Genomic DNA, 41,155 nt, shown 5'->3' with positions numbered 1-41,155 from the left:
CTTTTAGACGCCGATCACCCCGCTAACGGGGTCCCTTTTGCACGCCGGTCCACAGTCAAGAGCCGCCGTTTGTGTCGATCCAAGGCTGAGAGGCGGCAATGCGCCCTCATCTCGGTCATTGCGGCTCGCCCGCTCACTGCCTGGAAGCGGATATAATTGCCTTTCACCAAGGGGACGGGGTTTGGGACATTCTGGCCGTCCAATAGCAACTTCGACGACGGCGGGTTGTGCCGAGAGCCGACAATTCTTGATTATCGAGAGGGATCGCCAGAAAGCTTCGGATGATTTTTCGATGACTCCAGGGTCGTGAAAAGCTGTCTGCGTACGGCGGGCATCCTTGTTTTTGAAGCGCGCCGCTCTTGAACTGGCGTGCTGTTGAGCCTCCTAGGCAATGCGATTGTCTCGACCGTCTAGACGCATTCAGCTCTCGTAGGTCGCGCCGCACGAGCAGCTTGAGGCCGATCTGCCCGAGCGCCAGGCCTTGATTCTTGATCGAAACATAAACATAGTCTTTAGATGGCAAGAACCCGCGAATTTGATCTCACCGCTGCGCTCGATCAGGCGATGCGCGTTTTCTGGCGCAAGGGATATGCGGCAACCTCGATGTCCGACATCTACGCCGCCACGGGCCTCAAGCCGGGCAGCATTTACGCCGCGTTTCGTGACAAGGAAGGCCTGTTCCAGCAGGTGTTCGAACATTACGCGAGCTTCTTCCGGACCACCCTTCCGACGGACACCGAGGGTCTGGCGGCGATTCGCGCCTGGATCACGCTCCAAGCCAAGCTCGCCTCGGACGATTCCGACCGCGCGGGCTGCCTGATCATCAACACCGTGGCCGAACGCGAGGTCCATTCCGCAGCCACACAGGCGCTAGCTCAAGGGCGGATGCGCGAGATCCGCGACTTTTTCGTCCGTAATCTGATGATCGCCGCGACGGCGGATGATCTGCCGCCGGAAACCGACCTCGATCTGCGCGCTGATGCTCTGGTCGGCGCGGTCGTGAGCATCATGACCCTGGGGCGCGCCGGGGCGGATGCGTCCACCATCAAGCATGTTGCAAAGGCAGCGCTGGAGCCCTTCGCATTCGAAAAATGATCGATCGTTCATTTTATATATTGATCGATCGATCCTGAATATCTAGATGGGCGAGGCGGCGATGGGCCGCCTCGCTTGCGAAGGAAATCATCATGCACGGACAGAACGTCGTCGTGATCGGCGGCAGCAAGGGCATCGGGCTGGAAGTCGCCCGTCAGGCACTGGCGCGCGGTGCGCGCGTCACCATTGCGGCCCGCGGGGAAGCGGCGCTTGCGGCCGCCGCCGCAGCCATACCCGGACTCGAAACCGCCGTTGTCGACGCCGCGGACGCCGCCTCGGTCCGCGCCCTGTTCGCGCGCTTCGACACGGTCGATCACGTCTATCATTCGGCCGGCACCTTTGTCGGCGGCCCTGCAAGCGGTGACGTCGCCGCCTATCGAGCCGCGATCGAGCCGCGCATCTTTGGCATCGCGCATCTCGTCGCGGCGACCGAGGGCAAGATTCCGGCTGGTGGCTCGATCACCCTGACGGGCGGCGTGTCTACCGACCGTCCGGCCAAGGGCGCGTGGATCACCAATGTCGGCACAGCCGCTGCCGAGCAGAGCGCCCGCGCATTGGCCCTTGATCTAGCCCCTGTGCGGGTAAATGCGGTCGCCCCCGGCTGGACCGACACGCCGATGTGGGAAGGCCTGTTGGGCGAGGATCGCCACGCCGCCTTTGCCGATGTCGCCGCCAGGCTGCCGGTGGGCCATATCGCCGCTGCGGCCGACGTCGCCGATGCGGTGCTGTTCCTGATGAACAACCGCTCGGTCACCGGCGAGATCGTCCATGTCGATGGCGGCCACCGGCTGATCTGATGCTGAACCGCATCAACGCTGAGGATGACGAACATGCGTTACCGTTTGCTTGGTCGCACCGGCCTTTATGTCTCCGAGCTTGCGCTTGGGACGATGACCTTCGGTGGCGGGGATTTCTGGCGCTCCATCGGGGAGCTCAATGTCGCGGCCGCCATGCCCATTTTGCGCGATGCGTTCGATGCGGGGATCAATCTGATCGATACCGCCGATGTCTATGCCCATGGCCGCTCGGAGGAAATTCTGGGCCAGGCGATCCGTCAGCTTGGCCTGCCGCGCGACGAGCTGATCCTTGCGACCAAGGCCTATGAGCGTGTCGGCCCCGGCCCCAATGCCGGGGGCTCCACCCGCCGCCACCTGATGTGGAGCGTGGATCAGAGCCTCAGGCGGTTGCAGGTCGATCACATCGATCTGTTCCAGCTGCACGGGGTCGATCCGGTCACCCCGCCCGAGGAAATTGTCGACGGGCTGGCGGCGCTGGTCCGGTCGGGCAAGGTGCGCCATATCGGCCTGTGCAATCATCCCGGCTGGCAGGCCGAGCGCCTGATCGGCATTGCCGCGCGCACCCATGCACCGGCGCTTGCCGCCAATCAGGTCTATTATTCGCTGGCCGGCCGCGATGCCGAGCGCGAGGTGCTGCCACAGGCCGAGGCTGCCGGGCTCGGCATCCTGGTATGGAGTCCGCTCGCGGGCGGGCTGCTGTCGGGCAAGTTCGATCCGCTCGCGCCCGAAACAGGCCCGGCGGATGCGCGGCGCACTGCTTTCGACTTTCCGCCGGTCGATCGCACCCGCGCTGCCGCGGTGATCGCTGCCGCCCGCCCGATCGCGGCGGCGCACGGAGCCAGCATCGCGCAGGCTGCGCTCGCGTGGTTGCTCACGCGCCCTGCCGTCACCAGCGTCATCATCGGTGCCAAGCAGCTCCCACAGCTGGGTGACAATCTGGGCGCGGTCGAACTCGCGCGCGCTTTGACCGCAGAAGATATCGCGGCGCTCGATCAGGCATCGCAGCTGCCGGGCGAATACCCCGGCTGGATGGTCTCCTATCAGGCCGCAGGCCGCGCTCCGGGCGGCAAACGACCGCCAGCCTGAGGTCCGCTCGCCCTTTTTCCATTTCGGTGCGCGTCCGCTCCCGCACGTGCCGACTGTCCCCGAGGGAGCGCCCCCAAGGAGAACCCCCATGAAAGATCTCTACGTCGCCCAAGTCAGCATCACCCACGGCCGCGACGGCACGGCACGCTCCGCCGACGGCAATCTCGACGTCAAGCTGGCGTTCCCCAAGGAACTGGGCGGCAATGGCGCGGGCACCAATCCCGAACAGCTTTTTGCCGCGGGCTTTTCGGCCTGCTTCGCCAGCGCCATCCGCTTCGCCGCCGGGCAGATGAAGCTCGATGCCGGCGAGGTCAGCATCGACACCGCCGTCACGCTGTTCGCGCGCGAGGATGGCCGCTATGGCCTGCGCGCCGACTTTGATGTCAGTGTTCCAGGCCTTTCCGGCACGGATCGCGACGCGGTGATCGCCGAAGCCAAGCGAATCTGCGCTTACACCAACGCCACCTCGGGCAATGTCGAGACGCGCTTCACCATCAAGGATGCGTGACGCGATCCTGTCATTGATCTTCAAATATCGCTAGTTACTGCCAGTCGGCGCGCGCAGGGCGTCCCGCACCGCCGGCTGGCAGCGCCTTACAGACGAGGTTTCCGATGCCAATCACTGCCCCCTTGCGCCGCGCCATGCTGCTTGCAGCGATGCTTCCCTCGCTGGCCATGGCGCAGGAACCCCAGGTTATGCGTCTCGAGGCAACAACCGCCGAGGTCGGTATCGAGATCGACGGCAATCTGCTCGGCAACTGGCAGCTCGATCCGAACAGTTATCCGCGCGATATCGCGCTGCCGGTCGAGAAGGCGGAGCCTTCGACCATTTGTTTCCTCAACGAAACACAGCGCGCCTGTGCCGATTTCATCCCCAACCAGTCCCGACCGCTCGAGATTGCGTTCAAGGGCGCACGGATCGCTACCGTCATCCGCGCTCAGCGCAACACGCCGCCGGCCGTATTCGATGCCGCCTACCAGGCGGCGTATCGCGGAAAGACCGTCGTCGAAGTGCCAGAAGTCTATGAACTGGTGAACATCGCCATCGCAATCTCGCCCTTTGGGCAGGGAGATCGCGACATGGTCTATCACGACAGCCCCTATTACGCGGCGGTCCAGACTCATTTCGCCCCTTTCGTCGATCATCCGCTCATCAAGCGGGTGGACGCCATGCTGCGTCAGGACCGGATGGACTATTTCTCCTTCAAGATGAACGGCTATGCCTTCGTCTTCGACGCCGAGGGGCGCATCGTGCGCAGTCCGGTGTATGACCGCACCGGCTTTGCCGGATCGCTCGACAACGCGGTGCTGCCCTATCTCGAAGACCTTCAGGACTTCGCGAATGTCAGCAGCTTCCGCACCTTCTATCGCGAGCATCAGGATCTCTACAAAAAGCAGATCCGGTTCTTCGATGATGAGGCGCAGGTCGCGCGGATCAGCAGCTGGCTGCGCGAGCGCTTTCCCTCGGTGAAGCCCTATGACGGGGTGAAGATCGTGTTCTCGCCGCTGGTCGCCTATAACCAGTCGCTCACCACGCTGGAGGCGAATGGCTATCGCGAGCTGCAGCCGCATGTGAACTATCCCTACGGTGCCAATCGTGGCCTTACGCCCCAGGGCGCCGCGATCGAGCGTTCGGCGATCCTGTTCACCGAAATGAACCACGGCTTCATCAATCCGGTGGCCGAGAAATATCGGGAGCAGATCGCCAAGGCTCTCACCGATCGGCCCGCCTGGGCTGACGATACCAAGGCTCCGGGCAATTATCCGGGGGCTGAGGCGCTGTTCGATGAATACATGAACTGGGCGCTGGTCAGTCTCTACTACCGCGATCTGATGACAGACCAGGATTTCGCCATCTCGCACGCCGCTGTCGTCGACAACATGCAGAATGGTCGCGGTTTCCTCCGCTTCGCGGCATTCGATGCCGAGCTTCTGCGACTGTACGCGGCGCGCAAGCCCGGCCAGACAATCGAAGACCTCTATCCGGCGATGCTAGATTGGGTTGCCGCACAATAGGCGAAGGTGCTGACAGTCTAATGCGCACTCGTTTCCACCGGAAGGAGCTGTGGCTTTGGGCGCGGCGGCTTAGCTTGCGATGATCTGCCACTCAGCCAGGGCGGCTGAGCGGCGCTCCTCCACGCGATTATTCGCGTGACGGCCAATGTGCTGCTTATCGATTACCGAGCTCGTCCATCGCTGCCCCGTAGGAGCGCAGGCCGTCGGTGGTGATTGCGGGCTAGGCGGCAGGGCTCGAGATTTGCGGCTCATCCTTCCGGGCTATCACCGCGCCCCAGGCCCTGCCTCATTCGTCTGACAGAGCCGCCAGCAGAGTTGCGGTTCTCCGTTGACGATCAAGCCGCAGCGTTGAATGACCTTAAACATGGCTGACCGACAACGAAGGACAACGATCGTCGACGTAGCGCGCGCCGTGGGGGTATCGGCGAAGTCCGTGTCCCGCGTCCTCAATGGCGAACCCAACGTCAGCCCCGACTTGCGCGACCGCGTGCGCGAAGCGGCGCGAAGCCTGAACTACCATCCCAATGCCCTTGCGCAGGCGCTGGTGCGCCGTCGGTCGTATCTGCTCGGCCTGGTCTATGAAAATCCCAGTCCGAGCTATTCGGTCGAGCTTCAACTGGGTGCGCTCGATCGGCTGAAGGATGAGCGGTATCATCTGGTGTCTCTGCCGATTCGGTCGGTGCGCGAGCATGCGGACGAAGTCGTTCCCCTGCTGCGCGCAGCTGCACTCGACGGCGTGATCCTGGCGCCGCCCGCTTCCGACCACCCGACCGTCCTGGACGCGCTGGATGCAGTCCAGCTGCCCTATGCCCGCATCGCGTCCACCACAATGCTGGAGCGGGGGCCGAGCATCGTGCTGGACGATGTCGAGGCGGCGCGGACCATCGCCGAGCATGTGATCGGGCACGGCCATCGGCGGATCGGCATCATCAAGGGCAATCCCGCCCACCCGTCCAGCATGGCACGCACGCTGGGCTATACGCAGGCAATGGCGGGGGCGGGGATCGAGCTTCGGACCGACTGGGTCGAACAGGGCTTCTACACCTTCGAATCCGGATATGAGGCGGCGCAACGCTTGCTCGCCCGCGCCGACCGGCCAACCGCGATCCTGGTGCAGAATGACGAGATGGCAGTCGGCGCGCTGATGGCGGCGCGCGAACTCGGCCTGGCGCTGCCCGAACAGCTGTCCATTGTCGGCTTCGACGATTCGGAGGTATCGCGCGTTGCCTGGCCGCGGCTCACCACGATCCGCCAGCCGGTCTATGACATGGCGGTCAGCGCAGTCGACGTGCTCATCCGGCAGTTGAGCGGTGAACCGTCCCAGACTTTGACCGCGCACCGCTTCGAGCTGCTCGTCCGCGATTCCGTGGGGCCGCCACCGCCAGCGAACGGGCAGGCTTAACGCGCGCCCATTGCCTGGCGCTGGACGAAATTGGGCCGGCGCGTCTCCGCCGGGTTGAGCAGGCGATCGAGCAGCGCGTCATGTGTCGGCGCTGCGTTTGCATAGGTTCGCATCGCCGCGCCGAGCTGGCGCATCAATGCGCGGATCTCGGCGTTGTCGGGGATGTCGACAAAAGGATCGTGCGCGTCCGGCCGCAATCCCATGCCGACCGCGACGAACCACCAGCTGATGTCGGCGAACAGCTCGCGACGACGCGACACGATCCGGCCGCTCGCCGTGAACAGATCGGTTTTTTCGGCAAGGCTGTCCGGCAGGGTCAGCGTGCGCATCCGGTCCCAGAACGGTTCGCCGAACCGCCGATTGAGCACGTAATGCAGCAGCAGAAAGTCGCGGATATGCGCATATTCCACGTCGACCTCACGGTTATAGGCGCGGGCGAGCGGTGGTGCCATCGTCCGGTCGGGCCAGTAATCCAGCAGGCGGTACAGGCCGGTATGGATCAGGTGGATGCTGGTGGACTCGAGCGGCTCAAGAAACCCGGCGGACAGCCCGATGGCAACGCAGTTACCCACCCACGCGCGCCGCCGGTGACCTGCGACGAACCGCAGGAAACGCGGATCAGCCTCGGCCGGTCCCTCGATCCGGGCAAGCAGGGCCGCTGCAGCATCCTCGTCGGACAGGTGCTCGCTTGCATAGACATAGCCGTTGCCGACGCGGTGTTGCAGCGGAATGCGCCACTGCCACCCGGCCGTGCACGCAGTGGCCGTGGTATAAGGCGGGCGCCCGACGCGGTGGCGGCTGGGTGCGGCGACGGCGCGATCGCACGGCAGCCAGTGACGCCAGTCATGATAGCCCGCCGCCAGCGTTTCTTCGATCAACATGCCGCGAAAGCCCGAGCAGTCGATGAAGAGGTCGGCTTCCAGCCGCTCGCCGCCCTCCAGCACTAGCGCCGCGATCCCCTCGCCGCCGTGGCGGGCGCCGTCGCGCTCGCCGCCCATCACGCGCCGGTCAAGCCGCACGACGCCGCCACGCTCCGCCACTTCACGCAGATAGGCCGCCACCAGTCCCGCGTCGAAATGCAGCGCATAGGCGAGCCCGCCGCCCGGGAAAGCGCCATCCGGCGGCGGGAACGCGAACTTGCCCGCTTCCGCCAGTGCGATGGCGGGACAAACATCAGCCAGTTCCTCCGTGCCGCCATCGGCGACGTTGCGCCACCACAAATGGTGGAACGGCCGCTCGTTGACCGTCAGCCCGAAGGTGCCGAACGGATGCCAATAGGCGTGACCCAGCTCAACCCAGTCGCAGAAGCGGATGCCCAGCTTCATCGTCGCGCCGGTGCGGCGGATGAACTCCACCTCGTCGATGCCGCAGAAGCGAAGGAACTCGAAGATCGGCGGGATGGTCGCCTCCCCGACGCCGACCGTCGGGATGCTCGACGATTCGACGAGGGTGATCGTCGTCCCGCTGCCTTCCAGGCGCTTGGCGAGCAATGCGGCGGCGGACCAGCCAGCGGTCCCGCCCCCCAGGATGACGACCGATCGCAGCGCCTGCCCGTCCCTCATGTCCCAGCCCTTCCGCTATCTTCGCCACGCATCGGGCGAGCCGCTGGCGTGCGACTCGCCGTCCGCGCGGACGGTCAGAAGTTGAAGCGTACACCTGCGTAGATGCGCCTGGAGCCGGATTCGAAGCGAAGCGGCAATTCCCGGAACTGGAGAAACGCGGACTGATCAGACTTGGTGAGGTTGATGCCTTCCATGAACACATTGAACATCGGGGTCACCTGATAGCTGATTTGCCCGTCGAGCTGACCGTAAGGGCGCTGATAGATTCCTAGCGTCCGCGTCGTTCCGCCGTCGGAGAAGCCGAAATTGCCCAAATAGGCTTCGGATCGCCAGGAATAGGACGCGCGCGCCGCAAAGCCGTAATTCTCGTAATAAATCTGGCCGTTGGCGGAGTGGCGCGACACGCCAGGCAGGGGCAACCCTTCATCAAAGTCGTTGAACCCGTCGGTCGAGGTGTCTGAGAAGGTGTAGTTGGCGGTGAAGCCGATCCCGAACGGGAAGGCATATTGGGCCGCGACCTCGAACCCGCGCACCTGTCCGCCCGTGCCGTTCACCGGTTGCGCAACCGGGCCCAGTCGGCCGCCAGCCTGATCGCTGACGAATGTGGGGACCGTCTGAGTGACAATGAAGGAATCGACTTCCTTCCAGAACCCGGCAACGGACAACAGGCCCTGGCGGCCGAAATAATACTCATAGGCGGCGTCGAACTGATAGGCCCGATATGGCTCCAGCTCAGGATTGCCGCGGCTGCCGCTGGTGAAGGTGAACAGATTGGTCTGCGGATCGCGCGTGAAGTCGGTCGCGAAGCCGCGGCCAAGGCTGAACAGGTCCTGGCGCGCGACGACCCGGGCCGCCGAGAAGCGCACCTTCTGCCGGTCGTCGATACTCGCCACGACGTTCAGGCTCGGGAGGAAATCGGTGTAGCTGCGGTCGAAGGTGGTTGTCTCGAAATCGCGGACCACGCCGTTCCAGCTATCCGTCCCGAAATAGACCGGGTCGGCGACGCCCTGGTTCTGATCAACCCTGAGCTTGGTGTCGACGATGCGGACGCCGACATTGACATGGTAGGGATCGTCCTCGCTGCCGATATCAGCCATTACATAGCCGGACCGCGTTTCCTCACGCACGAAGAAGCTCTGGATCGGATCCTCAAAGAACGCGAACGGCTTGTCAGGGAAAAGCCCCTGGATCCAGGCGAGCGCGTCCGTCATCTGGGCGCGGTTCTGGACGAGCACCTGATCGCCCTGGACCACGCCGCCGCCGGCGAAATTCTTGATGAGCTCCACCCGGTCGGGTGCGTCGGTGAACGTCTGGAACGGCGTCATGACTGGCGGCGAGTTGCCGAACCGGTTGTCGCACCCGCGCTGCTGCGGGTTCTGCTGCGCAACCGGGATTTCGCAAGCCTTGAAGCCGATCGCACCGTCGAGGAAGTAGGTATAGGGCGTCCAGTTGTACCCGAGCTGCGAACCGTCGGGCTCACCCATGCCGCTGATGTCGGCGAGATAGCGACCCGAGGTGAAATCGATATTGCGCCGCCCATACCGGAAACCGGCGCTGACGGTGATGGCATTGGTGTCGCTGTCATCGATGTCCCAGGCCATGTCGGCACGGAATGACTGCCCGTCGATCTCCGACCGATCGCCAAAGGCCCAGTGCGACTTGAAGTACCCATAGGCGGGGTTGGTGAACAGGTCCTGCGGACTGCCCGGTGCGATCCCGAACGATGGAAACTTCCCATCGCGGTTGTCATAGGTGAAATCGAAGGTGGCGGGCGCTGCGGGGTTTGCGGGCTGGTGTGAAAAGCCGGTCGGGCTGGATGGGTTCGCGGTCGGCACGGCATAGGCGGTGTAGCGCACGTCATTGTTCGCGACGTTGCGTGTCAGGTCACCCTGTGAGTAAGTCGCGGCGACGTTCAGCCGGAAATTGCGCTTGTTGTCGAACTTGACGGTGAACTGTGCATTGTCCGACGTGGTGTTCGAGACATCGACGAACGAGATCGCTTCGGCCGACTGGGCGCGCATCGTGCCCTGTTGGAGGACGCCGTCGTCGTCGATCGAGAACCCGCCCTGGAGGCCGCGCGCCTCGCCCTGCGCGAACGGGAATTTGAGCGACGCTTCTCGCGTGTCGACCTTGTAGTCCGAGTGAAAGAACTGGCCGGCGAGTTCCAGCTCGTCGGTCGGCCGCCAGGTGACGCCCAGCGATCCGCCCCACCGCTCCCGGCGAATGTCGCGGTCGGTGACATAGCGATATTCGGGGGCGTAATAGTTCGGCACGGTGGCCGAATCGACTCGGTTGGCGAACGCCCAGTTGCCGCGATTTTCGCCGCCGAGCACATTATTGTGCTGGTTGACCCGGTCATAGCTCAGCGACGCGATGATGCCGAAACGATCGTCAAAGTTGTAGCCCACCACCAATGCGCCGGTGGGCTTCCAGCCGCTGATCTCGCTGCCCTTGTTGACGCGCGCGTTGCCGCCCAGCGTCAGGCCCGGCTTCAGGTCGAGCGCGCCGCGAGTTTTGAGGTCGATGATGCCGCCGAGGCCGCCCTCAAGCAGCGACGCGTTGGGCGATTTATAGACGTCCACCCCGCCGATCAGCTCGGACGGCACGCCTTCGAGGCTGTCGTTCCGGGTAAAGTTACCCTCGCCGACCTTGAAGGCTTCGAGGCCGGTGACGAACAATTCGCCGTTCAACACGGTGACGTTCTGGTCCAGGCCGCGAATCCGTACCCGGGTGCCCTGTCCGTTTTCCCGGTCGATCTGGATGCCGGGCAGCCGCTGGAGCGACTCGGTAATATTCTGGTCGGGAAACTTGCCGATGTCCTCCGCCGTGACCGATTCGATGATCAGGTTGGAGTTGCGCTTGGCGTTCAGCGCACTTGCAAGCGACTCGCGGAATCCGGTGACGATGATGTCCTGCGTCGCGGCATCGTCCTGCGACGCGGGCTCTTCCTGCGCTGGTGCCGTATCCTGCGGCACCGCCGCATTCGTATCCTGCGCATGTGCGGGCACGCTGCACGCGACCGCGAGGATCCATGTAGCCGATACGATGTTCAGCCGCGCTTTGAATGAAAAGCCCCTCATATATCCTCCTCCCAAGCCAGCCCCGGTCGTGCGCTGCCGGGGTCCACGCCAAATCAACGCGCCTTTTGTCCTACGTTGACATCGCATTGTCAACGCTGTCATTACAGCCCGCAAGCTTAGAGCAGAAAAAGCTGGGAGAATGGAATGCGCCGATCGGCACTGTCATTTTGCGCGATGGGGCTGGCTGTTCTGGCGAGTTTGCCGGCCGTACCGGTCGCCGCGCAGCAGGAGCCAGCCGTGCAGCCCGAAAAATGGCCGGCGCCGACTTGGCCCCGTCCGCGCGACCCTGCCGTGGAGCAACGGATCGCCGACCTGATCGATCGCATGACGCTGGAGGAGAAGGTCGGGCAGGTCATTCAGGCCGACATCGCCAGCGTCACGCCCGAAGAGGTGCGGCGCTATCATCTCGGCTCGATCCTGAACGGGGGCAACAGCGGGCCCGGCGGCGACGATCTGGCACCGCCGGCGAAGTGGCTCGAACTCGCCGACGAGATGTGGACGGCATCGGTCGATCGGACGGGCGGGCGGACGGGCGTTCCCGTGCTGTGGGGTACCGATGCGGTTCACGGACACAGCAACATCGTTGGTGCCACGCTGTTCCCGCACAATATCGGGCTTGGCGCCGCGAATGATCCCGATCTGATCGAGCGGATCGGTCGCGCCACCGCGATCGAGATCCGCACCACCGGACAGGAATGGACCTTCGCACCAACACTGACCGTGCCACAGGATTACCGCTGGGGCCGCGCCTATGAGGGCTATTCGTCCGACCCCGCGCTGGTCAGCCTCTATGCCGACCGGATGGTCCGGGGGCTTCAGGGCGAACCGGGCGACACCCCGCTGCTCGACGGGCCGCACGTCCTGGCCAGCACCAAGCATTTCATCGCCGATGGCGGCACCACCGAGGGCCGCGACCAGGGCGACGCGGCGATTTCCGAAGACGATCTGCGCCGCGTCCACGGTGCGCCGTATCAGCAGGCGATCTCCGCCGGCGTCGGCACGATCATGACGAGCTTCTCCAGCTGGCAGGGTACCAAGATCGCCGGCCACAAGGGGCTTGTGACCGACGTGCTGAAGAAGCGCATGAATTTCGACGGCTTCGTCGTGACCGACTGGAATGCGCACGGTCAGATCGCCGGCTGCACCAATGCAAGCTGCCCACGCGCGATCAACGCCGGGGTCGACATGTACATGGCGCCCGATACCTGGCGCGCGCTGTACGACTCGCTGCTTGCCCAGGCGAAAGACGGCACCGTGCCGATCGCGCAGCTGGACGAAGCGGTGCGCCGCGTCCTGCGGGTCAAGGCCTGGATCGGGCTGCTTGACGCGCCCAAGCCATCCGAACGGGCGTTCTCCGGGCGCTTCGAGCTGCTGGGCGCTCCCGATCACCGCGCCCTGGCGCGCGAGGCCGTCGCCAAATCGCTTGTCCTGCTCAAACGCCGGGACGACGTGCTGCCGCTTCGTCCCGGTGGCCGCATCCTGGTGGTTGGCGAGGCTGCGGACGATATCGCTCGCCAGTCCGGCGGCTGGACGCTGTCGTGGCAGGGCACCGGGCTGACCAACGCCCACTTTCCCGGCGCGACATCGATCTGGTCGGCGATCGCGGATGCCGCCCGGCTGGGTGGCGGCACAGCGACGCTTGCCCCGAATGGCCGCTGGCAGGGCCCCAAGCCCGATGTGGCGGTCGTCGTGTTCGGCGAGACGCCTTATGCCGAGTTCCAGGGCGACCTGAAGGCACTGCAGCTTCGGCCCGAGCTGCGCGGCCATGTCGAGGTGATGCGCCGGCTGAAGTCAGCGGGCGTTCCAATCGTCGCGGTGATGCTCACCGGACGACCGCTGTTCATCAATCCCGAACTCAACCTGGCGGACGCGCTGGTCGTCGCGTGGCTCCCCGGTTCCGAAGGCGCGGGCGTCGCCGATGGCCTGTTCGGGCGCACACCCTTTACCGGTCGGCTTCCGGCGGACTGGCCGCTTACCGCACAGGCCGACGGACCCGTCCTGTTTCGGCGCGGCTTCGGCCCAGCGCCGGCAGCGACGTGGCGGCCGCTGCCCGAGGCCTCCGGCGTGGCCGAGACCGGCGCCGTCGGCGTCTTCTTCGACGCTGGCCGACCGTCGCCGTCCTGGTCGTTCCAGATCAGCGACGCGACGGGCAACAGCACCCGCGTCACCCAGGTGCCGACCGTCGCGCCGGGTAGTCGCGTGCAGGTGACTGCAGTCGATCATCTACGCCAGGAGGATGCCCGTCGCGTCGCGATGGCGGGCGGTGCCGCGCAAATCGTCGAGCTGACCACCCAGATGCCTGTCGATCTGTCGCGTGAAACGAATGGCGACGTGATGCTGGTCCTGACGATTCGCGTTGAGCAGCCGTCCTCAGCACCCGTGCGGGCGCTGGTCGGCTGCGGAACCGGGTGCGGCGCAGCGGTGCCGTTGCCAGAACTGTCGCAGCCCTCGCCCAAGGGCTGGCAGCGGATCGGCATCCCCCTCAAATGCTTCGCCCGGGCCGGCGCGGACATGAGCCGGATCGACGCCCCGTTTCGGATAGCAACCGCTGGCGCGCTGACGTTCAGCCTGTCGCGTGTGGCGCTCGGGACGGATGCGGACGTGATCTCCACATGCGGCGACAGGCCAAAGTAGCTGCATCGAACGAAACCGGTCGACATGCGAACGGCGTCGAAACAATAGGCACCAGTCCAACACGCGCCGTCAGTAATCGGCCGCAAATCTGTCGTCCACGCGCCCCATAGCGATTGTCTGCCTTCCGGGGCTGACTGCCAAAAGCGGTCTATCGGCTGACGGCCCAGTAGCTGCCATCATAGCGTCGGGGCCCCTGAACCGGCCGAAATTGGGCCGGAACCGGACTAGCAGCTTTAGGAGCGGGCAGACCGCATCGACCGACCGCTTCCGACCTCGAAGAGGTCGCCTCGATGAACAGGAAAGTTGCAGCGCCGGGGGTGACATACGTCATGTCGTTGCGCTGACGTCGGGCACTGCTGCGCCATGTGGTGGCGGGCTAGATCGGGCTCCACAGTCAGGAGAACGATCATGCTGCCCAACCCCTCATCGACCATCGCTTCGCTTGAAGCCGCGACCAAGGCATATGGCGCGCACAGGGTGCTTGATGGTTTCGACTTCGCGCTTGAGGCCGGATCGGTCACTGCGCTGCTTGGACCCAATGGTGCGGGCAAATCCACCGTTGCGGGGCTGCTGACCGGTCGCTTGCGAGCCGATGCAGGCACGGTCAACCTCTTCGGCCGCGATCCCTCTGACCCGTTGGCCCGGGCGCGCATTGGGATCATGCTGCAGGCGGGTGGCCTGCCCGACACCCTGACCGTGGCCGAAGCGGTCAATCTGCACGCGGGCTATTTCGCCCGCCGCCTGCCGACCGCCGCGGTGCTCGAACAGGCGGGCCTCACCGCACTGTCGGGCCGCCGCTGCGATCGGCTGTCGGGCGGCGAGGCGCGCAAAGTACAGTTCGCCATGGCGATTGCCGGGTCGCCGGATCTGCTGGTGCTGGACGAACCGACCACCGGCTTCGACCCCGAATCCCGCCGGGCGATGTGGGACGTTGTCCGCGCCAAGGCTGATGTGGGCACCGCCGTCCTGCTCGCCACGCACCATATGGACGAGGCCGACGCGCTCGCTGACCGTATCGTGGTGATCGCCGATGGCCGCATCATCGCCGATGGCGCTCCGGCCGCGATCAAGGCGAGGGTGGCGGCAACCGCGATCCGGCTGCGCACGCGGCTGGCGGCAGACCGCTTCCGCGCGCTGCCCGGAGTGGTCAAAGCCGAGACAGTCGGCGCAGACCTTTCGCTGCTGACCACCGCGCCGCGCCTGACGCTGGAGGCCGCCTTCGCGATCGACCCGGCCCTCGCCCATTTCGAAGTCACCGGGGCAAGCCTTGAAGATGCCCTCGCCAATCTTGTCCAGTCCAACCGCACAACCGCTCTGAAGGAGGCCGCATGATGACCCCCGCGCTGATCGCCCCCGCACCCGCCGTCTATGCCCGCGAAAGTTGGGCCGAGATCGTCAAGTCGGCGCGGATGCCGCAATTCATCATCCCCACCATCGCCCTGCCGCCCGCCTTCTACGCCCTGTTCGCGCTCGCGATGGGGCAGGGCAGCGCGGAAGGCGCGACCCGCGCGCTGGCCACCTTCGGGGTGTTTGCGGTGATGGGCCCGGCGCTGTTCGGCTTCGGTGCGAACATTGCTGCCGAACGGGAAAGCGGGCAGCTTGAGCTGAAGCGCCTCTCGCCCATGCCCGCAGGCGCACAGATCGCCGCCAAGCTGGCTGCGACCGCCGCCTTCAGCTTGGTCGCCTTCGTGCTGCTTTATGGGCTGGGACTGGCGGGGGGCGTTGCCCTTACCGCATCGCAGTGGGCGATGCTCGTTTGCGTCCACACCCTCGCCATCATCCCCTTCGCGCTGATCGGGCTTGGCATCGGCTACCGCCTTGGCCAGAAAGGCGCGATTGCGGTGGCCAATATCGTGTTTCTGGCGCTGGCCGTGCTGGGGGGCCTGTGGATGCCGATTGCCGTGCTGCCCGATGCGATGCAGGCCATCGCCTGGGCCCTGCCGTCCTATCACCTTGGCGAAATGGCGCTGATGGCGGCAGGTCAGCGCGAAGCGTCCAACCTGTGGCTCCACGCCGGCCCGCTGGTGCTGATCACGCTGGCCGCTGCGCTGTTCGCCTGGACGGGCGAGAAGGCGCAGGCGAGGTAAGATGGCCAAGGCCGAGCAAAACGCAAAAGCTGGGGGCCGGGTGCTCAGGTGGGAAGCCATCGACCATCCGGCCATCTGGCTTGCCTACCTGCCGCTGTTCTTCATCCCATGGGCCATCAAGCTGCCGAGCACGGTGCAGATGATCGCAGCCGGGATTGGCTTGGCGATGTTTCTGGGGGTCTATTTCCTGTCGCTGAAGGCGGGGGGCTGGCAGCTGATCGGCTTTGCCTTGGCCGCCTTGCTGCTGTCCTTCGCGCTGGCCTTCACGGGCAGCAACTGGACGGTGATCGCGGTCTATGCGGCTGCGATGATCGCTGAACTGCGCCCGGCCTGGCGGGCGGGCCTCGGGGTTGGCGCCTTTGCGGCGGCCAGCGCGGGGCTGGCGTTGGCGACGGGGCAGCCGGCGTCTTACTGGGTGCTGGGGGTGTTCCTGATGATCATGGTCGGCATCGGCAACATCTCGCGCGGCGCCTTGCAGGACAAGAACCGCGCGCTTGCCGCCGCACAGGGCGAGGTGCGCCAGTTCGCCGCCGCGGCCGAGCGTGAGCGGATCGGGCGCGATCTGCATGATCTGCTGGGCCGCACGCTGACCCTCATTGCGCTCAAGGCCGATCTCGCCGCCCGGCTGGCTGACGGCGCGCCTGACAAGGCGGCTGCCGAAATGCGCGACATCGCCGCCGCCGCGCGCGAGGGGCTGGCCGAAGTGCGCGCTGCTGTCAGCGGGATGACGGGCGCGAGCCTTATGCGTGAGATCGCCGGGTCCAAGGTGGCCCTCGCCGCCGCCGGGATCGCCTGCGAGGTCGAGGGCGAGGCCGAGGCCATCGATCCCGGCACCAGCGCGGTGCTCGCCATGGCGCTCCGCGAGGCGGTGACCAACGTGATCCGCCATTCGGGCGCGCGCACCTGCCGGATCGCGCTGATCCAGCGGGCGGGCGGGCTGGAGCTGAAGGTCAGCGATGATGGCGATGGGCAGGCGGTGCGCCCCGGCGGCGGGCTGGCGGGCCTGACCGCGCGTCTCACCGCAGCAGGCGGCGAACTGGCGGTCGAGGGCGACCCGTGCGGCACCCGCCTCACTGCGCGCCTGCCGCAAGGGGCGCTCGCATGATCCGCCTCGTGATCGCCGAGGATCAGGCGCTGGTGCTGGGCGCGCTGGCGACGCTGCTCTCGCTGGAAGGCGATATCGACATCATCGCCCGCGTCGGCGATGGTGCCGCCGCGCTCGAAGCAGTGCGAGAGCATAAGCCCGATATCCTCCTCTCCGATATCGAGATGCCGCAGATGACCGGCCTCGACGTCGCCGAAGCCATCGCGCGCGAGGGACTGACGTCTCGCGTGCTGATCGTCACCACCTTTGGCCGTGCAGGATATTTGCGGCGCGCGATGGATGCAGGCGTGCGCGGCTATTTGCTCAAGGACACACCCGCCGATGCGCTGGCCGCCGCAATCCGCAAGGTAGCCGCAGGAGGGCGAGCGATCGCGCCGGAACTAGCCGAACTCGCCTGGGATGCGCCCGCCAACCCCCTGACAGACCGCGAGCGCGATGTGCTGCGGTTGGCCGATGAAGGCCACTCGAACAAGGAAATCGCCCGCCAGCTTGATCTGTCCCCCGGCACGGTGCGAAATTATCTATCCGAAGCCTCGGCAAAGCTTTTTGCCGCCAGCCGCATCGAAGCCGGCCGCGTCGCGCGCGAAAAAGGCTGGCTTTGACGCGCGCCATGACGCTTGTCACCTCCGCGCGCTGACACCCCGCACTGCCGCCGCCGCCGCAGATGCGGCACTCCCTCAAGCAATAAGGGAGTTTGCCGATGAGATGGAAGAACGCAGCGATGGTGACGGCGGGGATTACCACCTTGCTGGGCGGGGCGGCGCTGTTCAAGGGGCTGGCGCCGAATCGCTACGGCCTGCCGGAGATCGAGGTGCTTGCCCCCGGCGCGACCGGCAAGCGAGTCGCGCAGGGCGAGCTTTTCGGCAACTACTTTCCCGCGCAGGGCCCGGATGCCGGCCCCGGCCCGCACCCGGCGGTTCTGCTGCTCGGCGGATCGGAAGGGGGTCTGGGCAGCGGTGCGCGCCAGATGGCGCTGGCCCTGCAGCAAGAGGGCTTTGCGGTCTTCCAGATCGCGTACTTCGGCGCGCCGGGCCAGACCGATGCGCTTGAGGGTATCCGGCTCGAATTGTTCGACAAGGGGCTCGATTGGCTCAAGACCCAGCCCGGGGTCGATGCAACGCGGATCGCGGTGATGGGCGCATCCAAAGGAGCGGAGGCCGCGCTCCTGGTCGCCGCGCGCCGCTCCGATGTGGCCGCCGTGGTCGCTGGGATGCCGACCAGCGTGGCTTGGAATGGGATCAACTGGGCCAGCGGCGGGCAGAGCGATCGCTCCTCGTGGACAGCGGGCGGCAAGGAAGTTCCGACCATGCCGTTTGGCGACTGGGATCAGGCCGATGGTATCATCAGCGTCTATCGCACGATCGAGGACCCGGCGCGTCAGACCGAGGCGGACCGCGCCGCGATCCCGATCGAACGGGGCCGGGCCGAAGTGCTGCTGGTGTGCGGCGAGGCGGAAACCATGTGGCCCGCCTGCCCGATGTCGCGGCAGGTCGCCGCGCGCAGCAAGGCCCGCTCCGGTCCGCCTGTCACCGTGCTTTCCTACAAGGATGCCGGCCATTTCGTGTTCGGCCCGCCGATCGCGCGCGATCATCGCTTTTATCCGCGGCTTGGAGAATATGGTGGCAGCGTGGAAGGCAATGCCGCAGCCCGCGCCAATAGCTGGCCGCAAGTCATCGCTTTTCTGAGGCGCGCTATGGTGGATACCTGAACAACTTCGGCAAGGCTGATCCGGCGCTGGTACGTGAAGGCCGACGATCCGTTCGCGGTCGTTCGATCGGCCCACCGCAGCGCGCGCGGTCCGCAGCCAACCCTCGATACGTCACACGGCGCCAACTTGATAACGCGGCTTGCGGACCACGAGATCATCCTTGATCGAACCGCCGACAGCGTCGCCGTCCTCTTGCTGATTATCTCCCCGCCAGCGGAGGTCGTCATCTCGTCGTTCCAGCGCAACGACATCCGCCACAGCCTGATCGGGTGCTGATCGCTGCACTGCGCAAGGCGCATGCCATACTCGGCGCAGAGCGCGGATTGCCGACCCTGGATACCGCACCGACCTCGCCCTACGACCGCAACATCCGGCGGCTCGCATTCCTCGCACCTGACATCCAGCGGGCGATCCTCGATGGACGCCAGCCGCACCATCTCAACCTGAAAGCACTCAAGCATGTCGAGCTGCCGCTAAACTGGTCGCGGCAGCGCGAGATGCTGCGGTTCCGCAAGTAGAACAGCCCCTGTTCCGGCAAGCAAGCGTCCTGACATTGGCGATGCAGGACCCTGTTACGGGGGTATAAATGCCCTGTTCGGGCGATTAACAGGAAAACGTCTTTTCTGCCGCGTAGAATGCTGAAAACGCGGAGTGTTCTCAGGCCACACCGCGAACGGGTCACTTAGAACGGCCTGATCTGGGCCTCAAATTCACTTTTTCCCCTGTTATTTCCTGTTTATCAGGGAAACCGAACCGATGCAGGGGCGGCCAGAGACGGGCCATGCAAATGCCGCTTGATATCGCGGAAGAGACGGCCAGATAGATGCGGCCATTACGGTTTGGCGATCGCAAATCGGCCTGTTCCGCGGCTTTGTAGCATTTCCCTCAAAGCGGAGACGAGTGCTGGGGGTGGGTGGCGGAGCGGGAGGGATTCGAACCCTCGATACGGTTTTGCCGTATACTCACTTTCCAGGCGAGCGCCTTCGACCACTCGGCCACCGCTCCGCATCGAACCTGGTCGGTCGCCGCATGGCGGGTGGAGACCCGGGTTCGCAATCCAATCGCGCTGGAAGCGGCTGCACCTATCGTGCGGGGCGGGCTTTCGCAAGCGATTGCCGCGTGCCATGCTGACGGCCATGTTCACGCTCTCGCTTGCCATGCTGCTCGCCCTGCAGAGCCAGGGCCAAGCCGCCACGCCGCAACCCGCTGCGCTCGCGCCGACCGAAATCGTCGCGGCCGCGCCGGCAGCAGAGTGGCGGGCGATCGCGCCGGATGATCTGCTGGTGATGACGCTCGCGCCCGACCGCAACGGGTCGACCCGTCGTGTCGTCATCCAGCTTATGCCCGCGCCTTTTTCCCAGCCCTGGGTCGCCAACATCCGCACGCTTGCCCGTGCACGCTGGTGGGACGGACTGGCAGTGGTGCGCGTCCAGGACAATTATGTCGCCCAATGGGGCGATCCCGATGGCGAGGACCCCGTCAAGGCCAAGCCGCTGCCGGCGGCGCTGATGAAAGCCACCGAAGCGGAATATTCGGTGCGACGCGCCGCCTTTTTTGCCTGGACGCAACATTTGCGGGAAGCCCGTGCTGAAATGGCGGGGTCCGCAACAGATACCTTGTCCATGGAAGATCGGCTCAAACGCCTAGCCGAGACATCGCGCGGCGATTCGTTCGCCTTTGATGCGGGCTGGCGCGACGGATGGCCTATCGCCGCCGACTTGACCCGGATGTGGCCCGTGCATTGTTACGGAATGGTGGGCGTCGGTCGCAATCTGTCACCCGATACCGGCACGGGGGCGGAACTCTATACGGTCATCGGCCATGCGCCCCGCCACCTCGACCGCAATATCGCGCTGGTCGGCCGCGTGATCGAGGGGATCGAGCATCTGTCCAGCCTGCCGCGCGGCACCGGCTCGCTTGGTTTCTATGAAAAAGCGGAAGAGCGCGTGCCGATCCTGTCCGTCCAGCTGGCAAGCGAGTTGCCGACCGACGCGCAGCCCAAGTTCCAGGTGCTGGACACCGACAGCACAAGCTTTCTTCGCTACGCGGAGGCGCGCGCCAATCGCCGCGATCCGTTTTTCATCCGGCCGGCCGGCGGTGCCGATATCTGCAACATACCGGTGCCGGTGCGCCGGGCGCGCTGACGTCCAGAGACGCAGGCGCACCCGGCAGGGCGATCACGAAGGGCTATTCCGCCGCCACGCCGGCGCGGCTGAACATGTCGCCTTCGCTGCCGGGATCCTCGTTGGCGGCGGGGGCCACCTTGATCTTCTGGCGCTTGTCGAAGCTCGCCCACACCTCGTTCCAGTTGCCGCGCGTCGCCGCCTTCGAATATTCGGTCGCGCGGGTTTCGAAGAAATTGGCGTGCTCGACCCCGTTGAGCAGCGGCGCGAGCCAGGGCAGCGGATGCTCGTCGATCAGATAGATCGGCTTGAGCCCGAGCTGGCCCAGCCGCCAGTCGGCGATGTAGCGGATATACTTCTTGATTTCCTTGGGCGCCATGCCATTGACCGGCCCCATTTCAAAGGCGAGGTCGATGAACGCATCCTCCAGCCGCACCGTCGTCTGGCACATGTCCATGATCTCGTCCTTGACCGACTTGGTCAGGCAGTCGCGTTCCTTGACAAAGGCATGGAACAGCCGGACGATGCCTTCGCAGTGCAGGCTTTCGTCGCGCACCGACCAGCTGACGATCTGGCCCATGCCCTTCATCTTGTTGAAGCGCGGGAAGTTCATCAGCATCGCGAACGACGCGAACAGCTGCAGCCCTTCGGTAAAGCCGCCGAACATCGCCAGCGTCTTGGCAATGTCCTCGTCATTGTCGACGCCGAACTTCTGCAGATAGTCGTGCTTGTCGCGCATTTCCTGATATTCCAGGAACATGCCATACTCGCTCTCGGGCATCCCGATCGTGTCGAGCAGGTGCGAATAGGCGGCGATGTGCACGGTTTCCATGTTGCTGAACGCCGCCAGCATCATCTTGATCTCGGTCGGCTTGAACACCCGGCCATATTTGTCGTGATAGCAGTCCTGCACCTCGACATCGGCCTGGGTGAAGAAGCGGAAAATCTGCGTGAGCAGGTTGCGCTCATGCTCGGTCAGCTTCTGCGCCCAGTCGCGGCAATCCTCGCCCAGCGGCACTTCCTCGGGCATCCAATGAATCTGCTGCTGACGCTTCCAGAACTCGTATGCCCACGGATATTCGAAGGGCTTGTAGGTCTTGCGGGCTTCGAGAAGGGACATGGGATTACTCCGAGATAACTTTGGAAAAGATAATGAAGATCACAAACAGAGTGCCACAGATCGGAGATGTGACCATCAGCGTTCTGCCGCGCGATCGAATAGTCTCAACGCTCAATCTTGCGGGGATCAGCCCCGGCGCGGGCGTGCGGAACATGCCGCCAGCGAAGGAATCCCGCCATGGATTATGATCGAGCCGGCTCCAGCGGTAACCTAGCGTCATATTGGCCACCGCGATCGCTGCGACGAACGCACAAAAAATGATCGCGCTCATGACGCGCTTGCCCATAGGTAAATCAAGCCAAAGCCGCCGAGGAACAGGCCGAGCGCGGTCAGCATCATGCCGGCGATGCGGGCGGCATAGTGTGCCGGTTCGCTGCGAATGCCGAATGCGGCCGGCCGGGCGAGCAGCGCAAGGCCGCTGGTCCCGGCGACGGCGGCGACGCCGAACTGGATGGCGAGCGCGCGGGTCACCGCTCATTCTCGATCACGCGCCCGCGCCGCGCAGGGACGAAGCGGTCGACATAGACGGTGCGCGACTTGCGCGCGCCGACCCCGAACACGACGATGCCCAGGAAATAGCCGAAATCATTCCAGCCGCCATTGTTGCGCACGGCATAGATCGCGACCCTGGGCAGGAACAGCGACGCGACCCAGGCGAGCGGAAAGATGAAGCCGTGCCACAACCCGAGCAGGAACCCCGGCGCATCGGGGACGACCGCGCTCCCCACCTGCCGCGCGCATGCGGCGAGCGGGAGGAGGGGGAGGAGGGCGAGGGTGCGGGTGGGTTGCGCCCACCCCTCACCCTTCCCACCAGGGGAGAGGGAGATTTTAGGCCTAATCCCTCTCCCCTTGTGGGAGAGGGAGGGAGCCGCGAAGCGGCGGAAGGGTGAGGGGTAGGTCACCGGGTTAAACCCCTCGTCTGGCGCTTTGCGCCACCTTCTCCCACAAGGGGAGAAGGGAAGTGCGACGCGATTGTCGCAAGCACACCTTCGGCGTTACCTAGCACATCGTGGTTCCAGAAACGGATCACGCGATAGCCTTCACCTTCGATGAACCTCGTGCGTGCTGCATCATAATCAGCCGCTTCGGCGTGCTGGCCGCCATCAACCTCGATAACGAGGCGAGTTGCGTGCGAGCAGAAGTCCGCGAAATAGGAACCAAGCGGGACCTGGCGACGAAATTTCGCGCCTGGAAACGCTTCACGTAGCGAAACCCACAGCTTGCGCTCGGCATCGGTCGCGTTGCGGCGCAGTTCACGGGCACGATCGACGGGACTGTGCGCGACACCCCTCACCTTCCCACGCAACTGTGTCGCGCGGGCCCCCTCCTCTCCCACAAGGGGAGAGGAGCAGGTATCAAGATACGCCGCCCCCATCACCTCACTGGCACGCCAGGCATTCGTCGTAATCGGTGCTCTCGCCCAGATCGAACTTCGGCTTCTCGATCGTGTTGTCGGCTTCGACGCCGCCGGCGAAGCCTGCGCGCTGGACCGACTTTGAGCGCAGATAATAGAGCGACTTGATGCCCAGTTCCCACGCGCGGAAATGGAGCATCAGCAGATCCCACTTCTCGACATCGGCCGGGATGAACAGATTGAGCGACTGCGCCTGGTCGATATAGGGCGCACGGTCGCCGGCGAGTTCGAGGATCCAGCGCTGGTCGATCTCGAACGACGTCTTGTAGACATCCTTCTCCTCGGTGCTGAGGAAATCGAGATGCTGGACCGACCCGCCCTTTTCCAGGATCGAGTTCCACACCGCATCGGAATTCTTCGACTTCTCGCTGAGAAGCCGCTCGAGATACGGGTTCTTGATCGAAAAGCTCCCCGACAGCGTCTTGTGCGTATAGATATTGGCCGGGATCGGCTCGATGCACGCGCTGGTGCCGCCGCAGATGATGCTGATCGACGCGGTCGGCGCGATCGCCATCTTGCAGCTGAAACGCTCCATCACCCCCATGTCGGCGGCGTCAGGGCACGGCCCGCGCTCGACCGCGAGCTGCATCGACGCCTCGTCGACCTGCGCCTTGATCTGGCGGAAGATCTTGAGGTTCCAGCTCTTCGCCATCGCGCCTTCGAACGGCAGCCCGCGCGCCTGGAGGAAGCTGTGAAAGCCCATGACGCCCAGCCCCACCGAGCGCTCGCGCATCGCCGAATAGCGGGCACGCGCCATTTCCTCGGGCGCACGCTCGATATAGTCGGTGAGCACATTGTCGAGGAAGCGCATCACGTCCTCGACGAACTGCTTGTCGTCCTTCCACTCGTCCCAGGTTTCGAGGTTGAGCGAGGACAGGCAGCACACCGCGGTGCGATCGTTGCCGAGATGGTCACGGCCGGTCGGCAGCGTGATTTCGCTGCACAGGTTGGAGGTCGAGACCTTCAGCCCCTGCTCGCGGTGGTGGCGCGGCATCGCCTTGTTCACATGGTCGCTGAACACGATGTACGGCTCGCCGGTCGCCAGCCGGGTTTCGACCAGCTTCTGGAACAGTGCGCGCGCGTCGACCTTGCCGCGCACCGACCCGTCCTTGGGGCTCTTCAGCTCCCATTCGGCGCCGTCGCGCACCGCTTCCATGAACGCGTCGGGAATGAGGACGCCATGGTGCAGGTTGAGCGCCTTGCGGTTGAAGTCGCCCGAGGGTTTGCGGATTTCCAGGAACTCCTCGATCTCCGGGTGCGAGATGTCGAGATAGCAGGCGGCCGATCCACGGCGCAGGCTGCCCTGGCTGATCGCCAGCGTGAGCGAGTCCATGACGCGGACGAACGGAATGATGCCGCTGGTCTTGCCGTTGAGGCCGACCGGCTCGCCGATACCGCGCACCGCGCCCCAATAGGTGCCGATGCCGCCGCCGCGCGAGGCGAGCCAGACATTCTCGTTCCAGGTCTCGACAATGCCCTCGAGGCTGTCGGGCACCGAATTGAGATAGCAGGAAATCGGCAGCCCCCGCCCGGTACCGCCGTTGGACAGGACCGGCGTCGCCGGCATGAACCACAGCCGGGAGATATAGTCGTACAGCCGCTGGGCGTGCGCGGCATCGTCCGCATAGGCCGACGCGACGCGGACGAACAGGTCCTGGAACGTCTCACCGGGCAGCAGATAGCGGTCCTTCAGCGTTTCCTTGCCGAAATCGGTCAGCAGCGCGTCGCGCGAATGATCGACCTCCACCGGGTACATGCGCGGCGCAATCGATTTTGAATCGGCGACCGGACGCGCCGTGTCGGCAGCAGCGGGCGCATTGGTGGTAATGGTGTCGTTCACGCGCTCGTCCTGCGTTTCCCTGAAATCCATGCCTTCCACCCCGTTCCTTGTCCGTTCGACTCGGGGCCTGTGCCCCATGCTATGCTCTTGGCGGGGGAAGCGCGAGAACAAAAAGTGTCCATCGCCGTGCCGGAGGGCGCGTTCGCCCTTGCCCGCGATATAGGATCGCGGACAAGCGTTTACCAGCAATTGGGTCGTTTCCCCCGTCCCAACCACTATAGATTGTGCCAACACGAATCCGGGCGCAAGACGGTAAATGACAGATCAGGGACTCGGCCATGCTCGGGGCGCATCAGCGCCGACACCCGGATTCCGCGACGCGCGGACTTCTGCGGCTTTCAGATTTTTCAAGAGAACATTGGTCGAACGAAAATAAATCGGCGACGGCGGAACGCGTCGAGTCAAACCGTGCGTCGGGCTGCAGATCAAGCGGTGCGCATCATGGTCGATGCGCCGAGCCGGGCGGCGTTGCGCAATGGCTCGACCGACCGTCGCACCCGCGCCAGGATCAGGCCGCCTTCCAGCGCCGCGATCGCCAGGTCGGCGCGCGCCGCAGCCGCTTCCTCATCATGCCCCGCCGCTTGCAATGCCGGGATCAGCCGCGCCGACCAGTCGGCATAGGCGGCCAGCACCGCTTGATGGATCAGGGCGTCTTCCGGTCCGGTTTCCTGGGCGATCACCGAAATCAGGCAGCCTTCGCGCCAGTCCGACTGGGTCAGCCAGCCCCCCATCGCGTCGGCGATCTGGATCAGGATGTTACCCGGCGCGACGCCGTCCTGCACGCGCCGGTCGATCAGTGCGGCGACCTGTGCGGCAAGGAACGCGACCGCCTCGGCGGCGAGCTGCGGCTTGCCGCCGGGAAAATGGTGATAGAGCGAGCCGCGCGGCGCGCCGGATGCGGCGATGACGTCGTTGATGCCGGTGCCGGCATAGCCACCGCGCTGGAACAGGCGGACCGCCGCGGCCAGGATACGCGCGCGCGTGTCGCGCGGTGGCTTCACGCCCGCAGCGTCGGCTCGCGTGTCACTGCCACGTACAGCGCCGGGTCCGGCCATGCGTCGTCCGCCTCCTCAAAGCGGAAGGTCTTAGGCCCGACACGGGTCGGGTCAAACCCCTTCGCCGCCCAGGCGTGGAGCGCGGGGTCATGGCCGAACCGGCAATCCGGTCGGCCGATGCGATAGGTCAGGCCCTTATAGTACATCGGCAGCAGCGGCAGTTCGGGCGAGACGAAGGGCGGTGCGACGCTGGTCAGCGCGGCGTCCGGGCCGCAGGCGTGGATCGCGGCGAGCAGTTGCGCGCCGTCGCCGGCGGCATCGACGACGATGTCGAAGAGGGCACCGTCCAGTTCGGCGACATCGGCCATCACCTGCGCGCCATAGTCGCGGGCTATTCCCCGGCGCGCCGGGTCGGCGTCGACATAAACGGTGCGTCCGGCCCCGAGCATCACCGCGAGCGCCGCGGCGAAAATGCCGATCACCGGCACCATCCCGCCGATCACCAGCACCGTGCCGCCCGGCCGCCGCGCCAGTTGCGGGCCGACCGCGCGCCAGGCGTCGGTCGCCATGTCCGCCAGGCCGATCAGCGCGGTCAGATCGACGCCGGCGGGCAACGGCACCAGCATCGCGGCCGCGAACGGCACGCGCACCAGATCGGCGACGCCGCCGCCATAGCCGCCGGCGCGGCCCATGCCGTAGCTGGCCCCCAGCGGCACGCGCTCACACCGCCCGGTCGCGCCCGCCTGGCACATCCGGCACTCGCCGCACGAAATCTGTGCGGGCACGATCACCCGCTGGCCGATCGCCAGCCGTTGCGCCGCGCGCGCGCCCAGATCGACGATCTCGCCGATAATCTCGTGGCCGATTGGTTCGCCGACCGCGAGCGGCATCCGTCCGGCGAGATACAGCGTGTCGAGGTCGCAGCGGCCCATGACGAGCGGACGGACGATCGCGGCATCGTCGCTGTCGAGGCGGGGATCCACGGCCTCGCGCCACTCGACCCGTCCGGGCCCCGCAAAGACCAAGTGGCGCATCAGTTCGCCACCGGCGCGACCGAGGCAAGCATGACCGCGACCGGCGCGCCCCAATCGTCGCCGCCGTCGCCGGCATGCACCTTGACTTCGACGCTCACCTGTCGCCGCCCTGCTTTGAGCACGGTGCCGACGGCGCGCAATCGGGTACCGCGCGCGGCCTTGAGGAAGTGGATGGTATAGCTGGCGGTGCGGACATCACCCGCCACCGTCGCCGCGGCCCAGCTCGCCGCCGTGTCGGCCAGCGCGCCGACAATCCCGCCATGCGCTGCGCCGTGATGCTGGCTGAGTTCCTCGCGCAGCTCGATCTCGATGGTCACGCCGCCGGTGTGGAGATCGACGATGCCGACCTTGAGCCAGGCATTGAAGCCCTGGCTGGCGGAAACCTGTTCCAGCGCGGCGCGGACGAGTTGGGGATCGGGTGAGGTATGCACTCCGAATGACTAGACCGACCAGTCTAGAGAGTCGAGTCGGATCAGTAAATTCATGCCGGCGCTTGACTGGTTTGACGTCGAACTATACAGGTTCGACATCGAACTTAATCAGCGAGTCGGGGAGTTGGCCTGTCGACCCGCATGACGTCGGGAGACCGCTTGTGAAAACTGATCCGATGCGCACCGAGCTGCGCGCCTTCCTGACCGGCTTTATCGGCACGTTGCTGCCGCTGGTGCTGGTCATTGCCCCGACGCCTGATCCGCTTGCTGCTGGTGCCGCCCGTGGCGAGGCGGTGGCGCGATGAGCCCGCGGATCCTGTTGCTGGCGACCGCGTTGCTTCCCGGCGCTTGCATGAGCGGCGGAACGGGATCGGGCGCGCTCAGCGGCGGTGGGGGCGGCGTGCGCGGCGAAACCGCGTTCCGCGCGACCGGCCATGCCAGTGTGTTCCAGTCGGCGCACGCCCCCGAAGCCGTTGCGCAATGCTTTCGCGACCACGCGCAACTGCCGCCCCATGCACTGGTCGCCCCCGATCCGATCGACGGCGCGCCGCTCTATCGCCTGCGCTATCAGGATTACTGGTTCGAACAGATCGCCTTTCGTCGCAGCGCAGATGGGGGCACCCGGATCGAAATCCTGTCCTCCGCCGCCTATGACGCTGCGTGGACGGGGCGGTTCGTGCGCGACCGGCTGGAGCCGCTCGGCCGGTGCATGGGCCGCGACACCGATCAGGCCGGCACGCAACTGGCAGTACGGCGATGAGCAGCGTCCGGATGCTGTCGCGCGGGTCGCTGGGCGTGCTGGTCGCGGCGTCGCTGCTGCTGGTCGGGGCGTGCGCCTATCGCCACGAGGGGCTGGATCGCGGCCAGGCTTTTGCCGCTCGCCACTTCACCGACCGGCCGAACGTCGTTCACCCCGCCGACAATCCCCCGACCCCGGCCAAGGTCGCGCTGGGCCGCGACCTGTTCAACGACGCGCGCCTGTCGGCGGACGGCGCGCGGTCCTGCGCCTCGTGCCACCGCGCCGATCGCGGCTTCGGCGACGGCGTCGCGCGCGCGCCGGCGCGCAGTGGCAGGCAACTGCTGCGCCACACGCCCACGATCTGGAACGTCGCCCATGCGCCGTCGCTGTTCTGGGACGGCCGCGCCCCGACGCTGGAGGCCCAGGCGCTGATGCCCGTGATGGCGGGCGAGGAACTGGGACGCCACCCCGCCGCATTGATCGACCCGATCCGCGCGGATGCCGGCTATCGCGCGCGCTTCGCCGCCAGTTTCCCCGAAGAGCCCGAGATCAGCGAAGCGACCGTGTCAAAGGCGATCGCGGCCTATGAACGCACGCTGGTATCGGGCACCGCGCCGTTCGATCGCTGGGCGGCCGGAGATGCAAAGGCGATCAGCCCGGCGGCACAGCGTGGCTTCGCGGTCTTCGCCGGGCCCGGCAATTGCGTCGCCTGCCACCGCGGCGCGATGTTCACCGACGGCCGGTTCAAGGATATCGGGCTGCCCGACACCGATCTCGGCCGGGGCGGCATCACCGGCAACCGGCTTCGCGATCATGCCTTTCGCACGCCGTCGCTGCGCGAGATCGGGCAGACCGCGCCCTATATGCATGACGGCTCGCTGCCGACGCTGGCCGCGGTCGTCGATCATTATTCCGACCGGCTCGTCGAACGCCCGCTGGGCGCGCGCCGGGTGCAGCTGTCCCCCGATCAAAAGCGCGATCTGGTCGCGTTCCTGCACACGCTCGACAGCGATCCGTCGCCGGCGGGCGACGATTAACCGAAAGGAGCCGAACCATGGCACTGCCCCGACGTCAATTCATCCGCCTCGCCGGCGGCGGCATCGTGCTGGCGGCGGGCGGTGCGGCCGCATTCGTCACCACGCGGACGCCCGAACGCGCGCTGGACCCGTGGCGCGTCGCGGCGGCGGATCACGATGCCGACCCGCGCCGGTTCGCGCTGGCCCATGCGATCCTGGCCCCCAACCCGCACAACCGCCAGCCCTGGATCGCGGACATCCGCACGCCCGGCGAAGTCACGTTGCGCGTCGACCGCACACGGCTGCTGCCGCAGACCGATCCGTTCAATCGCCAGATCACGATCGGGCTCGGCTGTTTCCTGGAGCTGATGGTCATTGCCGCCGCCGAGCGTGGCCAGCGCGTCGACCTGACGCTGTTCCCCGACGGCGAGGATGCACGCGGGCTGACCGACGGGCGGGTGGCGATCGCGCGCTTTCGTGCCGACGCCGCGGTCGCCCGCGACCCGCTGTTCGCGCAGATCCTGGCGCGGCGATCGAACAAGGCGCCGTTCGACACCACCCGCCCCCTCGCCCCGGGCATGCTCGCGCCGATCCTGGCAAGCGCCCGCCACGGCCCCGCCGTCGGCGGATCGGTGGACACCCGCTCGATCGCCCGGCTGCGCGAACTGACCGTGCGGGCGCTGCGCATCGAAGTGGCGACGCCGCGAACCTATCGTGAGAGCGTCGACTTGTTCCGCATCGGCCGGGCGGAGATCGAGCGCAATCCTGACGGGATCGACTTTTCCGGGCCGTTGTTTGAAAGCCTTGCCCTCGTCGGGCAGTTCAACCGCAAGACGCTGGCCGACACGTCGTCGTCCGCCTACAGTCAGGGGATGCAGGCCGTGCTCGCCAACCCCGCCACCGCAATGGGCCATGTGTGGATGGTCAGCCGCACCAACACCCGCGTCGACCAGATTGCCGCCGGGCGCGACTGGGTGCGCCTCAACCTGGCGGCGACGCGCGATGGCATCGCCATCCACCCGCTCAGCCAGGCGCTGCAGGAATTTCCCGAGATGGCCGACCCGCATCGCGCGCTTCACGCCCTGCTCGCCCCGGGCGGCGGCACGGTTCAGATGCTGGCACGGATCGGCCACGGTCCGGTCGTGCCGCCCAGCCCGCGCTGGCCGCTCGCCGCCAAACTGGTCCGGGCATGACCGCGCACGGCCACCTGAAGGCGTCGACCGCCAGCGCCGCAGGCGAGCCGGGCGAACTCGGCCTGTTCGCCTTCTTCAACGAAATCGGCATCATCAATCAGCTCGCCTCGGCATTCTTCACCCATCTGCTGCCGGATGGCGTCCATGTCGCGCACTTCGCGATCCTGAACCACATGGCCCGGCTGGGCGACGACCGCACGCCACAGCAGCTCGCATCGGCAATGCAGGTGACCAAGGCGACGATGACCCATTCGCTCCAGGTGCTGACGGCACGCGGCTTCATCACGCTCCATCCCGATCCCGATGACGGCCGGTCCAAGCGCGTCCGCCTGACCGACCGCGGCCGCGCCTTTCGCGACGCGGCGATCGCGGCGGTCGAAACCGGTTTCGCGCCGATCGCGGCGCAGCTGGCGGCCCTGCCGATGGCGGCGGTCACCGAAACCCTGCGCAAGGTCCGCATCGTCCTGGATGAATCGCGTTGACCCGCCCACCGGTGCCGCAGGGCCAGGGCGACATTACGACGAACGCACACCATATGGAAAATGACGGCGGGATCGGAATCGAGTGAGTGACGCAAGGATGACGGCCGTTCCCCATATCAACGCGATCGGCACGGCGGTGCCCGGCCATGACGTGCACGCAAGCTTCATCGCGTGGGCGGAGGCACGGCTGAGCGATCCGCGCCTGCGAGGGATTTTCCGCCGCATGGCCGGACGCTCGGGCATCCGCCATCGCTGGTCAGTGCTGCCATATGCGCCCGGCGGCGGATCGCCCGTCGATCATGGCGGGTTTTACAATGGCGGCGGGGTGCCCGGCACTGCGCGGCGCATGGCCGTCTATGCCGAACAGGCCCCCGCGCTGGCGCGTGCCGCCGTCGATGCGCTGGCCGTGAAACACCCGCCGCACGATATCACCCATCTGGTGGTGGCGAGCTGCACTGGCTTCGTCGCCCCCGGGATCGATCAGCTGCTCGCCGCCGATCTCGGCCTGTCGGACCGCGTCGAACGCGTGCTGGTCGGCTTCATGGGCTGCTACGCCGCGGTCGCCGCGCTACGTACCGCAAGCCATATCGTCCGTTCCGAACCCGGCGCGCGGGTGCTCGTCGTGACGGTCGAGCTTTCGTCGCTGCACCTGCAGTATGACGACCGGATCGAGCCGCTGCTGGCCATGCTTCAGTTCGGCGACGGCGCGGCGGCGGCACTGGTGACGGGCGATGCGGCGGGTTTCGCGATCGACCGTCGCTTTTCGCTGGCGATGCCCGACAGCGGCGACCTCATCACATGGACCGTCGGCGATGCCGGTTTCATCATGGAATTGTCGGGCGAGGTGCCCGGCCGCATCGCCGCCGCGCTGGGCGATGCGCGGGTCCGCGATGCGATCCTGGGCGACCGGCGGGCCGACGCGATCGACGCATGGGCGGTGCACGCCGGCGGGCGATCGATCCTCGACGCGGTCGGGCACGGGCTGGGGCTGGCCGCCGATGGACTCGATCCCTCGCGCCGCGTGCTCGAACGCTTCGGCAACATGTCGTCGTCGACGCTGATGTTCGTCCTCGCCGACATGCTGGACGACCCCGCGAAGCGCTGCGGCATCGGCATGGCGTTCGGCCCCGGCCTCGCGGTCGAGGGCTTCGGCTTCCACCGCGCGCCATGATGTCGCTCGCCACCCGCGCCCGGATTGAGGAACAGATGGACGCGCCCGACATCGCGCCCGCGACCTATGCCGCGGTGCTGCGCGACCTGTCGCGGATCAATTGGTGGACGCGCACCGCCGCGCCGACGCTCGCCTTTCTCGATCGGGTCGCGCGGCCGGGCGAGCGGTTGCGCGTCCTGGACGTCGGATTTGGCGCCGGCGACATGCTGCGCGCGGTCGCCGGCTGGGCCCGGGCGCGCGACATCGCCGTCGACCTGGTCGGCGTCGACCTCAACCCGCTGAGCGCCGATGTCGCGGCGGCGGCAACCCCGGCGAACGTCGCGATCGAATGGCGAACCGGCGACTATGCCGACCAGCCCGGCCCGTGGGACGTCGTGATCAGCAGCCAGGTCGCGCATCACATGACGCCGGCGCAGCTCGACCAGTTCATCGCCTTCATGGAAACGACCGCGCGGCGCGGCTGGATGATCAGCGACCTGCACCGCCACCGCATCGCGCATCTTGGCTATCCGCTGCTCGCCCGCCTGCTCGGCGTCCATCGCATCGTGCGCGAGGACGGCCGGCTGTCGATCGCGCGCAGCTTCCGCGTCGCCGAATGGCGCGAAATCCTGGCGCGCGCGGGTGTCGCGTCCTTCGCGCGCATCTCATGGCACATCCCGTTCCGGCTATGCGTCACCCGCGCGCGCTGATTATCGGCGGTGGGCCCGCCGGGGCGGCGACCGCAATCCGCCTGGCGGGGGCGGGCGTCGAGACGCGGGTGCTCGAACGCAGCACGGGGCCGCACGATACGGTGTGCGGGGGGTTTCTGGGCTGGGACGCGCTAGCGGCACTCGACCGGCTGGGCGTCTCTGCCGCGGGCCTGGGTGCGCACCCGATCCGTCGCCTGCGACTGGCGCATGGCCGTCGCGTGCGCGAGGTCGCCCTGCCCTTTGCCGCCGCGGGCTTGTCACGGCGCGTGCTCGACGAGGCCTTGCTCGCTCGCGCTTCTGCGGCGGGGGCTGGTGTGACGCGCGGCGTCAAGGTCCGATCGGTCGACCCCGATACCCGCAGCGCCGAACTGGCCGACGGCACCCGCATCATCGGCGAGGCGCTGTTCCTCGCCACCGGCAAGCATCCGTTGCGCGGCGCGCCCGCGCGCGGCGAGGCAACGCGCGACGGTGCACTGGGACTGCGCATCGGCTATGTGCCCGATGCCACGACGCGCGCGGCGCTGGACGGCGTCATCGAGCTCTATCCGTTCGACCAGGGCTATGTCGGCCTGCTGCTGACCGAGGACGGCCGGGTCAACCTGTGCCTGTCGAGCGCGCCCGCGCGACTGCGCGCGGCGGGAACCGCGATGGCGCTGATCGGCGAGCTCGGCGGGGAAAGTCCGCTGCTGGGCGAACGCGTCGCCGGCCTCGCGGGTCAATGGTCCACGATCGCGGGCGTCCCCTATGGCTGGCGCGCGGCCGACGGTATCCACGGCGTGTTCCGGCTGGGCGATCAGGCGGCGGTGATCTCGTCGCTTGCCGGCGACGGTGTCGCCATCGCACTGCGGAGCGGCGAGCGCGCCGCCGCCGCGATGATCGCGGGGGGCGCACCGGAATCGGCACGCTATCAGCCGCGCTTTGCCCGTGAAGCAAAACGCCCGATCGCGACGGCGGGGGCACTGCGTTATGCCGCCGAACGCCCGGCGCTGAGGCCGCTGCTTTTCGGCGCGATGGGGCTTGGTCTCGGGCTGGGACCCTGGCTGTCCGCCGCTGCCGCACGGCTGACCCGTATCGGATAGCCGGCGGCACTGGCCGACCCCGACCTTCGCACCCCTTGCCATCGCTGCCGCGCTGCGCCAGCCTTGACGCGACACGAAAATATGGGGGTTTGCGATGCGATCGACTTTGCGGGGCGTGGCCGCCCTTTCCCTGGCTTATGCGCTGCCGGTTCTGCCCGGCCAGGTCCAGGCGCAAACACAGGCGGGCGTCGCGGTCGAGGAACTGTCGATCGAAGACCTCCAGACCCAGATGAAATCGGGCAAGTCGACGAGCGAGGCGATCACCGCCGCCTATCTGGCGCGCATCGCGGCGATGGACCGCGCCGGGCCGACGCTCCGCAGCGTGATCGCGGTCAGCCCCGACGCGCTCGACCAGGCCCGCGCACTCGACGCCGAACGCCGTGCCGGCAAGCTGCGCGGGCCGCTCCATGGCATTCCGGTGCTGATCAAGGACAATATCGAGACGCGCGAGCTGCCGACGACCGCGGGCAGCCTGGCGCTCAAGGACAATATGACGGGTCGCGACGCGCCGCTGGTCGCGCGGCTGCGCGCGGCGGGCGCGGTGATCCTGGGCAAGACCAACCTGTCGGAATGGGCGAACATCCGATCAAGCGACAGCATGAGCGGCTGGAGCGCCGTCGGTGGCCTGGTGCGCAACCCCTATGCGCTCGATCGCAGCGCATGCGGGTCGTCGAGCGGGTCGGGCGCGGCGGCGGCGGCCAGCCTGGCGGCGGCGACGGTCGGCACCGAAACCGACGGGTCGGTTGTCTGCCCCTCGTCGATCAACGGACTGGTCGGGCTGAAGCCGACGGTCGGCATGATCAGCCGCACCCATGTCGTCCCGATCAGCCATACGCAGGATACGCCGGGGCCGATGACGCGCAGCGTGCGCGACGCTGCGATCCTGTTCGCCGCGATGGCGGGCAGCGATCCCACCGATCCCGCCACCGCCGATGCCGACCGGCTGAAGCGCGACTATGCCGCCGGCCTTTCCACCAAGGCGCTGGCCGGCATGCGCGTTGGCGTCGTGCGACCGAACATGCGCAAGGAGCTGGCCGAGCGGTTCGATGCGGCGCTGGCGGTACTGAGGGCGGCGGGGGCGACGCTGGTCGATGTCGAGTCGATTCGCCCCCAGGGGCTGGGCGAGGCCGAGTTCCTGATCCTCCAGACCGAGCTCAAGGCGGATCTCGACGCCTATCTGGCGACGACGCCCGCGACCGTCACCGCCCGCACGCTCGACCAGTTGATCGCGTTCAACACCGCCCATGCCGCGACCGAAATGCCCTATTTCGAACAGGACATTTTTGATGGCGCGGTCAAGATGAAGGGGCTCGACGACCCGGCCTATCGGGAAGCGCTGGCCAAGGCGGCGAAGCTGGCCGGGCCGGAAGGCATCGACGCGATGCTCGCCAAGGCGCGCGTCGCGCTGATCGTCCAGCCGACTACCGGGCCGGCATGGCTGAGCGACCCCGTGCATGGCGATCAATATGCAGGGCCGAGCGCCAGCCAGCTGCCCGCCGTGTCGGGCTATCCGCACCTGACCGTACCGATGGGGCTGGTCAGCGGGTTGCCGGCGGGGCTGTCCTTCATCGGACCCAGGCATTCCGAGCAATTGCTGCTGAACGCCGGCTATGCCTATGAACAGCGCGCAAAGGCGCGGGCGAAGCCCGGCTATGCCGCGACGGTGGCAACGGGCAAGGGGCTGGAGGCCGCGGCGCGGTAAGCGTGACTCAGGACCTCGCCTGTCGGGCGACGCGCGCCTGCCAGAACGTCAGCAGCGGCACGACGCCCAGTTCGATCGCCAGCCCGGCGAGATGCCCGACCGACGGCGCGCCGACGATGACCAACGACGCCAGACGGCCCAGCCCGCCGGCGACGACCAGCGCCGCGAGCAGGCGAAAGCGCGGGCCGCGTCGCTCGATCGCCGGGATGCACGTCGCAAAGCCGATGCCGAGCGCGAGGAAGATGCCCGACAGATAGCGGAAATGACTGTCGAGATCGGTCGATCCCCCGCCACTGCCGAGCCAGTCCGGCCCGCGCCACAGGCTCAAGGTCGCCGCGCTGAGCGGGACGAGACAGGTGAACGCGACCGCAAGCTGGAGCAGCCGGCGTTCGATGTCCGCCCTCACGCGCGGTCGCGTTCGAGCAATTCGGCGCGCACATGGATGGCGCGCAGCGAAATGCGCACCTCGACCAGGAACAGGATCAGGCCGGCGACCAAAGCCACCATCGCCGCGATGAACAGCGAGGCGACGACAGTGCCGATCCTGAGCTTGACCAGCTCGGCGACGAACAGCATCGCGACGACCAGCGAGATCATGACGGCGCTGGCGACGCACAGCGACAGTGCCGCGTTGATCACCGTGATCCGCCGGTCGAGGATGCGCAATTCCCACACGTGGCGGTCATGTTCCGGCCCGGTCGAGCGCGGATGGAGCTGTTCGAGCGTGCGCACCCGGTCGACGATGCGCGCCAGCCGGCCCGCCAGCACGTTGAGGATCGCGCCCAGCCCGGCGAGCAGGAACACCGGCGCGATCGCGGTCTGGATGGTCGAGGCGACGGTCGAGATGCCGGGCGTGATGAGCATGGCTGGCGCTATGCGGTCGAAAACGCACGCGCGGCAAGCGGAATAACCGCCCGCTTCCACCCATTGGTAACGCCTGTTCGGCTAAACCCGGCGCGATGACGAAGCCAATGCCGCTCGCCCAGTTCACGCGCCTGCCGCCCGCACTGCATGTCGAGGCGCTGGCGGGCCTGTCGGGCGCGATCGACCTGGTCGCGGCGCGTGCGCCGGAAAGTCACCGTTTCCTGCGCTATGGCTGGTACGATGCGGCGATCCGCACCTATGGCGGCACCGCGCGCACGCTGATCGTGCAGTGCGAGGGCGCGCCGGTCATCGCGCTGCCGATCGCGGCCATGGGCGCGCCGTGGACCGGTTGGGCGCGCGTACCGGGAAGCTATTGGCCGTTCCGCAGCTTTCCCGCCGCCGCCGACGCCGGGCTGGCCGCGTTCGATGCGCTGCTCGGGCAGCTTGCGCGCGAAGCCGTCGTCCTGCGGCTCGGACCGATCTACGACGACGATCCCGTGCTGCACCCGATGCGCCGCGCCGCACAGGCGGCCGGATGGACGGTGATCGACCGCTTCGTCGCCGACAGCTACCGCCTAGACATGGCGGCGGCGGCGCAGGACGGCGGCTGGCCACGCGCATCGACGCGCAAGAAGAACCGTTTCCACGAAAAGCATCTGGCGACGCACGGCGCGCTCGAATGGTCATTCGTCACCGGCGCTGAGTGGTCGGCGGCGCGGTTCGACGCGCTCGCCGAGATCGAACGGCAGAGCTGGATCGCCACGCGCACCGACGGCCGCGACGCCAAGTTCACGCTCGACGGCCATGGCGGCTTCTGGCGCGCGGTGGCGGACGACCCGGTGATTGCCGACATGCTGTGGGCGGCGGTGCTGACGATCGACGGGCGCCCGACCGCCTTTTCCTTCGACCTCAACACCGGCGCGCTTAAATATGCGATCGCCAACAGCTACGATCCGGTGGTGGGCAAGCATTCGCCCGGCAAGCTGCTTTATTATCGCAACCTGATCCGCGCGATGGCGGACGGGATCAAGATGGTGGACTGGGGTGCGGGGGACAGCGGCTACAAGCGCACGATCGGTGCCGTCCCCGGACCCGCCATCCGCGACTGGTTGTTCGTGCGACCCGGCGTCGCGGCATCGCTGGCGCGGCTGATGGCCGGGTGGTGGGCACGCAGCGGAAATAGCCGCCACGGCACCGCGGCGGAAGCTGAAGACTGAAGAACCGGTCCGCTTGCGCGGATCAGCCGCGGTTGCGCCGATCCTGCTGGCGACGCTCGGGTCCGGCGTAGCTCGGGTCCTGCGCGACGCGGCGATCGCTGCGACGGCGTTCGTCGGACGTGCCGGTGGCGTTCGGCGTGGGCTTCGGGTCCATCACAAACCTCCTGGTGCGGGAAGCGGAGTATGGCCGAAAAAGGTTAAGTTCGCGTTCCGACACCCGAAAGCGCCGGCCACAGCCCCGCAATGACCGTCAAGGTGCCCAGTCCCGCCGACAGCGCGACGCGCAAACGCAGCCACCATCGCGGCACCAGTCCCGCCGCGGCGAGCCGCGCGTCGACCAGCGGAGAAGCCAGGATCATCACCCCGATCGCCAGCGTCGAGGGTTGGGGCCAGGGCTGACCGATCAGCCAGGGAACGCCGCTCGCCAGCGCGATGAGCGAGGGGAGGACTGCCGCGATCCACACCCAGCCCGGCGTGTCGCGCGCCGCTGCCGCCGCCAGCCCCCACCACATTCCACCCAGAAAGGTGAAGATCAGCGCCGCATAGGCATAGGCAAGGGTGACCGCGACAAAGCGCCATTGCGGATCGCCCCCGATCAGCAGCGCCACCGCGACGATCTGGGGCAACAGGCCGGCAAAGCCGAGCAGGCGGGGCATGGCGGGGATGGCGGTGACGGGGGCTGTCGCGTCGACGGGTCGGGTCATGGCCGCGACATTATCCACGTCGATCGCGATGCAACAGCTGGCTTGAAGGACAGGCACGTCGGCATGGCCATAATGGGTGGCAATCCCGGCGCAGGCGGCATAGATAGCGCGCTGTATCCGGCAACCTGCGCCGCGCGGGCGGGAACGCCGCCAGCCGAGCATGCGAGAAAGGCCCTCCCGATGAGCACCCAACCCAGCGCGCTGCACATGGTCCAGCCCGACGGCTTCTTCACCCGGGCGCTCGCGGACGCCGACCCCGAAATCTTCGCGGGCGTCGCCGACGAGCTCGACCGCCAGCAGCATCAGATCGAACTGATCGCGAGCGAGAACATCGTGTCGAAAGCGGTGCTGGCCGCGCAGGGATCGGTATTCACCAACAAATATGCCGAGGGCTATCCGGGCAAACGCTATTATCAGGGCTGCGCGCCGTCCGACCGGGTCGAGACGCTGGCGATCGAGCGTGCAAAGCAGCTGTTCGGTTGCAACTTCGCCAACGTCCAGCCGCATTCAGGGGCGCAGGCCAATGGCGCGGTGATGCTGGCGCTGACCAAGCCGGGCGACACCATCCTGGGCATGAGCCTGGATGCCGGCGGCCACCTGACCCACGGGGCCAAGGCGGCGCAGTCGGGCAAGTGGTTCAATGCCGTCCAATATGGCGTGCGCGCCGACGATCACCTGATCGACTATGACCAGGTCGAGGCGCTGGCGCGCGAGCACAGGCCCCAGCTGATCATCGCGGGTGGCTCCGCCTATCCGCGCATCATCGATTTCGCGCGCTTCCGGGCGATCGCGGACGAAGTCGGCGCGCTGTTCCTGGTCGACATGGCGCATTTCGCGGGCATCGTCGCCGCCGGGCTGCACCCGTCGCCCTTCGGCCATGCGCATGTCGTCACCACGACCACGCACAAGACGCTGCGCGGGCCCCGTGGCGGCATGATCATGACGAATGACGAGGCGATCGCGAAGCGGATCAACTCGGCGGTGTTCCCCGGCCTTCAGGGCGGCCCGCTGATGCACGTTATCGCGGCCAAGGCGGTGGCGTTCGGCGAGGCGCTGGAGCCGCAGTTCAAGAGCTATATCGCCGCCGTCCTCGAGAATGCGAAAGTGCTGGCCGCGACACTCAAGGAGCGCGGGGCCGATCTGGTCGCGGGGGGCACCGACACCCACCTGGCGCTCGTCGACCTGCGTCCGCTGGGCGTCACCGGGCGCGACGCGGACGAGGCGCTGGAGCGTGCCGGCATCACCTGCAACAAGAACGGCATCCCGTTCGATCCGCTGCCGCCGCTCAAGACCAGCGGCATCCGCGTCGGCACGCCCGCCGGCACGACGCGCGGCTTCGGCCCCGCCGAGTTCCGCGAAGTCGGCCACATGATCGCCGACGTGCTCGACGGGCTGCGCGCCAAGGGCGAGCATGGCGATGCGGACGTCGAGGCGGCGGTGCGCGGCCGGGTGCGGGCGTTGTGCGAGCGCTTCCCGATCTATCCGGAGGCGTGATTGCGCTGCCCCTTTTGCGCGCATGACGACAGCCAGGTGAAGGACAGCCGTCCGAGCGAGGACGGCACCGCGATCCGCCGCCGCCGGCAATGTTCGGCGTGCGGCGCGCGCTTCACCACCTTCGAGCGCATCCAGATTCGCGAGTTGACCGTGCTCAAGAGCGAAGGCAGCGGCAGCGAGCCGCGCCGCGAGCCGTTCGATCGGGAAAAGCTGTTGCGATCGGTGTCGATCGCGTGCCGCAAGCGCCCGATCACCAGCGTCCAGATCGACCGGCTCGTCTCCGGCATCCAGAGGCAACTGGAAACGATGGGCGACGGCGAGGTTGCCAGCCAGACGATCGGCGAACTGGTGATGGAGGGGCTGAAGGGCCTCGATTCCGTCGCCTATATCCGCTTCGCCAGCGTCTATAAGGATTTCCGCGAGGCGCGCGATTTCGAGGAGTTTGCCGGATCGGTGAGTGCGGTGGCGCGGAAGTGAATCCGCCCGCGATCGTCCTCGTCCGCCCGCAACTTGGCGAGAATATCGGCAAGGCGGCGCGCGCGATGCTGAATTTCGGGTTGACCGACCTGCGGCTCGTCGCCCCGCGCGACGGGTGGCCCAATCCGGCCGCCGGCCCGGCGGCGAGCGGCGCGGATGTGGTGCTGGAGCGCGCGCAGGTGTTCGACACGCTGGCCGATGCGATCGCCGACTGCGCGCATGTCTATGCGACGACGGTGCGCAAGCGTGGGGTGACCAAGCCGGTCGAGACGCCCGAGGTGGCCGCGCGCGCCATTCACGCTGCCGCCGGACGGTCGGCGATCCTGTTCGGGCCGGAGCGTTCGGGGCTGGAGACCGACGATGTGGCGGTCGCGCGCACGATCATCACCGTGCCGATCAACCCCGAGTTCGGATCGCTCAATTTGGCGCAGGCGGTGATCCTGGTCGCCTATGAATGGTCAAAGCATGTCCCGAGCGACGTCGAGGGGGGCATGGCGCTGGCCAAGCCGCCCGAGGTCGAGCTTGAGCCTCCGGCATCGCAGGCGAGTTTGGACGGCCTGATCGCGCATCTCGACGCGATGCTGGAGGGCGCGGGCTATTTCTTCCCGCCCGACCGCGCGCCCGTGACGCGCCGGACGCTGCGCACGCTGCTGACCAAGCCTGGGTGGAACGAGCAGGAAATTCGCACCCTGCGCGGGGTGCTGAGCACGCTGGAGCGGCCGCGGGAGCGGTGAGGTTGCGCTGCGTCCTTCGATACGCCGCCCTTCGACTGCCTGCCAAGGCAGGCGCTCAGGACAGG

Annotated in this window: 43 protein-coding genes and 1 tRNA gene; 28 read left to right on the top strand and 16 right to left on the bottom strand. The window is 66.8% G+C overall.

Annotation, left to right across the window (positions count from 1 at the left end; genetic code table 11):
- Window positions 1-516: 516 nt before the first annotated feature.
- From AX709_RS08700 to AX709_RS08675, 6 genes are all read left to right on the top strand, one after another.
- Window positions 517-1,095, top strand: a complete 579-nt coding sequence (locus AX709_RS08700) for a TetR/AcrR family transcriptional regulator (RefSeq protein ID WP_066548849.1) — start codon at window positions 517-519, stop codon at window positions 1,093-1,095.
- A 92-nt stretch (window positions 1,096-1,187) separates the two neighbouring features.
- A complete protein-coding gene (locus AX709_RS08695) occupies window positions 1,188-1,892 on the top strand; it encodes an SDR family oxidoreductase (protein ID WP_066548846.1) in 705 nt (234 codons plus the stop codon).
- 33 nt (window positions 1,893-1,925) lie between these two features.
- Window positions 1,926-2,978 (top strand): aldo/keto reductase, encoded by a 1,053-nt coding sequence (locus AX709_RS08690; RefSeq protein ID WP_066548871.1) that lies wholly within the window; start codon window positions 1,926-1,928, stop codon window positions 2,976-2,978.
- Between the two features lie 88 nt (window positions 2,979-3,066).
- The gene (locus AX709_RS08685) at window positions 3,067-3,486 is read left to right on the top strand and encodes an Ohr family peroxiredoxin (RefSeq protein WP_066548844.1); all 420 of its coding nucleotides are present in this window, start codon (window positions 3,067-3,069) and stop codon (window positions 3,484-3,486) included.
- 104 nt (window positions 3,487-3,590) lie between these two features.
- Window positions 3,591-4,994: a DUF4932 domain-containing protein gene (locus AX709_RS08680; RefSeq protein WP_082731695.1), complete on the top strand. Its 1,404-nt coding sequence runs from the start codon at window positions 3,591-3,593 to the stop codon at window positions 4,992-4,994.
- 352 nt (window positions 4,995-5,346) lie between these two features.
- Window positions 5,347-6,396, top strand: a complete 1,050-nt coding sequence (locus AX709_RS08675) for a LacI family DNA-binding transcriptional regulator (RefSeq protein ID WP_082731106.1) — start codon at window positions 5,347-5,349, stop codon at window positions 6,394-6,396.
- Here AX709_RS08675 and AX709_RS08670 read toward each other — a convergent pair.
- Together AX709_RS08670 and AX709_RS08665 are read right to left on the bottom strand one after the other, a co-directional pair.
- Window positions 6,393-7,958 carry a tryptophan halogenase family protein gene (locus tag AX709_RS08670; protein ID WP_082731694.1) on the bottom strand — a complete coding sequence of 522 codons (1,566 nt, stop codon included), beginning with the start codon at window positions 7,956-7,958 and terminating at the stop codon, window positions 6,393-6,395. The genes AX709_RS08675 and AX709_RS08670 overlap by 4 nt on opposite strands.
- 74 nt (window positions 7,959-8,032) lie before the next feature.
- The gene (locus AX709_RS08665; RefSeq protein ID WP_066548838.1) at window positions 8,033-11,038 is read right to left on the bottom strand and encodes a TonB-dependent receptor; all 3,006 of its coding nucleotides are present in this window, start codon (window positions 11,036-11,038) and stop codon (window positions 8,033-8,035) included.
- Between the two features lie 291 nt (window positions 11,039-11,329).
- Here AX709_RS08665 and AX709_RS08660 point away from each other — a divergent pair, with 291 nt between their 5' ends.
- From AX709_RS08660 to AX709_RS08625, 8 genes are all read left to right on the top strand, one after another.
- The gene (locus AX709_RS08660) at window positions 11,330-13,672 is read left to right on the top strand and encodes a glycoside hydrolase family 3 protein (RefSeq protein WP_231727468.1); all 2,343 of its coding nucleotides are present in this window, start codon (window positions 11,330-11,332) and stop codon (window positions 13,670-13,672) included.
- Window positions 13,673-14,080: 408 nt separating this feature from the next.
- Window positions 14,081-15,004: an ABC transporter ATP-binding protein gene (locus AX709_RS08655; RefSeq protein ID WP_066548833.1), complete on the top strand. Its 924-nt coding sequence runs from the start codon at window positions 14,081-14,083 to the stop codon at window positions 15,002-15,004.
- Window positions 15,001-15,759: an ABC transporter permease gene (locus AX709_RS08650; protein WP_197432025.1), complete on the top strand. Its 759-nt coding sequence runs from the start codon at window positions 15,001-15,003 to the stop codon at window positions 15,757-15,759. Before AX709_RS08655 ends, AX709_RS08650 begins: the two co-directional genes overlap by 4 nt.
- Before the next feature lies 1 nt (window position 15,760).
- Entirely contained in the window at window positions 15,761-16,864 is a 1,104-nt protein-coding gene (locus tag AX709_RS08645; RefSeq protein ID WP_156454221.1) for a sensor histidine kinase, read from the top strand.
- Between the two features lie 8 nt (window positions 16,865-16,872).
- On the top strand, window positions 16,873-17,466 hold the full coding sequence (locus AX709_RS08640; protein ID WP_231727467.1) for a response regulator transcription factor: 594 nt from the start codon (window positions 16,873-16,875) through the stop codon (window positions 17,464-17,466).
- A 143-nt stretch (window positions 17,467-17,609) separates the two neighbouring features.
- On the top strand, window positions 17,610-18,572 hold the full coding sequence (locus AX709_RS08635; RefSeq protein ID WP_156454220.1) for an acyl-CoA thioester hydrolase/BAAT C-terminal domain-containing protein: 963 nt from the start codon (window positions 17,610-17,612) through the stop codon (window positions 18,570-18,572).
- A gap of 33 nt (window positions 18,573-18,605) precedes the next feature.
- Window positions 18,606-18,848 carry a hypothetical protein gene (locus tag AX709_RS08630; protein ID WP_066548823.1) on the top strand — a complete coding sequence of 81 codons (243 nt, stop codon included), beginning with the start codon at window positions 18,606-18,608 and terminating at the stop codon, window positions 18,846-18,848.
- Complete coding sequence (locus AX709_RS08625; RefSeq protein WP_066548819.1) at window positions 18,842-19,090, top strand: hypothetical protein; 249 nt, start codon at window positions 18,842-18,844, stop codon at window positions 19,088-19,090. Before AX709_RS08630 ends, AX709_RS08625 begins: the two co-directional genes overlap by 7 nt.
- Before the next feature lie 396 nt (window positions 19,091-19,486).
- Here AX709_RS08625 and AX709_RS08620 read toward each other — a convergent pair.
- A tRNA-Ser gene (locus tag AX709_RS08620) sits at window positions 19,487-19,577 on the bottom strand.
- Between the two features lie 119 nt (window positions 19,578-19,696).
- On the opposite strand from AX709_RS08620, the gene AX709_RS08615 reads away from it, so the two are divergent.
- Window positions 19,697-20,716 (top strand): peptidylprolyl isomerase, encoded by a 1,020-nt coding sequence (locus AX709_RS08615; protein ID WP_066477926.1) that lies wholly within the window; start codon window positions 19,697-19,699, stop codon window positions 20,714-20,716.
- A gap of 43 nt (window positions 20,717-20,759) precedes the next feature.
- Here AX709_RS08615 and AX709_RS08610 read toward each other — a convergent pair whose 3' ends face one another.
- From AX709_RS08610 to AX709_RS08575, 9 genes are all read right to left on the bottom strand, one after another.
- A complete protein-coding gene (locus tag AX709_RS08610; protein ID WP_066477928.1) occupies window positions 20,760-21,815 on the bottom strand; it encodes a ribonucleotide-diphosphate reductase subunit beta in 1,056 nt (351 codons plus the stop codon).
- Window positions 21,816-21,819: 4 nt separating this feature from the next.
- On the bottom strand, window positions 21,820-22,086 hold the full coding sequence (locus tag AX709_RS08605) for a hypothetical protein (protein ID WP_156454219.1): 267 nt from the start codon (window positions 22,084-22,086) through the stop codon (window positions 21,820-21,822).
- Window positions 22,083-22,286 (bottom strand): hypothetical protein, encoded by a 204-nt coding sequence (locus AX709_RS08600; RefSeq protein WP_066548814.1) that lies wholly within the window; start codon window positions 22,284-22,286, stop codon window positions 22,083-22,085. The genes AX709_RS08605 and AX709_RS08600 overlap by 4 nt, the downstream gene beginning before the upstream one ends.
- Window positions 22,283-22,543: a hypothetical protein gene (locus AX709_RS08595; RefSeq protein ID WP_231727466.1), complete on the bottom strand. Its 261-nt coding sequence runs from the start codon at window positions 22,541-22,543 to the stop codon at window positions 22,283-22,285. The genes AX709_RS08600 and AX709_RS08595 overlap by 4 nt, the downstream gene beginning before the upstream one ends.
- A 170-nt stretch (window positions 22,544-22,713) precedes the next feature.
- Window positions 22,714-23,151, bottom strand: coding sequence for an endonuclease domain-containing protein (locus AX709_RS18205; protein WP_082731697.1), 438 nt, complete (start codon window positions 23,149-23,151; stop codon window positions 22,714-22,716).
- Window positions 23,152-23,194: 43 nt separating this feature from the next.
- Window positions 23,195-25,099, bottom strand: a complete 1,905-nt coding sequence (locus tag AX709_RS08590; RefSeq protein ID WP_066548811.1) for a ribonucleoside-diphosphate reductase subunit alpha — start codon at window positions 25,097-25,099, stop codon at window positions 23,195-23,197.
- Between the two features lie 395 nt (window positions 25,100-25,494).
- Window positions 25,495-26,070, bottom strand: a complete 576-nt coding sequence (locus AX709_RS18600; RefSeq protein ID WP_066548808.1) for a TetR/AcrR family transcriptional regulator — start codon at window positions 26,068-26,070, stop codon at window positions 25,495-25,497.
- Window positions 26,067-27,098: an alcohol dehydrogenase catalytic domain-containing protein gene (locus tag AX709_RS08580; RefSeq protein ID WP_066548807.1), complete on the bottom strand. Its 1,032-nt coding sequence runs from the start codon at window positions 27,096-27,098 to the stop codon at window positions 26,067-26,069. Before AX709_RS08580 ends, AX709_RS18600 begins: the two co-directional genes overlap by 4 nt.
- Window positions 27,098-27,529 (bottom strand): PaaI family thioesterase, encoded by a 432-nt coding sequence (locus AX709_RS08575; protein ID WP_066548804.1) that lies wholly within the window; start codon window positions 27,527-27,529, stop codon window positions 27,098-27,100. The genes AX709_RS08580 and AX709_RS08575 overlap by 1 nt, the downstream gene beginning before the upstream one ends.
- Before the next feature lie 161 nt (window positions 27,530-27,690).
- Between AX709_RS08575 and AX709_RS18595 the strand changes: the two genes are divergently transcribed.
- The 9 genes from AX709_RS18595 (at window position 27,691) to AX709_RS08535 (ending at window position 35,600) form a co-directional block, all read left to right on the top strand.
- The gene (locus AX709_RS18595; RefSeq protein WP_156437675.1) at window positions 27,691-27,834 is read left to right on the top strand and encodes a hypothetical protein; all 144 of its coding nucleotides are present in this window, start codon (window positions 27,691-27,693) and stop codon (window positions 27,832-27,834) included.
- Window positions 27,831-28,289 carry a hypothetical protein gene (locus AX709_RS08570; protein WP_066548801.1) on the top strand — a complete coding sequence of 153 codons (459 nt, stop codon included), beginning with the start codon at window positions 27,831-27,833 and terminating at the stop codon, window positions 28,287-28,289. Before AX709_RS18595 ends, AX709_RS08570 begins: the two co-directional genes overlap by 4 nt.
- A complete protein-coding gene (locus AX709_RS08565) occupies window positions 28,286-29,305 on the top strand; it encodes a cytochrome-c peroxidase (RefSeq protein WP_066548797.1) in 1,020 nt (339 codons plus the stop codon). Before AX709_RS08570 ends, AX709_RS08565 begins: the two co-directional genes overlap by 4 nt.
- 17 nt (window positions 29,306-29,322) lie before the next feature.
- Window positions 29,323-30,477, top strand: a complete 1,155-nt coding sequence (locus AX709_RS08560; protein WP_197419019.1) for an Acg family FMN-binding oxidoreductase — start codon at window positions 29,323-29,325, stop codon at window positions 30,475-30,477.
- Window positions 30,474-30,959 carry a MarR family winged helix-turn-helix transcriptional regulator gene (locus AX709_RS08555; RefSeq protein ID WP_082731692.1) on the top strand — a complete coding sequence of 162 codons (486 nt, stop codon included), beginning with the start codon at window positions 30,474-30,476 and terminating at the stop codon, window positions 30,957-30,959. The genes AX709_RS08560 and AX709_RS08555 overlap by 4 nt, the downstream gene beginning before the upstream one ends.
- Before the next feature lie 97 nt (window positions 30,960-31,056).
- The gene (locus AX709_RS08550) at window positions 31,057-32,130 is read left to right on the top strand and encodes a type III polyketide synthase (RefSeq protein WP_066548792.1); all 1,074 of its coding nucleotides are present in this window, start codon (window positions 31,057-31,059) and stop codon (window positions 32,128-32,130) included.
- Window positions 32,127-32,819 (top strand): methyltransferase domain-containing protein, encoded by a 693-nt coding sequence (locus AX709_RS08545; protein WP_197419018.1) that lies wholly within the window; start codon window positions 32,127-32,129, stop codon window positions 32,817-32,819. Before AX709_RS08550 ends, AX709_RS08545 begins: the two co-directional genes overlap by 4 nt.
- Window positions 32,777-33,898 carry an NAD(P)/FAD-dependent oxidoreductase gene (locus tag AX709_RS08540; protein WP_231727465.1) on the top strand — a complete coding sequence of 374 codons (1,122 nt, stop codon included), beginning with the start codon at window positions 32,777-32,779 and terminating at the stop codon, window positions 33,896-33,898. The genes AX709_RS08545 and AX709_RS08540 overlap by 43 nt, the downstream gene beginning before the upstream one ends.
- Before the next feature lie 94 nt (window positions 33,899-33,992).
- Window positions 33,993-35,600, top strand: a complete 1,608-nt coding sequence (locus AX709_RS08535) for an amidase (RefSeq protein ID WP_082731691.1) — start codon at window positions 33,993-33,995, stop codon at window positions 35,598-35,600.
- 7 nt (window positions 35,601-35,607) lie between these two features.
- Here AX709_RS08535 and AX709_RS08530 read toward each other — a convergent pair whose 3' ends face one another.
- Together AX709_RS08530 and AX709_RS08525 are read right to left on the bottom strand one after the other, a co-directional pair.
- Window positions 35,608-36,006, bottom strand: a complete 399-nt coding sequence (locus AX709_RS08530; RefSeq protein ID WP_066548787.1) for a DUF4345 domain-containing protein — start codon at window positions 36,004-36,006, stop codon at window positions 35,608-35,610.
- Complete coding sequence (locus AX709_RS08525; protein WP_066548785.1) at window positions 36,003-36,464, bottom strand: DUF2721 domain-containing protein; 462 nt, start codon at window positions 36,462-36,464, stop codon at window positions 36,003-36,005. The genes AX709_RS08530 and AX709_RS08525 overlap by 4 nt, the downstream gene beginning before the upstream one ends.
- Before the next feature lie 95 nt (window positions 36,465-36,559).
- Here AX709_RS08525 and AX709_RS08520 point away from each other — a divergent pair, with 95 nt between their 5' ends.
- On the top strand, window positions 36,560-37,681 hold the full coding sequence (locus AX709_RS08520; protein ID WP_066548782.1) for a GNAT family N-acetyltransferase: 1,122 nt from the start codon (window positions 36,560-36,562) through the stop codon (window positions 37,679-37,681).
- 22 nt (window positions 37,682-37,703) lie between these two features.
- Here the strand turns inward: AX709_RS08520 and AX709_RS19305 are convergent, their stop codons facing one another.
- On the bottom strand, window positions 37,704-37,835 hold the full coding sequence (locus AX709_RS19305; RefSeq protein ID WP_269450161.1) for a hypothetical protein: 132 nt from the start codon (window positions 37,833-37,835) through the stop codon (window positions 37,704-37,706).
- 43 nt (window positions 37,836-37,878) lie between these two features.
- Window positions 37,879-38,385 (bottom strand): DUF3429 domain-containing protein, encoded by a 507-nt coding sequence (locus AX709_RS08515; RefSeq protein WP_066548852.1) that lies wholly within the window; start codon window positions 38,383-38,385, stop codon window positions 37,879-37,881.
- A 180-nt stretch (window positions 38,386-38,565) separates the two neighbouring features.
- Here AX709_RS08515 and glyA point away from each other — a divergent pair, with 180 nt between their 5' ends.
- The 3 genes from glyA to AX709_RS08500 are packed head-to-tail and all read left to right on the top strand — an operon-like array spanning window position 38,566 to window position 41,090.
- Window positions 38,566-39,879, top strand: coding sequence for a serine hydroxymethyltransferase (gene glyA / locus AX709_RS08510; protein WP_066477972.1), 1,314 nt, complete (start codon window positions 38,566-38,568; stop codon window positions 39,877-39,879).
- Window positions 39,880-40,356 (top strand): transcriptional regulator NrdR, encoded by a 477-nt coding sequence (nrdR, locus tag AX709_RS08505; RefSeq protein ID WP_066548778.1) that lies wholly within the window; start codon window positions 39,880-39,882, stop codon window positions 40,354-40,356.
- A complete protein-coding gene (locus AX709_RS08500; protein ID WP_197419017.1) occupies window positions 40,353-41,090 on the top strand; it encodes an RNA methyltransferase in 738 nt (245 codons plus the stop codon). The genes nrdR and AX709_RS08500 overlap by 4 nt, the downstream gene beginning before the upstream one ends.
- The last annotated feature ends 65 nt before the right edge of the window (window positions 41,091-41,155 follow it).

Source organism: Sphingomonas sp. CCH15-F11 (assembly GCF_001557005.1).
In the GTDB taxonomy this organism is placed as follows: Bacteria; Pseudomonadota; Alphaproteobacteria; order Sphingomonadales; family Sphingomonadaceae; genus Sphingomonas.
Note: the sequence above shows the minus strand (reverse complement) of the source record. Positions and strands in the feature narration are given on the sequence as shown.

Excerpts from the sequence above, each read along its gene's own strand:
- AX709_RS08700 (WP_066548849.1), top strand. The coding sequence starts at position 517 with ATGGCAAGAACCCGCGAATTTGATCTCACCGCTGCGCTCGATCAGGCG.
- AX709_RS08695 (WP_066548846.1), top strand. The coding sequence starts at position 1,188 with ATGCACGGACAGAACGTCGTCGTGATCGGCGGCAGCAAGGGCATCGGG.
- AX709_RS08690 (WP_066548871.1), top strand. The coding sequence starts at position 1,926 with ATGCGTTACCGTTTGCTTGGTCGCACCGGCCTTTATGTCTCCGAGCTT.
- AX709_RS08685 (WP_066548844.1), top strand. The coding sequence starts at position 3,067 with ATGAAAGATCTCTACGTCGCCCAAGTCAGCATCACCCACGGCCGCGAC.
- AX709_RS08680 (WP_082731695.1), top strand. The coding sequence starts at position 3,591 with ATGCCAATCACTGCCCCCTTGCGCCGCGCCATGCTGCTTGCAGCGATG.
- AX709_RS08675 (WP_082731106.1), top strand. The coding sequence starts at position 5,347 with ATGACCTTAAACATGGCTGACCGACAACGAAGGACAACGATCGTCGAC.
- AX709_RS08670 (WP_082731694.1), bottom strand. The coding sequence starts at position 7,958 with ATGAGGGACGGGCAGGCGCTGCGATCGGTCGTCATCCTGGGGGGCGGG.
- AX709_RS08665 (WP_066548838.1), bottom strand. The coding sequence starts at position 11,038 with ATGAGGGGCTTTTCATTCAAAGCGCGGCTGAACATCGTATCGGCTACA.
- AX709_RS08655 (WP_066548833.1), top strand. The coding sequence starts at position 14,081 with ATGCTGCCCAACCCCTCATCGACCATCGCTTCGCTTGAAGCCGCGACC.
- AX709_RS08650 (WP_197432025.1), top strand. The coding sequence starts at position 15,001 with ATGATGACCCCCGCGCTGATCGCCCCCGCACCCGCCGTCTATGCCCGC.
- AX709_RS08645 (WP_156454221.1), top strand. The coding sequence starts at position 15,761 with ATGGCCAAGGCCGAGCAAAACGCAAAAGCTGGGGGCCGGGTGCTCAGG.
- AX709_RS08615 (WP_066477926.1), top strand. The coding sequence starts at position 19,697 with ATGCTGACGGCCATGTTCACGCTCTCGCTTGCCATGCTGCTCGCCCTG.
- AX709_RS08610 (WP_066477928.1), bottom strand. The coding sequence starts at position 21,815 with ATGTCCCTTCTCGAAGCCCGCAAGACCTACAAGCCCTTCGAATATCCG.
- AX709_RS08605 (WP_156454219.1), bottom strand. The coding sequence starts at position 22,086 with ATGAGCGCGATCATTTTTTGTGCGTTCGTCGCAGCGATCGCGGTGGCC.
- AX709_RS08590 (WP_066548811.1), bottom strand. The coding sequence starts at position 25,099 with ATGGATTTCAGGGAAACGCAGGACGAGCGCGTGAACGACACCATTACC.
- AX709_RS08580 (WP_066548807.1), bottom strand. The coding sequence starts at position 27,098 with ATGCGCCACTTGGTCTTTGCGGGGCCCGGACGGGTCGAGTGGCGCGAG.
- AX709_RS08570 (WP_066548801.1), top strand. The coding sequence starts at position 27,831 with ATGAGCCCGCGGATCCTGTTGCTGGCGACCGCGTTGCTTCCCGGCGCT.
- AX709_RS08565 (WP_066548797.1), top strand. The coding sequence starts at position 28,286 with ATGAGCAGCGTCCGGATGCTGTCGCGCGGGTCGCTGGGCGTGCTGGTC.
- AX709_RS08560 (WP_197419019.1), top strand. The coding sequence starts at position 29,323 with ATGGCACTGCCCCGACGTCAATTCATCCGCCTCGCCGGCGGCGGCATC.
- AX709_RS08555 (WP_082731692.1), top strand. The coding sequence starts at position 30,474 with ATGACCGCGCACGGCCACCTGAAGGCGTCGACCGCCAGCGCCGCAGGC.
- AX709_RS08550 (WP_066548792.1), top strand. The coding sequence starts at position 31,057 with ATGACGGCCGTTCCCCATATCAACGCGATCGGCACGGCGGTGCCCGGC.
- AX709_RS08545 (WP_197419018.1), top strand. The coding sequence starts at position 32,127 with ATGATGTCGCTCGCCACCCGCGCCCGGATTGAGGAACAGATGGACGCG.
- AX709_RS08540 (WP_231727465.1), top strand. The coding sequence starts at position 32,777 with ATGGCACATCCCGTTCCGGCTATGCGTCACCCGCGCGCGCTGATTATC.
- AX709_RS08535 (WP_082731691.1), top strand. The coding sequence starts at position 33,993 with ATGCGATCGACTTTGCGGGGCGTGGCCGCCCTTTCCCTGGCTTATGCG.
- AX709_RS08525 (WP_066548785.1), bottom strand. The coding sequence starts at position 36,464 with ATGCTCATCACGCCCGGCATCTCGACCGTCGCCTCGACCATCCAGACC.
- AX709_RS08520 (WP_066548782.1), top strand. The coding sequence starts at position 36,560 with ATGACGAAGCCAATGCCGCTCGCCCAGTTCACGCGCCTGCCGCCCGCA.
- AX709_RS19305 (WP_269450161.1), bottom strand. The coding sequence starts at position 37,835 with ATGGACCCGAAGCCCACGCCGAACGCCACCGGCACGTCCGACGAACGC.
- AX709_RS08515 (WP_066548852.1), bottom strand. The coding sequence starts at position 38,385 with ATGACCCGACCCGTCGACGCGACAGCCCCCGTCACCGCCATCCCCGCC.
- glyA (WP_066477972.1), top strand. The coding sequence starts at position 38,566 with ATGAGCACCCAACCCAGCGCGCTGCACATGGTCCAGCCCGACGGCTTC.